Annotated in this window: 37 protein-coding genes (1 of these 37 only partly in view); 22 read left to right on the top strand and 15 right to left on the bottom strand. The window is 60.2% G+C overall.

Going from position 1 to position 41,916, the window contains the following annotated elements; genetic code table 11:
• Positions 1-744: 744 nt before the first annotated feature.
• The 7 genes from AA0535_RS06735 to AA0535_RS06705 all read right to left on the bottom strand — a co-directional run bounded on the left by AA0535_RS06735 (position 745) and on the right by AA0535_RS06705 (position 8,975).
• Positions 745-1,908, bottom strand: coding sequence for an alpha-hydroxy acid oxidase (locus AA0535_RS06735; RefSeq protein ID WP_264815170.1), 1,164 nt, complete (start codon positions 1,906-1,908; stop codon positions 745-747).
• Complete coding sequence (locus tag AA0535_RS06730) at positions 1,902-3,212, bottom strand: MFS transporter (RefSeq protein WP_264815169.1); 1,311 nt, start codon at positions 3,210-3,212, stop codon at positions 1,902-1,904. Before AA0535_RS06730 ends, AA0535_RS06735 begins: the two co-directional genes overlap by 7 nt.
• A 186-nt stretch (positions 3,213-3,398) precedes the next feature.
• Positions 3,399-4,331, bottom strand: a complete 933-nt coding sequence (locus tag AA0535_RS06725) for a sugar phosphate isomerase/epimerase family protein (protein WP_264815168.1) — start codon at positions 4,329-4,331, stop codon at positions 3,399-3,401.
• Between the two features lie 83 nt (positions 4,332-4,414).
• On the bottom strand, positions 4,415-5,740 hold the full coding sequence (locus tag AA0535_RS06720) for an MFS transporter (protein ID WP_264815167.1): 1,326 nt from the start codon (positions 5,738-5,740) through the stop codon (positions 4,415-4,417).
• A gap of 99 nt (positions 5,741-5,839) precedes the next feature.
• Positions 5,840-6,826 (bottom strand): D-erythronate dehydrogenase, encoded by a 987-nt coding sequence (denD, locus tag AA0535_RS06715; protein ID WP_264815165.1) that lies wholly within the window; start codon positions 6,824-6,826, stop codon positions 5,840-5,842.
• 71 nt (positions 6,827-6,897) lie between these two features.
• Positions 6,898-7,851, bottom strand: a complete 954-nt coding sequence (locus tag AA0535_RS06710) for a LysR family transcriptional regulator (RefSeq protein WP_264815164.1) — start codon at positions 7,849-7,851, stop codon at positions 6,898-6,900.
• A gap of 152 nt (positions 7,852-8,003) precedes the next feature.
• The gene (locus AA0535_RS06705; protein ID WP_264815163.1) at positions 8,004-8,975 is read right to left on the bottom strand and encodes a LysR family transcriptional regulator; all 972 of its coding nucleotides are present in this window, start codon (positions 8,973-8,975) and stop codon (positions 8,004-8,006) included.
• A gap of 145 nt (positions 8,976-9,120) precedes the next feature.
• On the opposite strand from AA0535_RS06705, the gene AA0535_RS06700 reads away from it, so the two are divergent.
• From AA0535_RS06700 to AA0535_RS06680, 5 genes are all read left to right on the top strand, one after another.
• Complete coding sequence (locus AA0535_RS06700; protein ID WP_264815162.1) at positions 9,121-10,092, top strand: 3-hydroxyacyl-CoA dehydrogenase family protein; 972 nt, start codon at positions 9,121-9,123, stop codon at positions 10,090-10,092.
• Between the two features lie 436 nt (positions 10,093-10,528).
• Positions 10,529-11,104 (top strand): biliverdin-producing heme oxygenase, encoded by a 576-nt coding sequence (locus tag AA0535_RS06695; RefSeq protein WP_264815161.1) that lies wholly within the window; start codon positions 10,529-10,531, stop codon positions 11,102-11,104.
• Complete coding sequence (locus tag AA0535_RS06690; RefSeq protein WP_264815159.1) at positions 11,097-13,658, top strand: HWE histidine kinase domain-containing protein; 2,562 nt, start codon at positions 11,097-11,099, stop codon at positions 13,656-13,658. Before AA0535_RS06695 ends, AA0535_RS06690 begins: the two co-directional genes overlap by 8 nt.
• 156 nt (positions 13,659-13,814) lie before the next feature.
• The gene (locus AA0535_RS06685) at positions 13,815-15,047 is read left to right on the top strand and encodes a putative DNA modification/repair radical SAM protein (RefSeq protein WP_264815157.1); all 1,233 of its coding nucleotides are present in this window, start codon (positions 13,815-13,817) and stop codon (positions 15,045-15,047) included.
• On the top strand, positions 15,044-16,552 hold the full coding sequence (locus AA0535_RS06680; RefSeq protein ID WP_264815156.1) for a UdgX family uracil-DNA binding protein: 1,509 nt from the start codon (positions 15,044-15,046) through the stop codon (positions 16,550-16,552). Before AA0535_RS06685 ends, AA0535_RS06680 begins: the two co-directional genes overlap by 4 nt.
• Positions 16,553-17,194: 642 nt before the next feature.
• Here the strand turns inward: AA0535_RS06680 and AA0535_RS06675 are convergent.
• Together AA0535_RS06675 and AA0535_RS06670 are read right to left on the bottom strand one after the other, a co-directional pair.
• Positions 17,195-18,856: a glycoside hydrolase family 13 protein gene (locus AA0535_RS06675; RefSeq protein ID WP_264815155.1), complete on the bottom strand. Its 1,662-nt coding sequence runs from the start codon at positions 18,854-18,856 to the stop codon at positions 17,195-17,197.
• Between the two features lie 212 nt (positions 18,857-19,068).
• Positions 19,069-20,382, bottom strand: a complete 1,314-nt coding sequence (locus tag AA0535_RS06670) for an ABC transporter substrate-binding protein (protein WP_264815154.1) — start codon at positions 20,380-20,382, stop codon at positions 19,069-19,071.
• A 542-nt stretch (positions 20,383-20,924) separates the two neighbouring features.
• On the opposite strand from AA0535_RS06670, the gene AA0535_RS06665 reads away from it, so the two are divergent.
• The 12 genes from AA0535_RS06665 (at position 20,925) to AA0535_RS06610 (ending at position 32,658) form a co-directional block, all read left to right on the top strand.
• Positions 20,925-21,470, top strand: a complete 546-nt coding sequence (locus tag AA0535_RS06665; protein ID WP_264815153.1) for a Spy/CpxP family protein refolding chaperone — start codon at positions 20,925-20,927, stop codon at positions 21,468-21,470.
• Positions 21,471-21,824: 354 nt separating this feature from the next.
• Positions 21,825-23,222 carry a signal recognition particle protein gene (gene ffh, locus AA0535_RS06660; RefSeq protein WP_264815152.1) on the top strand — a complete coding sequence of 466 codons (1,398 nt, stop codon included), beginning with the start codon at positions 21,825-21,827 and terminating at the stop codon, positions 23,220-23,222.
• Positions 23,223-23,272: 50 nt separating this feature from the next.
• The gene (gene rpsP / locus AA0535_RS06655; RefSeq protein ID WP_264815151.1) at positions 23,273-23,608 is read left to right on the top strand and encodes a 30S ribosomal protein S16; all 336 of its coding nucleotides are present in this window, start codon (positions 23,273-23,275) and stop codon (positions 23,606-23,608) included.
• A 31-nt stretch (positions 23,609-23,639) separates the two neighbouring features.
• Positions 23,640-24,224 carry a ribosome maturation factor RimM gene (gene rimM, locus AA0535_RS06650; RefSeq protein WP_264815150.1) on the top strand — a complete coding sequence of 195 codons (585 nt, stop codon included), beginning with the start codon at positions 23,640-23,642 and terminating at the stop codon, positions 24,222-24,224.
• Positions 24,221-24,922 (top strand): tRNA (guanosine(37)-N1)-methyltransferase TrmD, encoded by a 702-nt coding sequence (trmD, locus tag AA0535_RS06645; RefSeq protein ID WP_264815149.1) that lies wholly within the window; start codon positions 24,221-24,223, stop codon positions 24,920-24,922. Before rimM ends, trmD begins: the two co-directional genes overlap by 4 nt.
• Positions 24,923-24,947: 25 nt before the next feature.
• Complete coding sequence (gene rplS, locus AA0535_RS06640) at positions 24,948-25,328, top strand: 50S ribosomal protein L19 (RefSeq protein ID WP_023978624.1); 381 nt, start codon at positions 24,948-24,950, stop codon at positions 25,326-25,328.
• 23 nt (positions 25,329-25,351) lie between these two features.
• A complete protein-coding gene (gene leuC / locus AA0535_RS06635; protein WP_264815148.1) occupies positions 25,352-26,770 on the top strand; it encodes a 3-isopropylmalate dehydratase large subunit in 1,419 nt (472 codons plus the stop codon).
• On the top strand, positions 26,770-27,402 hold the full coding sequence (leuD, locus tag AA0535_RS06630; RefSeq protein ID WP_264815176.1) for a 3-isopropylmalate dehydratase small subunit: 633 nt from the start codon (positions 26,770-26,772) through the stop codon (positions 27,400-27,402). The genes leuC and leuD overlap by 1 nt, the downstream gene beginning before the upstream one ends.
• On the top strand, positions 27,399-28,508 hold the full coding sequence (gene leuB / locus AA0535_RS06625) for a 3-isopropylmalate dehydrogenase (protein WP_264815147.1): 1,110 nt from the start codon (positions 27,399-27,401) through the stop codon (positions 28,506-28,508). Before leuD ends, leuB begins: the two co-directional genes overlap by 4 nt.
• A gap of 19 nt (positions 28,509-28,527) precedes the next feature.
• On the top strand, positions 28,528-29,730 hold the full coding sequence (locus AA0535_RS06620) for a pyridoxal phosphate-dependent aminotransferase (RefSeq protein WP_264815146.1): 1,203 nt from the start codon (positions 28,528-28,530) through the stop codon (positions 29,728-29,730).
• Between the two features lie 4 nt (positions 29,731-29,734).
• Positions 29,735-30,940: a pyridoxal phosphate-dependent aminotransferase gene (locus tag AA0535_RS06615; protein ID WP_264815145.1), complete on the top strand. Its 1,206-nt coding sequence runs from the start codon at positions 29,735-29,737 to the stop codon at positions 30,938-30,940.
• A gap of 35 nt (positions 30,941-30,975) precedes the next feature.
• Positions 30,976-32,658 (top strand): M3 family oligoendopeptidase, encoded by a 1,683-nt coding sequence (locus AA0535_RS06610; protein WP_264815144.1) that lies wholly within the window; start codon positions 30,976-30,978, stop codon positions 32,656-32,658.
• Positions 32,659-32,707: 49 nt separating this feature from the next.
• On the opposite strand, the gene AA0535_RS06605 is transcribed toward AA0535_RS06610, so the two are convergent.
• Positions 32,708-33,256, bottom strand: coding sequence for a thioredoxin family protein (locus tag AA0535_RS06605; RefSeq protein WP_264815143.1), 549 nt, complete (start codon positions 33,254-33,256; stop codon positions 32,708-32,710).
• A 147-nt stretch (positions 33,257-33,403) separates the two neighbouring features.
• On the opposite strand from AA0535_RS06605, the gene AA0535_RS06600 reads away from it, so the two are divergent.
• Positions 33,404-33,733 (top strand): hypothetical protein, encoded by a 330-nt coding sequence (locus AA0535_RS06600; protein ID WP_264815142.1) that lies wholly within the window; start codon positions 33,404-33,406, stop codon positions 33,731-33,733.
• On the opposite strand, the gene AA0535_RS06595 is transcribed toward AA0535_RS06600, so the two are convergent.
• Positions 33,713-34,108 carry a DUF423 domain-containing protein gene (locus tag AA0535_RS06595; protein ID WP_264815141.1) on the bottom strand — a complete coding sequence of 132 codons (396 nt, stop codon included), beginning with the start codon at positions 34,106-34,108 and terminating at the stop codon, positions 33,713-33,715. The genes AA0535_RS06600 and AA0535_RS06595 overlap by 21 nt on opposite strands.
• A gap of 96 nt (positions 34,109-34,204) precedes the next feature.
• Here AA0535_RS06595 and AA0535_RS06590 point away from each other — a divergent pair, with 96 nt between their 5' ends.
• Both AA0535_RS06590 and AA0535_RS06585 read left to right on the top strand, forming a co-directional pair.
• The gene (locus AA0535_RS06590; protein ID WP_264815140.1) at positions 34,205-34,765 is read left to right on the top strand and encodes a DUF4142 domain-containing protein; all 561 of its coding nucleotides are present in this window, start codon (positions 34,205-34,207) and stop codon (positions 34,763-34,765) included.
• A 40-nt stretch (positions 34,766-34,805) separates the two neighbouring features.
• A complete protein-coding gene (locus AA0535_RS06585) occupies positions 34,806-35,351 on the top strand; it encodes a cob(I)yrinic acid a,c-diamide adenosyltransferase (protein WP_264815139.1) in 546 nt (181 codons plus the stop codon).
• 538 nt (positions 35,352-35,889) lie between these two features.
• Here the strand turns inward: AA0535_RS06585 and AA0535_RS06580 are convergent.
• Positions 35,890-36,186 carry a hypothetical protein gene (locus AA0535_RS06580; protein WP_264815138.1) on the bottom strand — a complete coding sequence of 99 codons (297 nt, stop codon included), beginning with the start codon at positions 36,184-36,186 and terminating at the stop codon, positions 35,890-35,892.
• On the opposite strand from AA0535_RS06580, the gene AA0535_RS06575 reads away from it, so the two are divergent.
• On the top strand, positions 36,187-36,420 hold the full coding sequence (locus AA0535_RS06575; RefSeq protein ID WP_264815137.1) for a hypothetical protein: 234 nt from the start codon (positions 36,187-36,189) through the stop codon (positions 36,418-36,420).
• A gap of 207 nt (positions 36,421-36,627) precedes the next feature.
• Here the strand turns inward: AA0535_RS06575 and AA0535_RS06570 are convergent, their stop codons facing one another.
• The 3 genes from AA0535_RS06570 to AA0535_RS06560 all read right to left on the bottom strand — a co-directional run bounded on the left by AA0535_RS06570 (position 36,628) and on the right by AA0535_RS06560 (position 40,991).
• Entirely contained in the window at positions 36,628-38,568 is a 1,941-nt protein-coding gene (locus tag AA0535_RS06570) for an OPT family oligopeptide transporter (RefSeq protein ID WP_264815136.1), read from the bottom strand.
• A 50-nt stretch (positions 38,569-38,618) separates the two neighbouring features.
• Entirely contained in the window at positions 38,619-40,331 is a 1,713-nt protein-coding gene (locus AA0535_RS06565) for an alginate export family protein (RefSeq protein ID WP_264815135.1), read from the bottom strand.
• 93 nt (positions 40,332-40,424) lie between these two features.
• Positions 40,425-40,991 (bottom strand): hypothetical protein, encoded by a 567-nt coding sequence (locus AA0535_RS06560; protein ID WP_264815134.1) that lies wholly within the window; start codon positions 40,989-40,991, stop codon positions 40,425-40,427.
• A gap of 221 nt (positions 40,992-41,212) precedes the next feature.
• Between AA0535_RS06560 and ispH the strand changes: the two genes are divergently transcribed.
• A protein-coding gene (gene ispH / locus AA0535_RS06555) for a 4-hydroxy-3-methylbut-2-enyl diphosphate reductase (RefSeq protein ID WP_127103564.1) crosses the window boundary here: on the top strand, positions 41,213-41,916 show its 5' portion. The gene runs 310 nt beyond the window's last position; only the first 704 of its 1,014 coding nucleotides appear in the window; the start codon lies at positions 41,213-41,215; its stop codon lies beyond the right edge, outside the window.

Below are 41,916 nucleotides of genomic sequence, written 5' to 3'. Positions count from 1 at the left end.
CCGCAACCATATCCCCACACATACATAGACCCAGCAGCGCTCAGCAGCAGCGTAGTGCTCAGGCGTACGAGTGGGCGCACCCAAGCTTATATGCAGCACCGTCGGGCACCGCGAAGGCCACAAAAGCTACCCAGGGCCCCGGCACTAACCCTAAGCTAATGTCCAACGTCTCGAAGTGCGCCCCAGAACACGTATCGCGTCTCCAATACCCATCGCGAAATCTCGCAAGAAAACAAAACTTACGGTGCTTCGTTGTACAAAGGCTGAACGCGGGGAAACGCGATCCACGTGCGCAGATAAACCGTGACGTAAACCAGAACGCAACTCGCAAGGAGCCGGGGTCAAAGACCCACGCGCTAGATCGCTTACGTGATCGCTACTGTGCGGGATAAAGCCAGACTACAGTGAGTTAGTCATCAACACGCTAGTCCAGATACCCTACATCGCAATCAGACCTTGAACGTGCGCAGGAATGCCTCATGAGATTTGAGCTCGTCTGACCTCTAGCGGCCGGCCGGTGGATCGTGAACATGAATGAGGCGATGGGACTCCAGCATCCGGTCGCCACATTTCGCCAATCCAGTGGGGCGATCTAGGGTTTTAGAAATGGTTACGGTTTTGATAGAGTCACTCAGGTCACGAGACCGGTCGCTTGTTTCGTTCAGCCGGGTTGATTAGCCGCAAGGATTTTTTCGACAATCCCTGCTGGTACGGATTTGACGCACATTCGAGATCGTGGCGCCTTCACCCATACATGAACGTCTCCTGCTGAAGCGCAGCGCAGTTTGTCACGCCCGCGAGGCTCATATCCGTATGAATTTCGCGCTGGAGCAGGCCTATTGCGTGACGCACATATGGCTCCCCGCCCAGCGAGGCCGCATAGAGAAAGGGGCGCCCGACCAAGACGGCGTCAGCACCCAAGGCGAGCGCCTTGAGTATGTCGGTACCCCGCCTGAAACCGCTATCGACGAGGACTACCATATCGCCGCTCTGATCCTTGATCGCGGGCAACACGTCGATCGGGGCGACAGCGCAATCAAGCTGTCGACCGCCATGATTGGATACCACAATCCCGTCGACACCCATCTCGCGAGCCAATCGTGCGTCATCCGGGGAGAGAATGCCTTTGATGATCAGGGGGCCGTCCCAGTGGCGGCGTAACATCTCGACATGCTCCCAGCTGAAGCTCGGATAGCCTGTTACGGCACTGATTTCACGCGAGAAAATTGAAGGGCATCGCACCGGGTCGATATTGCTGATGCGTGGAATTCCTCTCTGTCGCAATGTCCTTAATCCTGTGCTGCAAAGCCATGACGGGTGGCAAAGCATGTCGGCCACGAGGCGTGGGGTGGGCCTGAACGGCATCGTGTACCCGTTGCGTTGGTTATTCTCTCTATTAGAGCCCACGGCGACATCGGCTGTCAGCATATAGGCGGAGAAACCCGCGGCACCGACCCGATCCAGCATTCGCTCAATATTGTCTTTCTCGGGTTTCTGATAGCCGGCGAACCAGCATCCCGGATAATGGTGACCAATCTCCTCAATGGAGGTGATGGCATTCGCACTCAGGACATAAGGAATATTGGCGGCCTTTGCGGCAAGTGCCATGGCATTATCCGCATCATGTCCCACCACGGCCGACGCACCCATAGGTGCAATCATGAAGGGGCTCGCATAGCGCTTTCCAAACAGCGTCACCTGTTGCGAGCAAGCCGAAACATCCCGCAAGACGCGGGGGATCATTTTCAAACGCGACAAGGCGTCGAGATTGTGTTGCACGGTTGCGCCATCATCGGCGCCGCCTGCGACATAGCCGTGAATGGCACGCGGCAGGAACCGCCGCGCGAGAGGCTCGAAATCATTGAGATTGAGCACCTTCCGCAGGTCGCGCGATGTGGGTTTCAGCATGGCTTTTGTGTCCGTGGAGCAAGGGGCGAGCGGCGGCGTGATTCCCGGTTCTCATCCATCGGCAGGGGCGCGATCGGCCCGACAATGAAGAGATAGGAGAGGGCACCGAGCAACCCGAATATTCCCGTGGCGCAGAGGGGAATCAGGAAGGAGCCATGGGTGAGGCTGACCATCAGACCCGTGAAGCTCGCGATGACAATGCCAGCAATATTTGCAGCACTGTTTTGCATGCCGCCCAGTGTGGCCACCAGATCGGGGCTGGGCGCGATATCGGCGAGAAGCGACCAGATATTGGCGCCTGTGAATGCAATACCGCCGAACGAGACCGAAAGCAGCAAAATGCAAAGCCATGTCGCGCTGACAAAAGCAGTGAGGGCGATGACGGATGAGAGTAGCAACCCACCCACGAGGCATGTCTTGCGAGCGGCGGTAAGGCTCCAGCCCCGGCTATACAGGCGATCGGACGTCCACCCTCCGAGCCATGCCGCAGGGATGGCGATCACGCCGGGAATCATGCCGATAAGACCAAGATCCCGGAGCGAAAAGCCGTGAGCGGATACCAGATAGCTCGGGAACCAGGTCGCAAAGAAATAGAAGACGAAATTGGCGCAAAAAAAGCCAAGCATCATGCCCCAGACGGTGCGGTGGCGCAGGAGACGTCTCCAGCTACCCGGCGCAGCACGTTGCCGGACTGGCTGCGCGGCTCTCAACCGCGCCAGAGCCTCGGCACTGACACCTGTGTGGCGGTCAGGATCATGATAGAGCGCAAACCATATGGCGACCCAGACGAGGCCGAGTGCTCCGGCCGCGACGAACGCCATACGCCATCCCAGCCATGCGATCAGCAGAGCGACCAGGGGCATCGAAACTGCCGAGCCGGCGCGCGAACCGCTATCGAATATGCCCGCGGCGAGGCCACGTTCCGATTTCGGGAACCAGAGTGACGCGACCTTGGCATTGGCGGGATAACTCCCGGCCTCGCCAATGCCCAGAGCAAGACGCAGACCGAATATGCTGAGCGGACCGCGAACGAGCGCAGTCAGAGCCGTGCAGACGGACCACCATGTTACGGCGAATGCATAGGTCGCGCGGACACCGAAGCGATCGACCATCATGCCAAAAGGAAGCTGCATGAACGCATAGGTCCAGAAGAACCCGCCGAGGATCACGCCGAGAAGGGCAGGATCGATATGCAGTTCCCTGGCCATGAAAGGAGCGGCAATCGCTATCGTCGCCCGGTCAATGTAATTGATGGTGGTGGCGGCAAAACAGAGGATGATCATCAGCCAGCGTAGTCGGGGCATGATCTCTCTCCGATCTGGGGGAGGGGAGACCGGTCGGGAAACCGGCGAATGAGACAGGAACCACCCCGGTCCGGCTGCCGAAACGCAGGGTACGGATCGAAGCCGGTATCCGTGACGCGGGGAGCACGACCCCCGTCCGGAACACGCCGCACGGGGGATAGGAGGGCATCGAGCGGGTCGCGAGCGTCAGCCGGCCTTGGGCAGGATGCGACGCAAATATTCCCTGTTCGTCGCGCTGACACTCAGACCGTCGCCACCATAATGTTCAACGAGGAAGGCGCTTTTGAACCCGTGCGCAAGGGCCATCTTGATGGCCGCGCGATAGCTGATCACGCCGAATTCGAGGGGCGCCGGTGCTGTGACCACCATGCCCGTCGTGGCGTCTTCCGTGCGGAAGTAGTTCTTCACATGCCAGTAGCGTGTGAACGGTGCCACCTTCTGCATCATCGATGCCCAGTGTTCCACGGGGCGGTGCAGTCGTACAAGATTACCCAGATCGGCATTGATTCCGACTGAAGGGTGGTCGACATCCTGAACGAAGCGCACCGCACTGTCAGCCGTGCCAAGATAAGTGTCTTCGTACATCTCGAGAGAGAGGCCGATTCCGACTTCCTGCGCATGGCGTGCCAACTCGCGAATACGGTCCACGGCCATCTTCCACGTGCCGGGATCGTCAGGATTGACCGTGCCCTGCGCTGTCCAGAACCACAGAGCCGCTTTCTGAGGCGCGGTCAGAGGATAGAACAGGCCAAAAGACACCTCCGGAATGCCCAGGCGGGCCGCCGTATCGATCACCTTGTGGCTGTAAGCGAGATTCTCATCCGCCTGTTCCGGGTCGATGACCGAACGACGTGCGGTCGACAGACCCGGCATGGTCAGGCCCGCTTCCTTGACGAGATCGGCAAAAACGGCGAGGCGCGATTGAGGGAGATCGGCGAGGCGTATCCAGGAATCTGTCGGATCGATTTCAGTGAAACCGGCATCTGTCACCTCAGCGAGCGTCGCCGCCCATTGCTCCGGGGTCTGATCCTGAACGCTCGTGCCGTCGGGGAGCATATTGGCATACTGGATCATCGCGGCCGCAATCGGCCAGTTGGTGCGATTGAGAGATGTGGACATTTCTGTCTCCTTCGATTGAGAGTCGGGAACAGGAAAAGAAGAGCACCGAGCCGAAGCGCCCAAAGGGCGGGTCAGCTTTTGGGTCAATGGGCAGGGCGGTGGGTCACATGATTTGTACGGGGCAGGAACGATGCGATGGCCAGCCCGATGAGCCCTGAGAGGGCAACCGCGTAGAGCCCTGCGACCGGCGTTTCCCAGATATGGGAGGCGAAACTCCGGATATTCGGCGCGGCAAATCCACCGAGATTGCCGAGGGCGTTGATCAAGGCGATTGCACCAGCAGCCTGGACCCCGGTGAAATGGGCGAGCGGAAAATTCCAGAAGACGGCCTGAACCGTGACCACCCCGGCAGCGGCGATACACAGACCGATGATGGCGATGGGTCCCGAATGAGAACTTGAGACAAATAGACCGATTGCCGCCGCAGAGAGGCAGACCAGTAATCCGAGGCGGGGTGCGTCATACTTCTGGACGAATCGGGTAATCACGAATGTCGAGAGAATGGCGAAGGCCCAGGGAATGCCGCTGACGAGACCGACGCGAAAGCCGATTTTCTCGTGCAGGATCAGGGAGACCTGCTCGGGCAGATAGAAGACCACGCCATAGCTCGCCACCTGCATGACCATGTAAAGAGCAAGGAATTGCAGAAGCTTGGTGGAGTGCAAGAGGGCGCCGAGGCTGGCACCGTGTTGTCCCGCCCCCGCCTTGGCCTGGGATTCACGGTCGAGAATCGTCGAGAGGGTCGATTTCTCGTCGTCTGAGAGCCAGTCGACATCCTGAGGCTTGTCAGGGAGGACGAACCAGGTGGCAATTCCCATGGCTACGGCCAGGCCGCCCTCAAGGAGGAACATCCATTGCCAGCCCGCAAGGCCGAAAAGACCATCAAGGTTGAACAGCGCACCCGATAGAGGATTGCCGAATGTCATGGCGAGCGGATAACCGAAGTAGAACACGCCCAGTACGCGGGTGCGCTCTTTCTCGGGAAACCAGAACGTCAGATAGAGCATGATGCCAGGGAAAAACCCTGCCTCCGCCACGCCGAGGAGTGTCCGCAGCAGGACGAAAGAGAGATTGCCCTGAGTGAACATCATGGCGGCTGAGACAACGCCCCAGGTCACCATGATCCGTGCCATCCACCGTCGGGCGCCCACACGGTAGAGAATGAGATTACTGGGGATCTCGAACAGGGCATAACCGACAAAAAAGACGCCCGCGCCAAAGGCGAACATCGCGTCGGAAACACCGACATCGGTATGGAGAGCCTGTTTGGCCGACCCGATATTCGATCGGTCCAGGAAGGCCACGATATACATCAGGATCAGAAAGGGTAGCAGCTTGGCAAAGGCCTTGCCGGTCGCGCTTGCCCTGAGCCGGTCGTTCACGCCGTCATCGGCCGGAGGGGATGTCATGTCAGGAATCATGATACTGGGGCTCCTCACGCCGGCCCCGACAGTCTGCTGCGGGGATCACGGGCGATCAGACTGTCGGGATTAGGGCAGGGATGGCGGTCAGGCGATGTGTCCGTCGAGTTCGTCCTCGATATGAGCCTGAATGATCGCATCGAAGCTCTGCTCGGTGGTGAAGCCCAGCGAGAGGGCCCGTTGAGGATCGAAGCCGCGCGCCCATCCTGCCACAATCCTGGCAACGGCCTCGTCCGGCGCGTGCCGTATCAGGGCCACAGCCTTGTCGCCAGCGATGCGGCGCAAGGCTTCGATCTGTTCGCCAACCGTGACCGAGAGAGCAGGCATGGAAAGGTTGGGGCGCTCGCCCAGACGATCGAGATCGAGTGTGGCGGCGTGACGCAGGAACTGAACGGCTGAGCGTGGGCTTGTCATCCAGTGACGTGTCGTTTCAGGGACGGGTAATATGGCCTCCAGCCCGACGAGCGGCTCACGGATGATGCCAGAGAAGAAGCCTGAGGCAGCCCGGTTCGGCTTGCCGGGTCGCACGCATATCGTCGGCAGGCGCAGGCCGATCCCGTCGAATATTCCCCGGCGTCTGTAATCGGCCAGGAGGAGCTCGCCGATGGCCTTCTGGGTTCCATAGCTGGTTTGAGGCGTGAGAATGTAGTCATCAGGAATGATATCGGGGAAATCCCCACCGAAGACGGCGTTCGACGATGCAAAGACGACGCGGGGTTTCCAGCCATTACGAAGCCCTTGGTGGCGGATAGCCTCGAAGAGGCTGCGTGTCCCATCCAGATTGACAGCATACCCTTTGTCGAAATCGGCTTCAGCTTCGCCGGAAACGATGGCCGCAAGATGGAGAATGATATCGGGCTGTCCGTTGATCAGCCGCTCAGCCGCACCGGGCTGGGTCAGGTCGCAGGTCATCGTCTCGCACGGGGTGCTGAGGCCGTCCGGGACGGCCGGTGCCACCACATCGGCCAAAGTCAGTCGGCTGAGGGCCGGGGCTCCGGGAAGTGGGGATCTGACAAGGCTCTCGGCGAATTTGCGGCCGATCATACCGGCAGCGCCGATCACGAGGATATGCATTCACGTCACCTTTCCTGTCGGTCAAGCCCGAGAGTTGGATGAACGAAACCTATCTCAAAGTTAATGAGGCGCTAGATGCAAGATTGAACCGCCCGATCGGAATTCCCGATCGCCTCCTCCTCAATGGCGCTGAAAACCAGCTGTGCCGCGGGCGTCAGGGGGCGACCGGGCAGGCTGATCAGAGAGTAATGCCCGAGAAAATCCGGCATGGTGACCGATAGCCGCCGGATCAGTCCGGCTCGTTCGTAATGTTGACTGACGCTGCACGGGATTACCGCCAGGAGCCGTGAGTGAAGCAGGAGATCGATCGTCGCGAACATCGATGAGGCTTCGATGGGATGGGCTGGCAGGGGCATGAGTGCCGTGGTGAATGCTGCTTCGATTGCCCGTCGCATCGGGCTGGGGGCGGTTTGCAGGATCCATTTTTCGCCCGCCACGTCCTGCAGGGTCAGCGTACCGGGATCCTCTATAGGATTATGCCGGCTTGTCACCACACACAGCGGCTCATGCGCCAGGTCGCGGCAATCGAGAGCGGTGGGCCCATGAAGCCCCAGTGCGCGGCCGATTACGAAATCGAGGCGCCCTGATTCCATGCCGAGCAGCAGGGCATCGCTCGTGTCGATGGTGAGCGACAGGCTGATTCCCGGCTGCGAGTGGGCAATCCCGGCAAAGACGGGAGAAACCAGATCCGGCAAGGCTGCGACGATGGATCCCACCCGTACCGTGCCATAGGTCCCTTCCTGCATCGCGTTCATGTCCAGTTGCAGGCGGTCGATATCGTTCAGCATCAGTCGCGCATGACGTGCCGCAAGGACACCGCTGGGGGTAGGAAACACGCCCTGGGAAGATCTTTCGAAAAGCCGCGTGTTCAGAGCGTGCTCGACCTCCTGAAGAAGTTTGGACACGGATGGCTGCGAGAGGTTCATGCGCTCAGCCGCGCGATGAAGATTATTGGTCGCCTCGAGCTCGAGGATGAGGCGCAAATGCCTGAGCTTGAGCCGGTTAATGAGAGAATGGGCCGTCATGCGGGATATTCCAGTGAGACCAAGGTAAAAGGCCTGATAACAGGGTCACGCCGCGCTATCTTCGCAGGGCCGGGCAGCGTGGCGTGATGTCCGACGAGGGATCGGTGACGGGGTTGATCCTCGCTCTAGAGGCCGAAATGATTCCCGGACGGTCAGGTATCCGGCGCGGCAGGGTGTTCATCCGGCAGGGCGATACAGCGTCGCAGCAGGGAAAGGATTGTCAGTGCCGCAGGCGTCTGGGCGCGATCCCGGGTTGTCATGACGCCCCATGGAGCGACATCCAGGGTAAAATTGATCGGAAGTATGGCGATCTGGCCAATGGCGCATTGCATGGCGGCTGCCGGTGCAGAGAGCAGGGTCAGGGCTCTGGTGCGGGTGATATAGGCCAGCGTCATCATCCAGGAATCGGATGAGACGACCCGGGTCGGGAGAGGGAGATCCTGCTCCTGCAGGAGTTCTTCCAGCCTCTGACGCGACCGACTCCCGCGCCGCTGCAGGATCCAGGGATAGGTCGCGAGGGTTTCGAGCGTGAGAGGGCCATTCTGGGCCAGGGGATGATCCGGCGCCGCGGCGACAACGAGGTTTTCGTTCGCAATCTCCTCATACGCAACCGGATGGGGCGAGGGGATGACAGGGCGGCGCCCGAGCATGATATCGATCTGCCCGTCGACCAGCATCTGGAACAATGTGTCGCTCGGCCCGCTGCGTATTTCGAGCTCGATCTCGGGATAATCCTCCTGGGCGATCCGCAGCATTTCGGACAGGGACTGGATGACCGGGCCGTCAATGGCCCCGATGGACACATGGCCGATGCGCCCATCCACCAGGGCATTCAATTCGACACGTGTGCGCTCGAGTTCATCGAGCATGACCAGCGCGTGGCGTGTCAGGACGTCACCGGCATAAGTCGGGATCATGCGACGCCCCTCCAGCCGGAAGAGCCTGATTTTCATCAACTCCTCGAGATCGCCGATCAGCTTCGAGGCGGCAGGCTGAGCCATGCCAAGACTCTCCGCGGCAGCGAGCAGGGTGGGATGACGCGAGAATGCCGCGAGAAGCTGGAGGTGACGGAGCTTGAGCCGGGAGGCGATGAACCAGAAGGGGCCAAGATGGGATTGCGACATGATCGGTTTCATATTCGAACGGTTATGGATCGCGCTGATACGAGTATTGGACGCTCCCCTTTCCGGGTGAATATTTCTTCGCCCACGACATCGCTGGAACATCCCGTTTTCAGCGTCCATCAAAATGATCGTGAGGGGAATGATTATGGCAGTCCAGACCATCAGAAGCGCCGCCGTTATTGGAGCTGGCTATATGGGTGGCGGAATTGCGCAGAGCATGGCGGCGGCCGGTATGCGTGTGACTCTTGCAGATATCTCACCTGAGGCCACACAGCGCGCTCTGGAACGCCTGCTGGGCGAAGCGCGCGCATTCGAGGATCAGGGTCTGATCGTGCCGGGGAGTTTCGATCGCATCATGACCAATCTCACCACGGCGCCCTCGATCGAGGAAGCCGTGCGCGATGTCGATTTCATCGAAGAGGCCGTGTTCGAGCGTGAGGATGTGAAGAAGGATGTGCTCGGCCGGATCAGTGCCAATGCGCGGCCGGACGCCATCATCGGCACCAACACGTCCACCATTCCGGTTTCCGTGCTAGCCCCCTTCGTGACGGGGAAAGACCGATTTCTGACCGTGCATTTCAGCAACCCGGCACCGTTCATTCCCGGTGTGGAACTTGTTTCGGGTGTCGAGACGACCAAGGATGTGGTCGCCACGGTCAAGGAGATGCTGGGCCGGGTGAACCGTCAGTCCGCCGAGGTGGCTGACCGTCCGACCTTCGTGCTGAACCGTCTGCAATATGTGCTGTTCAAGGAAGCGAACACCATCGTGGAGGAGGGGATTGCCACCCCGCAGGATGTCGACACGATTGTCCGCTCCACATTCGGTTTCCGTCTGCCCTTTTTCGGGCCGTTCGCGATTGCCGACATGGCGGGTCTTGAGGTGTATGTGAACGGTTTTGTCACGGCTGAGAACGCCTTTGGTGAGCGTATGTCATGCCCGGAGACGGTCAAGCGCCTCGTAGCCGAGGGGAAACATGGCGTGAAGAATGGTGCCGGATATTACGGGCAATACACGCCGGAGGAGGCGGCTTCACTCGTGGCCTATCGCAACAAGGCTTATGCCAAAATGGCAGAGCTGCTGCGCGAACTCGGTCCCTCCCCCCTCGAGAAGAAGTGACTGACCGAGTCATCGGCCGGAGTAGCCGATCCGCATGAGAAGACGGCACTGTGCGGGGCGAGAACATAATGAGCACTCGCCCCGGAAGTAGAAAATTTTTCCCCGTGTGATGCATTATCGAATGTTACATCGCTTCGCGACGGTTCAGCGAGGAAATCGTACTATCAGTAACTACAGTGATCCTATAGTTTTGCCCTCGGGCAGGGAGGGTTGCCCGAATTATGGGTGGGTATCCACTGTCAATAATGAAATATTTACGGCTTCTATCCATATTTAATCTTATACTTCCAGATGTGCCGTAAAAATCATTTAATTTATTATGATAAAAACTTGGAGTTTACATCCCACGGGTGAGTGATTTAAATGGTTTGTCATTCACGCTTGTGGAACAGGACCGGTAAAACATGTCTGGACGGATGTCCCTGCTCGGATTGTCGTGCTGAAGGCCGAACCTTCCCGCCGCGCCACATTGCGCAGACGTGTTCACGAGGCCCATGAGCAACTCGATCATTCCATGGGTGATCTGGGCTCGGCTCAAGATTATGAGCGCTATCTGAAAGCTATTGCAGCGTTCCGCTTTGCAGCGGAGCATGCTCTCGCAGGACATGACTACCCTGAATGGTTCGGGGGATGGCGCCCGGTCGCAACCTCTGCGGAACTCGAGAAGGATCTCGAGGTTCTCGGCCTCGCCGCGCCGGTCATGCCGCCGATCCAGCGACCAGGCACTGAATCCGAATTGCTTGGCATGCTTTATACCCTTGAGGGGTCGGCGCTGGGTGCGCGACTTATCGCCCGCAGGGCCGCCGCTCTGGGCTACGATGGCTCGAATGGAGCCAGTCACCTGTCGCATCAGACTTCAAGCCCTGACAACTGGAGAGATTTCCTGCTGTTGCTGGAGAAATCCCCTGAATTCGATGAAGAAGAGGCGGGATCTGCTGCTTCGACGCTGTTCCGGCATGCACGTGAAGCCGTGACGCTGGTAGATCGTGCTGAGGAAGAAGTTCATGGCTGAGTTCGGTCAGGTCGACCTGACGAGTTGCGATCGCGAGCCGATCCATATTCCAGGCAGTATCCAGCCCCACGGCTGTCTGCTGACCTGCACGATCAGCGATTTCACCGTGCTGCGTCATTCGGCCAATGCCCCTGCCATGCTCCAGCATGAGGGACTGAAGGTCGGGGCGGATCTCATCGCCCTGTTCGGTGCCGATGTCATTCATGACATCCGCAATGGCCTGACCCTGAGCGTGACGCAACGCCGGCCGGTCTTTCTGCTGAATCAGACATTGGCGAAGCATGACGGGCAGGATCTGTGCTTCGATCTTGCCGTTCATATCGTCAATGGTGAGGTCGTGCTCGAATGCGAGCCTGCGGCGCCAACCCAACGTGCAACGAAGTTTCTGACCCAGTTGCACGGCATGATGGATCGCGTGCGCAAGACGACGGATATCACCCGTCTGTTCGATGTTGTGACCATGCTGATGCGCGGTCTGCTCGAATATGATCGTGTCATGGTCTATCGCTTTGCCGATGACTGGTCCGGCAAGGTCGTGTCAGAAGCGCGCGCCCTCTCCCTCGAGAGTTTTCTCGGGCAGCATTTCCCCAGCGCCGATATTCCCGCGCAGGCGCGTGAACTCTATCGTCGCTCTCCCATACGCATGATCGGAGATGTGAAATTCACACCCGTGCCGATCGTGGAAGGCGAGGGGCTGGCACCGCTCGATATGTCGCTGGGCCAGCTGCGCAGTGTCTCACCGATCCATTGCGAATATTTGACCAATATGGGCGTCCGCGCCTCGATGTCGATCTCGATTGTCATCGATGGCGCGCTATGGGGCATGATTGCGTGTCATCACTACGCGCCGCGCGTTCTCCCGATCGCCGAGCGTGCTGTCGTGCAGATGTTCGCGGAGTTTTTCGCGCTTCAGGTCATCGTCATCCTCAAGACCACCCGCTTGCAGGTGGCTGAGCGCACCCATGGCCTGATCGAAAGCGTGTTGCGTAATGCAGCATCGGTATCGGACATGCCTGCCTATCTGCGTGGCCAGATCAGTCGTCTGGCTCCTTTGATCCAGTCGGATGGGATCGCCATCTGGATCGATGGCGAGTGGACCGGCCATGGTATCTCTGCGCCAAAAGACGTCCAGAACGAATTCGTCGAGCTGGCCCTCAAGAAAGCCGGAACGCAGATCTGGCAATCGGATCATCTCGTCAAGGATCATCCCTGGATTGCCTCCCATACGGCCCATGTCGCCGGGGTGCTGATCATTCCGATTTCGCCGCAGCCGGAAAATTATGTCTTCCTGTTCCGCCGCGAGATTGTCCAGACAATCAACTGGGGTGGCGATCCGCAGAAAACCTACGAGCACGGTCCGCACGGCCCGCGTCTGACACCGCGCCAGAGCTTTGCCATCTGGAAAGAGCAGGTGCATGAGCGCTGCCTTCCCTGGTCGAGCTTCGATATCGAGGCCGCGGGACAACTGCGTTCAGCCCTGATCGAGGTGATGGGGGTATATCACCAGCAGCAACTCTCGGAGCGCGCCGATGCAGATCTGCGTCAGCGTATGCTCAATGAGGAACTCAATCACCGCGTCAAGAATATCCTCGCCGTGGTGCAGTCCCTGATCGGACGTCCTGTCGCTAAAGACCGCACGATCGAGGAATATGTCGAGATCCTGCGCGGCCGTATCAAGGCGCTTGCCAGCGCCCATGACCAGGTGGCGCGCACCGATGGCGGTGGCTTGCTGCGCACGCTGCTGGAAGCCGAGCTCGAACCCTATCGTCATCAGCCTTCCGCTGTGACGCTGGAAGGGCCTCATCTCTGGCTTTCAGGGCCAGCCCTGTCGGTCGCGGCCCTGACCTTGCACGAGCTGGCGACCAATGCTGCAAAATACGGCGCCTTGTCTGTGCCCGCCGGCCATTTGCGTATCTGCTGGTTCCTCAACGAGGAGGAAGGCAACTGGGTGCTCGAGTGGACCGAAACAGGCGGTCCGGCGGTCAAGCCACCACAGGGCAATGGCTTCGGCTCCATCCTGCTCGAGCGTGCCATTCCCCATGAGCTGGGGGGCACCTCAATGCGTGAATTCCGGCCTGAGGGCCTCTTCATCAGGCTGAGTTTTCCTGTCCGTCATGCCGTACTTGTCTCTGAGACAGCGACGGTGAACGATATCGAGGAACTGCCCGCTGCGACGGCGGCTCAATCCGACCTGCTGCATGCCGCGCATGTATTGCTTGTCGAGGATCAACTCCTGATTGCCATGGAGACCGAGCAGGCGTTGAGCGCTTACGGGGTGCGCCATATCCGCACGGTCTCCTCGGTCTATGAGGCGCTTCAAGCGATCCGCGAACAGGCCCCGGATGTCGCCCTTTTGGACTTCAATCTCGGGAAGGAAAGCTCCCACGAGGTTGCCACGATGCTGCGCAAAAAGGGGATCCCGTTCCTTTTCGCGACGGGCTATGCGGACCGGACGATGATCCCGAAGGAATTTCAGGATGTGCCTGTTCTCCGCAAGCCGTATTCGATCAAGAATGCGGTTCAGGAGCTGCTGAAAGTTCTCCCCGAAGGGTAAACTCTGAGGGGGCCGGCAGCTAGTTTGACCGGGTGCGCGGGCACGGGCTCAGCCCCCGGATTGCCTATCCGGAAAAAGCGCGTTCCCCCTGTAAATCCGGGCGTTTTCACGTCTGACGTTCTTGACTTGTTCCAAGGATCTTCCCATCTCACGAAGATGAAAAAGACCCTCGCCGCACGTCTGGAAATTCTCTCCGATGCCGCCAAATACGATGCGTCCTGCGCGTCGAGCGGCGCGCGCTCGAAGAAGAAACCGGGCGAGGAAGGGTTGGGCTCGAAAGCTCCGAACGGGATCTGTCACGCCTATACGCCGGATGGACGGTGTATTTCCCTTCTCAAGATTCTGATGACCAATTTCTGCATCTATGATTGTGCCTATTGCATCAATCGGTCGTCTTCCAAAATAGAACGTACACGGTTCACAGTCGAAGAGATCATCTGGATCACCCTTGAGTTCTACCGTCGTAATTACATCGAGGGGCTTTTTCTCTCTTCCGGTGTTATCCGGTCTTCCGATTACACCATGGAAGAGATGGTTCGTGTCGCGCGTGAACTTCGTCTGACCCACCATTTCCATGGCTATATCCATCTCAAGACCATTCCGGACGCAGCGCCTCATCTGATCGAGGAGGCCGGGCTGTATGCCGACCGTCTGTCGATCAATGTAGAAATGCCCACCGAAGCCGGACTGGCGGCTTATGCGCCAGAGAAAGATGCCGGGCATATCAGGCAGAGCATGGGTTCGCTGCGATTGCGTATCCAGGAGGCCGGAGACCGTACCCTGAGCGGAAGAAAGGCGCGTCGATTTGCGCCCGGCGGTCAGAGCACGCAGATGATCATCGGTGCCGATCGCTCAACCGACCAGGATATCCTGCGAAGCAGCGCCGCGCTCTATTCCGGCTATGCGCTGCGGCGCGTCTATTATTCGGCATTCAGCCCTATCCCCGATGCGTCGGTTGCGCTTCCCTCGCAGGCGCCACCACTCCTTCGCGAACATCGGCTCTACCAGGCCGACTGGATGGTGCGCTTTTACGGCTTTTCCTTCGAGGAAATCGTGGCCGAGCGACAGGACGGCATGCTTGATCTCGAGCTCGATCCAAAGCTGGCATGGGCGCTTCAGAACCGCGCACAATTCCCGCTCGATCTGAACCGCGCCAGTCGCGAGATGTTGTTGCGTGTGCCGGGTCTTGGGCCGCGCAGCGTGTCCGCCCTGCTTTCGGCGCGCCGGCACAAGGTCATCAGGCTCGAAGATGTGGAGCGGTTGCATGTGTCCTTGCGCAAGATCAAGCCTTTCGTCGTGACATCAGACTGGTCACCGGGTCGTCTGATCGATCGTGATAATCTGGCAGCCTCTTTCCGGCCCCAGCCGCGGCAATTGAGCCTCCTGTGAAGCGCATCACGCTTCCGCTTGATGCCCGGTTCGAGGCATGGCGGAATGAGGCGCGTGCCGCTCTTGCAGAAGGCGTAGCACCCGATCGTGTTGAGTGGGTGGTGCCCGATCCCGAACAGTCGGAGCTCTTCGCGTCCGAAGCGCTCCCTGTCCTGCAAGGAGAGCAGGTGCCTGCGGCGCGGGCGTCGGAGCCCGTCGGTCACCCGGTCGGTCATGTGACGAAAGCGGCCCTCGTGATGCTGCGTTCGATCCTGCGTCATCATGATCCGGCGCGCTTTGCGCTTGCCTATCGCCTGCTCTGGCGTTTGCAGAGCGAACCCGCGCTTCTGGCGATTGCGACCGATCCCGATATTCGTGAGGCAGCGCGCATGGAGCACCAAATCCGGCGCGACATGCACAAGATGAAAGCATTCCTGCGCTTCCGGGAGGCAATTCCTGAGGGCGGCGAGGAGGAGGGCGGACGTCGGCATTTTGTCGCCTGGTTTGAACCCGAGAACTATATCCTCGAGAGTGTCGCGCCGTTCTTCGCCGAGCGGTTCTCGGATATGGACTGGCTTATTCTCACCCCCATCGGCTCGGTTCTGCATGAGAGGGGCAAGATCACCTTCGATACCCAGCCTTGCACCCCACCTGCCATGCAGGATGATGTCGAGGCGTTGTGGCATCGCTACTACCAGTCGATTTTCAACCCCGCGCGTATCAAGACCAAGGCGATGCGCTCGGAAATGCCCACGAAATACTGGAAGAACCTGCCCGAGACCCGCCTGATCCCCCAGATGCTGGCCGACGCCGAGAAACGCGTGGCTGCGATGGTGGCGCTGCAGAATGATGGCTCCGCGCCGGGCTTTCACGAGCGTCACCAGGCCGAATGGGCCCGGCGCGAGGAAGCCAGCCGCGCGGAAAAAGCTGCGCTCGACGGCTTGCCTGCTCTGGGGCATGCTCTTTCTTCGTGTCAGCGCTGCTCGCTCTGCCGTTTCGCCACTCAGGTCGTGACAGGAGAAGGACCGGAGCATGCGCCGCTCATGCTCATTGGCGAGCAGCCGGGTGATCAGGAGGATCTGCAGGGCAGGCCGTTTGTTGGCCCAGCCGGACAGGTCCTTGACCGTATCCTCGGTGAGGTGGGGATTGCGCGTGACGAGGTCTATCTCACCAATGCGGTGAAGCACTTCAAATTCGTATCCAAGGGGAGGCGGCGCATTCACCAGACACCAGATCGGAACGAGATTGTCGCCTGCTCTCCATGGCTCGAACAGGAAATAACTCTCGTAAGGCCACGCCTCATCGTCACGCTGGGTGCGACCGCGCTGCAGGCGTTTGAAGGGCGTGTGACGCGGCTTGGGGTGACACGGGGGCGGGTGCGTCAGGATCATGGGCGGCCTGCGACGCTGGCCACTATCCATCCTTCCTACCTCCTGCGTTTGCCCGATCCGCAGAGGGCGCAGGAGGAAGAGCGTCGTTTCGTTGAGGAACTCACGATGGCGAAAGACTGGCTCAGAACCGGGTAGACCGTTCCTGTCTTCCGAAGCTCCACTGGCGACGGGCGATGAGTTTCTTACTCAATCGGGGGGCTGTCGGAGCCACTGGGAATGCCCTCTCCTCGATTGCCATGCATTCTGTTGTGTCGGACTGGTACCGGGAAGGCCTGCGCACCATCGCGTCTTATCACCGAGGGAGCCTTGCTGACGGAACGGGTGTTCAGGAAGAGATGACGCGGTGCTCCCTCCCGGGTGTGCAGCGCCCGTCAGCCTCAATGACGGTGTCCAGAGGGCGTGTGGCGGGACCTGATGAGCATGCCTCATGGGACGCTGAGCAATCTTTGCCCTGCTATCCCCCAATTTTTGCCTGCCTGATTGAAAAAGGGCGCATGAGGAGAGCGCTCTCCCTCTGCGGATCTCGCAATGGCAGCAGAGAAGCCGAACGGAGCGAGTGGTGTTAAGCCCCGCTCAGGGCAGGCTATCTGACAGTCGTATGGGATCCGATTTGGGCAGGACGTCAAGTTGCACTCCAAGTCAGAGCCGGCCCCGAACGTCTCTCGATCAGAGGTATTTCGTCCGCGTGGGCGTTGCAACCTCATCGTGCTGGAGCCGCGCGTCATGACGCGAGCCGCGTCTCCTGGCCTTTCCGCTCGGTCAGGCCAGGAGGGTGCTTCAGCCTTTACCCTCGCTGATCCAGACCGCCGCATTGGCGGGCAGGACACCGTCCTGTTCAATCTCGAGACTCGCCGCAAGAATCTCACCGGGAGGGAGAGAGACGGGCTCGTCGCCGCAATTGAGGACCACGCGCACATCCCCATTCGTGAACTCGACCACGTTGTCCCGTGGCTCGGCCCATTCCAGCGTACCGCGCCCAAGGCGGGAGTTTTTACGCTGGTTCAGGAGGGTACGATAAAGGGCGAGGGTTGAATGCGGGTCGTTCTCTTCGGTCGATACGGCATATTCCTTGTATTGCTGGGGCTGGGGTAACCACAATTCGCCATTCTCATTGAAGCCGAGAGAGGGGCCATCTGCGGTCCATGGCATGGGGATACGACAACCATCGCGCCCGATTTCTTCGCCGTTGGTTCGGAAGAAGGCCGGATCCTGTCTGTATTTCTTGTCGAGGGTCGTATGGTCCGGCAGGCCAAGTTCCTCACCCTGATACAGCGTGACTGACCCGGGCAGGCCGAGCGTCATGAAAATGACCGCTCGTGCACGCCGCAGGCCGAGCGCTTCATTCGGCTGCTCATGGGCGGCGTCGATACCCTGCGGGCGGGCGCCTGCATCCTTCAGGCCCAGACGCGAGGCATGGCGTACCGAATCATGGTTGGACATGACCCAGGCCGTGATGGCGCCAACCTCATGCATTGCCTCGAGGGAGTCGGTAATGATCTCGCGATATTTAGCGGCATTCCAGCGACAGAGCAGATAATCGAAATTGAAGGTCTGCTGCATTTCATCGGGGCGCACATAGCGGGCCAGACGTGAGAGCGGCTTGACCCAGGCTTCGGCCACGAGCATCCGGTCGCCGGGATAGCTGGCCAGAAGCTTGTGCCAGCTACGATAGATGTCATGTACCCCGTCCCGATCCCACATCGGCGCATCGCTGGGGGTCTTGTCGTCATCCTCGCCTACCATCGTGGCACGCTCGGTATAAGGGGGCAGGCCCTTTTCCTTGATGAGGCCATGGGCAACGTCGATACGAAACCCATCTACGCCGCGATCGAGCCAGAAGCGCAACACGGACTCGAATTCGGTACGGACTTCCGGATTATCCCAGTTCAGATCAGGCTGACAGCTATCAAAGAGGTGCAGATACCATTGGCGTGGCTTGCCATCCTTGCGCTCGGGCTCGCGTGTCCAGGCAATGCCGCCAAAGACGCTCTGCCAGTTATTCGGGGGCTCATTGCCGCCCTTGCCCTTGCCGTCGCGGAACAGGTAGCGCTCGCGTGCGGCGCTGCCTGGGTCCGATGCCATGGCTTCCTTGAACCAGGCATGCTGGTCGGATGTGTGGTTCGGGACCATGTCTGCGATCACACGCAGTCCATGGTCGTGCGCTTCCTTGATCAGCGCCTCGTAATCTTCGACCGTGCCAAAAAGCGGGTCGATCTTGCGGTAATCGGAAATATCATATCCAGCATCGCCCTGAGGCGACTGGAAGCAGGGGGAGATCCACAATGCGTCGATCCCGAGTTTCTCGAGATAGGGCATGTGTTCGATGATGCCCGGCAGGTCGCCGATACCATCGCCATCGGAGTCAGCAAATGAGCGCGGATAGACCTGGTAGATGACCGCGTCTTTCCACCAGAGAGGATAGGAACCGTTCTGTGTCATAGCCCTGCTTTCCATGAGATATGCCTCATGGAACACCGTTGCTGACACCGGGTTGGCGCAGTCACACTAAATTGCAGCCCGGAGGGACGTCCGCGCGGAGAACGGAGCTATGTCCCGCCTTCGAAGGAGAGCGGGACATAAGTAATAATCCAACTTGCCGAATAGCGCGCTGCGCGGAGGACTGCCGACGTGTCCTCCCGCAGAGCGTTATCCTACTTCTGGTATCCCGCCTGACGGATCACGCGGTTGGTGGCAGCATTGGCGGCCGAGAGACCGGCATCCACACTGGTCGATCCTGCCAGAATGGAGGCGATGGTCTGCCCCACCTGGGTACCGATCCCCTGGAAGGGGGTGATGTCAACAAACTGGGCGCCGACATAGGGGCGCGGCTGAGCCGTCTGCCCCGAGGGGTTCGAGCTTTCGATGGCCTTCAGCACGAAGGAGGAGAAAGGCGCGACCTTCTGATACTCAGCTGACTGATACGAGGAGCTGCGCGTGCCGGGCGGGATGTTGACCCAGCCATCGGTCTTCGCGACGAGCTGGATATACTCCTTGGAAGTCGCCCACTGAATGAACGTGCTCGCGGCCTCGGCATGGGTCGAGGATGCCGGGATGGCAAGATTCCATGACCAGAGCCAGGTCGGTCCGCCCTTGAAGCTGCCCGTCGGCAGGGGCGCAAATCCGACCTTGTCCGCTACGCTGCTCTGCTTGGGGTCATAGACCGTGCCAGCGGCGCTGGTGGCGTCGACCCAGATGGCGCAATGACCGGTTGCGAAAAGCGAGAGGTTTTCGTTAAAGCCGTTGGCGCTGGCGCCGGGCGGACCGAACTGCTTGAGCAGAGAGCTGTAATAGCTGATTGCATCATGCCAGGCAGGGGTGGAGAGCGTGGGCTTCCAGCTCATATCGAACCACTGGCCGCCAAAGCTGGTGACCATGGTGGTGACGATGGTCATGTTCTCGCCCCAGCCCGGCTTGCCGCGCAGGCAGATGCCATAGGTATCGCTCGATTTGTCGGTGGTCTTGGCGGCAAAATCACGTATCTGGTCCCAGCTCGGCGCCTCCGGCATGGTGATACCGGCCTTCGCGAACAGGTCCTTGCGGTACAGCGTCATCACGCTCTCGGCGTAGAAAGGCAGGGCATAGACCTTGCCCTGATAGCTCACACTCTCGCGCACCGGCGCAATGACATCGTTGAGGTCATAGGCGGCAGGAAGATTATCGAACTTGTAAAGCCAGCCCTGCTTGGCCCAGAGCGGCACTTCGTAATTCCCGATGGTGAGAATGTCGAACTGCCCTGCATGGGTGGCGATATCCGTCGTCACACGCTGGCGCAGCACGTTCTCCTCAAGCGTCACCCAGTTGAGATGAATGTCGGGATGGGCCTTTTCGAAGACCGAGGAGAGCTTGCGCATCTCGATCATCTGCACGTTGTTCACGGTCGCGATGGTGAGCGTTGTATCGGCCTTGGCCTGGGCAGTGAGCCCGAGCCCGAGAGCGACACTGGCCAGAAGCAGGGATTTCTTCATTGAGGCAGTCCTTGGAAAAGCACGTTCATTTGGCGTATCGGGAAAGACCGTCAGGGCGCGCCTGGAGAAGAGTCGGATAGGGAACGGGGAGGGGGCAGTTTGATCCGGTGATCTGAGGAGGAAAGCGGGATCGGGGTTCAGGGGGTGGGAGAAATGTAACAAGGAGAATGATCCCGGACCTGATCGGAGCCGATCGGAAGAGCAAGATTCGGGAGGGGCGTTGCTGGCTGTCGCCGGGGCGTGGGTCGCATGGTGTCCGTCTGTCCGGTTCTTCACACGTCACTCCTTGCGGAATGCGTAAGCTCACGCTGTCATTCTTTCCGGCAAATAACAAGAACATGAAATAGCCGTAACATGAATGTGTTAAGCGTGTCTCTCAGCATGACCGCCCATAATGCCGGGCATGACGCAGTCAGGTAGAAAACCTGTAACAATACATACACTCTGTAGTGTTTTGGCCCTAGTTCTCCGCATTCTTCTTGCTAGAAATCAGTCATAGGCATCGTGACAGGTGCCTTTGCAAATATAGGAAGAAGACGAGCATGATCTCGAAAAAGACTTTCTGCCTGCTGTCCCTTGCTGCGGCACCTTCTTTCATGGCGCTGGCTCACGCCCATGGTCCGGCTCCCGCACCGGGGCCGGGTGGCCCCATCGCACCGCCGCCGGGCCATATGGGCATGATGATGCCCCCTCCGCTGATGGGCATGTTGCGGGGTGTCGACCTCACCAAGGAACAGCGCGACAAGATCCACGCAATGATGCATGCGCATCGTCAAGAGCGTCGTGACGCCATGCATCAGCGACGCGATCTCGATGGACAGATTGGCGCTCTGCTGATGGCCAAAGGGCCGGTCGACAAGGCCAAGCTCGATGGCCTGATCAAGCAGAAAGAGGCTCTGAATGCCAAGGATGAGGAAGCCATGGCTGCCGATGCGGTTGCCATTCATGACATCCTGACGCCGGAGCAGCTCGACAAGGTGCGTACGACGCAGGAGAAGCTCGATGCTCTCGAGGCCCAGATCCGCGATCTGATGCGCCCGCCTCATGCCAAGAACGCGGCTGACAAGGACGATGACGACGCGCCCTGAGGGTTTACTCCCGCAGGTCAGGGGCATCCCGCGCCCCTGACCTGTGGAACTGAGACCTCTGAAACTGAGGTCGTGGGCCGTCACCCTCACGGTCGGCGCAATGGCTCGATGACGCCCCGCCCATTGCGCTGGCCGACATTCGAGGCGTGAGATGTGGAGCTGTTTCTCACGCCTCCTCTCTTTAAGTTATGTCGACTTCTGGTCATGTCGACGGGTTTTCCTGAGTGGAGGCACGGGTGGCGGGTTTTGCCTTGACTTTGGCGCCTCACCCCTTTAGCTCCCTGTCCAGATTTGAAACGCCACCTCGCGAAGACTCGCGCAGTGGCGTCTTTCTGTTGCTTATAAGGGTTTCACGTGTTCGACACGCTTTCTGGCAAGCTTTCCGGTGTATTTGAGGGTCTGTCCAAGCGCGGCAGGCTGTCCGAGGCGGATGTTGCCGAAGCGATGCGTGAAGTGCGTCTGGCCATGCTGGATGCCGACGTGGCCCTGCCCGTCGTGCGTGACTTCGTCAACAAGGTGAAGGAAAACTCCGTCGGGACGGAGGTACTGGAAAGCATTTCTCCCGGTCAGGCCGTTGCCAAGATCGTCAATGACGCCTTGATCGAGGCGCTTGGCGGTGCGGGCAACGTGCCGCTGAACCTTGCGGCCGCAGCGCCTGTGCCGGTGCTGATGGTCGGTTTGCAGGGTTCGGGCAAGACCACGACCTCGGGCAAGATCGCCCTGCGTCTTCTGGCGCGCGAGCGCAAGCGTGTGCTTCTTGCTTCGCTCGACGTGCAGCGTCCCGCCGCACAGCTTCAGCTGCAGCAGCTTGCCGAGCGCGTCGGCGTGGGCTCGCTGCCGATCATCGCCGGTCAGCAGCCTGTCGAGATCGCCAAGCGCGCGCTCGAGACGGGCCGTCGCGAAGGCTATGACGTGGTTATCCTCGATACGGCAGGGCGTCTGTCGATCGACGAAGCCCTCATGCAGGAAGTGCGCGACGTACGCGATGCGACCAGCCCGGTCGAGACGCTGCTCGTGGTCGATGCCATGACCGGTCAGGACGCGGTGAACACCGCGCAGCGCTTCAACGAGGCAGTCGGCATTACCGGTGTCGTCATGACCCGTATGGATGGCGATGCGCGCGGTGGTGCGGCGCTCTCGATGCGTGCCATCACCGGCGCGCCGATCAAGCTGGTGGGTCTGGGCGAAAAGCTCGAGGCGCTGGACGATTTTTATCCCGAGCGTGTGGCCGGTCGTATTCTCGGCCTCGGCGATATTGCCGGGCTGGTCGAAAAGGCCAGCGAGACGCTCGATCACGAAGAGAGCGAACGCGTCGCCAAAAAGATGATGGCGGGCAAGTTCGATCTCGACGATTATGCCTCGCAGCTGCGTCAGATCGGCAAGATGGGCTCCATCTCCGGCATCCTCGGCATGCTGCCCGGCATGGGCAAGCTGAAGGACAAGCTGGGCGATCAGGATCTGGATACCTCGATCTTCAAGCGCCATCAGGCCATCATTTCCTCGATGACCAAGGACGAACGCAAGACGCCCTCGATCATCAAGGCCTCCCGCAAGAAGCGTATCGCTGCCGGTTCCGGCACGACGGTTCAGGAGGTCAACAAGTTGCTCAAGCAGTTTGACGACATGTCCACCATCATGAAGCGCATCAGCAAGATGGGCCTCGGTGGCATGAAGCAGATGCTTTCCGGTCTCATGTCGGGCGGTGCTCCCGGCGGGCGGCCCGGCGGTGGCTTTGGCGGCCCGCGTCGCTAACCCCAACCGGCATGATTTTCACATAGTTTTCGATACCCTGGAGTAAAAATATGAGCGTTAAGATCCGCCTTTCGCGCGCTGGTGCCAAGAAGCGTCCGTACTACCACATCGTGATTGCTGACAGCCGTAGCCCCCGCGATGGCCGCTTCATCGAGAAGGTTGGCGCCTACAACCCGATGCTGCCTTCCGACCATGCTGACCGCATCCGTCTGAACGACGAGCGTATCAAGCACTGGCTGTCGAACGGCGCGCAGGCGACCGATCGCGTTGCCCGCTTCCTCGGCAATGCTGGCCTGATGGAAAAGCCCGTTTACAACGAGCAGCCCAAGCAGTCCGCGCCCAAGAAGCGCGCTCAGGAGCGTGCAGCCGCCAAGGCCGCAGCCTGAGCCATAGACCAGGGATAGGCTTCAGTATTCCATGACGACCGTCAGCGCCCCTTCGGATGTATCGAAAGATATTCTGGTCGCGACCGTGGGCAGGCCCCATGGCGTGAAGGGGCTCGTGCATCTTTTCGCGGCAACCGATGACCCGGCTTCGGTCGAGGATATCGGGGCATTGCATGACGAGAAGGGGCGCGTATGGCGGGCGGAATGGCAGGGTCATGGCATCGCGCGTCTGTTCGACGCGTCGGGTCGCCCCGTTACTGACCGCAATGAAGCGTCGCGTCTCGTGAACCTCAAGCTCTATGTCGGCCGGGACTGCCTGCCCGATACGGATGAGGACGAGTTCTATCATGCTGATCTGATCGGGCTGCGTGCCGAAACCCGCGAGGGCACGGCGCTGGGCACGGTTGCGGTCATTCATGATTACGGCGCGGGTGTCAGCCTCGAAATCACGGCCGCAGGGCAGGATGGCAAGGGTCAGGATCTGATCGTGCCTTTTACCCATGCCTGTGTGCCCGAAATCCTGTTCGCTCAGGGCCGGATCATTGTCGAGCCGCCGTATGAGGTGGAAGTCGAGGGTGATCTGTCGGGCAAGGCCGATGTGGCGGTGCGCTCATGACCTGGCGCGCTGACATTCTCACCCTTTTCCCGGACATGTTTCCGGGGCCGCTGGGGTTCTCCCTGGCGGGGCGGGCGCTTGAGGAAGGCGTCTGGTCCTTGGGTGTGCATGATCTGCGTGACTTCGGGCGTGGGCGTCATCGTGCCGTGGATGACACGCCATTCGGCGGTGGTGCGGGCATGGTGCTTCGGGCCGATGTGGTTGCCGAAGCGCTGGACTCGATCGAGGCCGATGGCCGTCCGGTCATCTACCCGACGCCGCGTGGCGCGCGCCTGACGCAGGCGCAATCGCGCGAGTTTGCGTCGGGTGACGGGGTTGTGGTGCTGTGCGGGCGCTTCGAGGGCGTCGATGAGCGGGTTCTGGAGCGGCGCAATGTCGTGCAGATTTCGCTTGGCGACTTTGTGCTGTCGGGTGGGGAGATCCCCGCCTATGCGCTGCTCGATTCCTGCGTGCGCCTCCTGCCCGGTGTGATGGGGTCCGAGCTGAGCGATGCCGAAGAGAGCTTCGGTGACGGTCTGCTTGAATACCCGCACTACACCAAGCCCGCCTCGTGGGAGGGCATGGACGTGCCGGACATCCTGCTTTCAGGGCATCATGCTGCGATTGCGGCCTGGCGTCACGAGCAGGCCCGCCTTGTGACACAGGCCAGACGCCCCGACCTCTGGGCGGCCTATGCTGAAGCCAAGACCAACAGATAAATTTTCGTTTTCTCGGAGAAGTACCATGAACATTGTCCAGCAGTATGAGGCGCGCGAAATCGAGCGTCTGACCGCCGCCCGTCCGGTTCCCGAATTCCAGGCCGGTGACACCGTGCGCGTTGGCGTGCGCGTTGTCGAAGGCACGCGTGAGCGCGTTCAGGCCTATGAGGGCGTTGTGATTGCCCGTTCCAACAAGGGCCTGAACAGCAACTTCACGGTTCGCAAGATTTCGAACGGTGAAGGCGTTGAGCGTATCTTCCCGCTCTACTCCCCTTCCATCGCCGAGATCGCTGTTGTCCGTCGCGGCAAGGTGCGTCGTGCAAAGCTGTATTATCTGCGTGAGCGTAGCGGCAAGTCGGCTCGTATTGCCGAGCGTCCCCGTGACGTTGCCAAGACGGCTTCCTAAATCAGGATAGTCGAAACCGGTTCATGACAAAGGAGAGTACGGTGGCGCGAACATTGTTCGATAAAATCTGGGATGACCACGTGGTCGAACGCCTCCCGGACGGCACCTGCATCCTATACATAGACCGGCACCTTCTCCATGAGGTGACAAGCCCGCAGGCTTTCGAAGGCCTGCGGATGTCCGGGCGGCGCCTGCGTCGTCCGGATGCGACGGTTGCCGTGGTCGATCACAATGTGCCGACCTCCGACCGCTCGCTGCCGATCGAGGAGCCGGAATCCCGGCTCCAGATCGAAACGCTCGAAAAGAACGTGGCCGAATTCGGCGTTCCCTATTTCAAGCTGCGCTCGAAAGACCAGGGGATCGTGCATGTGGTGGGACCCGAACAGGGCATCTCCCTGCCTGGCATGACCATTGTCTGCGGTGACAGCCATACCTCGACCCATGGGGCGATGGGGGCTCTGGCCTTCGGTATCGGCACTTCCGAGGTCGAGCATGTCATGGCCACGCAGACCCTGCTGCAAAAGCCGGCCAAGAACATGCGCATCACGGTGGCAGGCCAGGTTGGCCCCGGCGTGACAGCCAAGGACATCATGCTCGCTATCATCGGCAAGATCGGGACCGCTGGCGGAACGGGTCATGTGATGGAGTTCGCAGGTGACGCGATCCGCGCGCTCGACATGGCCGGGCGCATGACGCTGTGCAACATGTCGATCGAAGCAGGTGCCCGGGCCGGGTTGATTGCGCCGGACGAGACGACCTTCGCCTATGTCGAAGGGCGCCGCTTTGCCCCCAAGGGCGAGGATTTCGAGAAGGCCTGTGCCTATTGGCGCACGCTGACCACCGATGACGGCGCCGTATTCGACACTGAGGTGACGCTCGATGCCGCCTCCATCCAACCCAATCTGACCTGGGGCACCAGCCCCGAAGACGTGATTGCCATTGATGGCGTCGTGCCCGATCCGGCAAGCTGCAACGATCCGGCCCGTGCGCGTCAGGTACAGCGTATGCTCGATTATATGGGTCTCGAAGCCGGTCAGAAGATCGCCGGGACCAAGATCGACGTGGCCTTCATCGGCTCCTGCACCAATAGCCGCATCGAGGATCTGCGCTCAGCAGCCGCCATTGCCAAGGGCCGCCATGTGGCACCGGGCGTGCGCGCCATGGTCGTGCCGGGTTCGGGCCATGTGAAGGCCGCTGCCGAGGCCGAGGGGCTGGACCAGATCTTTCTCGACGCCGGATTTGAATGGCGCGAGGCAGGATGCTCGATGTGTCTGGGCATGAACCCGGACAAGCTGACCTCCGGCCAGCGCTGCGCTTCGACCTCGAACCGTAATTTCGAAGGGCGTCAGGGGCCGGGTGGCCGGACGCATCTCTGCTCGCCTGCGATGGCGGCGGCTGCGGCGGTCACGGGCTGCTTCGTCGATGTGCGGGAGATGGCATGATGGACAAGTTCACGACGCTCACCGCTATCGCGGCCCCCATGCCGGTCGAGAATATCGACACGGACCAGATTATCCCGGCGCGTTTCCTCAAGACAATCCAGCGCAGTGGCCTCGGCAAGAACGCCTTTGCGGCACAGCGCTACAACGAGGATGGATCGGAAAAGCCGGAATTCGTGCTGAACCGTGAGCCCTACCGCCAGGCCGAGATACTGGTCACGCTGGATAATTTCGGCTGCGGGTCCTCGCGTGAACATGCGCCCTGGGCGCTGCTGGATTTCGGCATCCGCTGCGTGATCGCACCGAGCTTTGCCGATATCTTTTTCAATAACTGCTTCAAGAACGGTATCCTGCCGATCCGCCTGCCGCGTGAAATCTGTGAAAGCCTCATGGAAGACGCGCAGATGGGGGCCAATGCCCGCATCACCATCGATCTGAAGAAACAGGTCGTGCAGCGCCCGGATGGCAGCACCATTGCGTTCGAAGTCGATGCGTTCCGCAAGCATATGCTGATCGAGGGGCTCGATGATATCGGGCAAACCCTGCAGCATGACAGCGCCATCGCGTCCTTCGAGCAGAAGCGTCAGAAAGACGAATCCTGGCGCCCCACCATCGTGATGGAGACGGTTTCGTGAGCCAGGCCCATAAGTTACTCGTTCTTCCCGGCGACGGGATCGGTCCCGAAGTCATGCGCGAAGTCGTCAAGATCGCGCGTTGGCTGGGTGAGGCCCGTGGCCTTCGCTTCGACATGACCGAAGAGCTGGTGGGCGGTGCCTCACTGGCCGTGCATGGCGTACCGTTGCGCCCCGAAGTCGTCGCCATGGCCAAGGAGGCCGATGCGGTGCTGTTCGGCTCGGTGGGCGATCCTAAATGGAGCGAAATCTCCTTCGACAAGCGCCCTGAAGCCGCCATTCTGGGCCTGCGTCAGGAACTCGAGCTTTTCGCCAATCTGCGGCCGGCTCAGGTCTTCCCGCCTCTGGTCAACGCGTCCTCACTGAAGCCGGAACTCGTGGCCGGGCTCGATATCATGATCGTGCGTGAGACGGTGGGTGGCATCTATTTCGGCGAACCGCGCGGCATCGAGACCCTTGCCGACGGCTCGCAGCGCGGGATCAACACCGAGGTCTATACGACGTCGGAAATCGAGCGCGTGGCCCGTGTGGCATTCGAACTCGCCCGTCTGCGCGATAATCGCGTTTGTTCGGTCGAGAAGTGCAACGTGATGGAAAGCGGCCTGCTCTGGAAGCAGGTCGTGACCGCACTGCATGCGCGTGAGTACAGCGATGTCACGCTCACGCACATGCTGGCCGATAACTGTGCCATGCAGCTCGTCCGCAACCCCAAGCAGTTCGATGTGATTGTGACCGGCAATCTATTCGGTGACCTTCTCTCGGATCTGGCCTCCATGCTGACTGGCTCGCTAGGCATGCTGCCTTCGGCCACGCTCGGTCCGGCACAGGAAAGCGGCAAGCGTCATGCGTTGTATGAGCCGATCCACGGCTCAGCGCCGGATATTGCCGGGCAGGGCATCGCCAACCCGCTCGCGCAGATCCTCTCCTTCGCCATGTTGCTGCGCTACTCGCTCCAGCGCGAGGCAGAGGCAGCGCTGATCGAGCAGGCTGTCTCGAATGTGCTCGCCAGCGGCTTGCGGACTGCCGATATCATGTCCGAAGGTATGAACCGCGTCGGCACCGAGGCAATGGGTGCCGCCGTTCTTCAGGAAATGCAGAAGCTGGCCTGAGCGCCAGCCGGAGGAAGATATGTCCCTGATCGCTGCCCGGCTCAACCGGATCTCCCCCAGCCAGACGATCGCCATCTCGCAGAAAGCGCGGGCCCTGAAAGAAGCGGGGCGGGACATCATCAGCCTCTCTGCAGGGGAGCCCGATTTCGACACGCCTGAAAACGTGAAGCGCGCCGCCTGCGATGCCATCGCCCGCGGCGAAACGCGTTACACAGACGTCGCGGGAACGCCCGCCCTGCGCAAGGCGGTGGCAGGCTGGCTGAACCGCGATTTCGGACTGGATTACAGCGCCGAGGAGATCGTGGTCTCTACGGGGGGCAAGCAGGTCATTTATGACGTGTTCACGGCCACGCTCGATGCCGGGGATGAGGTGATCATTCCGGCTCCGGCCTGGGTCTCCTATCCGGACATCGTGGCGCTGGCTGACGGCACGCCCGTGATCGTCCAGACGAAGCCGGAAAACGGTTTCCGCCTCGATGCTGAAGCCCTTAGGGTGGCGATCACACCCAAGACAAAGTGGCTGGTGCTGAATTCGCCCTGCAATCCGACGGGCGCTGTCTATTCCGAGGCCGATCTGCGCGCGCTGTGCGACGTGCTGCTCGATCATCCGCGTGTCTGGGTACTGACCGACGATATTTACGCCAAGCTGGTCTATGACGGCCTTGTCAGCAAGACCCTCGTTCAGGTCGAGCCGAAGCTGCGTGACCGCGTCGTGACCATGAATGGTGTCTCCAAGGCTTATGCCATGACGGGCTGGCGCATCGGCTTCTCGGCCGCACCGGTCGAACTGACCAAGGCGCTCATCAAGCTGCAGGGGCAGAGCACGAGCAATCCCTGCTCCATCGCCCAGGCCGCCGCGCTCGAGGCCTTGACAGGACAGCAGGATTTCATCGGCGAGATGGTGTCGGTCTATCAGGGCCGACGCGATCTGGTGTTGTCCATGCTGGCCCAGGCACCGGGTCTGAGCTGCACGCGACCGGAGGGGGCGTTCTACGTGTTTCCATCCATCGCGGGGCTGATTGGCAAAAAGACGTCCTCGGGCAAGGTGATCGAGAATGACGAGATCTTCGTCACGGAGCTTCTCGAAGAAACGGGCGTGGCCGCTGTGCATGGCAGCGCCTTCCTGACGCCGGGCTATTTCCGTATCTCCTACGCCACCGACACGGAGAGCCTGCGCGAGGCCTGCACGCGGATCCAGCGCTTCTGCGCCTCGCTGAGCTGATTAAATGAGCTTCCGCCTTGCCCAACGCCTGCATGGCCTGCCGCAGCCCGCGACCATTGCCATGTCGGCCAAGGCACGCGCTTTGCGTGCAGCCGGGGTCGACGTGATTTCCCTGGCACTGGGCGAGCCGGATTTTCCATCCCCGCCCGAGGCGGTTGAGGCGGCCTATCAGGCGGGGCTGCATGGCGATACGAAATATCCGCCCGTCGGCGGCCAGCCTGCGCTCAAGGCAGCAGTCGCCAGAAAATTTCTGGACGAGAACGGGCTGAGCTACGCGCCGGAAGAAATCCTGATCGGCAATGGCGGCAAGCAGCTCATATATAACGCCTTCGCTGCGACCATCGATCCGGGCGACGAGGTGATCGTGCCTGTGCCCTATTGGGTGAGCTATCCCATCATCGCGCAGATGATGGGGGGCGTTGCGGTACCGGTGCCCTGCCTCGAGAGCGACCGCTTCCGGCTCACTGCCGAGGCGCTGCGTGAAGCCATCACGTCACGCACGCGCTGGCTCGTGCTCAATTTTCCGAATAATCCGAGCGGGGCCATTCTCGAACGCGACGATCTTGAGGCCATCGCTGCTGTGTTGCGTGATGCGCCGCATGTTCTGGTCATGGCCGATGAGATCTACGAGCATCTGACTTTCGACGGACGCCGTCATGTCTCTCTCGCTTCTGTCGCGCCGGATCTGAAAGACCGGATCCTGACGATCAATGGCATGGCCAAGGCTTATGCCATGACGGGCTGGCGTGTCGGATTCTGCGGTGGCCCTCAGCCCTTGATCAAGGCCATGACAAGCATACAGAGCAATGCCACTTCAGGCATCTGCACGCTGGCACAGGCAGGGGCCGTTGCTGCTCTTGCCACGCCAGGGGCTAGACGTGATGCCATGCGCGACGTGTACCAGCAGCGACGCGATCTGGTGGTGGCGGCATTGCGGGACATGCCGGGCGTGACCTGTGCCTTACCCGACGGTGCGTTTTACGCCTTTCCCGGTATCGGAGCCCTGCTCGGAAAAACCAGCGCGGGGGGCAGGGCGATCATGACGGATATCGATTTTGCCGAAGCTCTGCTGGAGGAGGCCCATGTGAGTGTGGTGCCGGGGAGCGCCTTCGGTCAGGCCGGGTATATCCGCCTGTCTGTGGCTGCTTCGGATGCTCTGCTTCAGCAGGCCTGCACGCGCCTTGGTCAGTTCATCCTGACCCTTGCCTGACTGGACGAAAACGGGGCGGGGTGCGACCATGTGCCATGATCACAGCTTTCCCCGTATTCGAGTCACTTGATTTCCCGACACCCTCACGCGAGACGCTCGGCCAGGCCTATGAAGCTATTGGCGCCGCACTGGATGAGGGTGACCTGCCCCGCGCACTGAACCTGTTTGATGCCCAAAGACGCGCCTACGAATCCTGGTCGGCCCATGTGGAGCTGCGTTTCGCCCAGGATACGCGTAATGCCGCCTTCGTGGCTGCCCGCGACTATGCTGACACGCTCACGCCCTTCGCCACGGGGCTCGAGACCGACATCAAGAAGCGCATTCTCGCGCTGCGCGAGCAGGCCGCCCAGCATCTCGACGCCCATGTGCTCGCCCTCTGGGAAGCGGATATCACCACCTTCGATGAGCGTATCGAACCCATGCTGGCGGAAGAGGCACGGCTGAGTGCCGAATACACGACGCTTCTGGCCGCGGCAGACATTCCCTTCCGGGGCGAGCGTCATAATCTCTCCGGGTTGGAGCCGTTCCAGCAGGATGCGGATCGCGCCACGCGCCATGAGGCCGAGGCGGCGCGCTGGGCGTTTTATGCTGAAAATGGCGAGGTGCTCGATCGGATTTTTGATGATCTCGTGCGCCTGCGTACCGAGATGGCGAAGACGCTCGGGTTCGATACCTATATCGAGCTCGGATATCGCCGTATGCGTCGTACCGACTACACCGCGCAGGATGTCGCGCGCTATCGTGAGCGGATTGTCACTCATGTCACGCCGCTGGTTCAGGCGCTCCTGCAGCGCCGCCAGCTCGAGATGGGTTGGGACAGCCTGAAGGCGTGGGATGAAGCGCTTGTAGACCCCAAGGGTAATCCGGGAACAGCAGGCGATTACGACCTCATGATCGCCCGTGCGCGTGAGATGTTTGCCAATCTCGATGAAACGGGGGAGATGGCGGCTTTTTTCTCGGCCATGGTCGATCAGCATTATGTCGATCTGAAAAATCGCGCCGGCAAGGCTGGCGGTGGGTTCTGTACCTCGTTCTCCATCGAAGGGACGCCCTTCATCTTCGCCAATTTCAACGGGACCCATGGCGATATCGGCGTGTTCACCCATGAGATGGGCCATGCGTTTCAGAACTGGAAGAGCCGCAATCAACCCGTCATCGACATGCTCTGGCCCACCATGGAGGGGGCCGAGATCCATTCCATGGGGCTCGAGTTCCTGACCTGGCCGGAAATCGATCTGCTGGTGGAGGAAGGGGCAGGGGAGCGATATCGCCGCCTGCATCTGATCGAGAGCCTGTGCTTCCTGCCCTACGGCGCCTGTGTGGATCACTTCCAGCACGAAATCTATGCCAAACCAGGCATGAGTGCCGAGGAACGTCATGCGACGTGGCAGCGTCTTGAGAAGCTCTACATGCCGTGGCGCGACTGGGGTGATCTGGCTTATCCCGCCAAGGGCGGACGCTGGCAGGCGCAGCGCCACATCTACGGCTCGCCCTTCTACTATATCGATTACACGCTGGCGCTCTGCGTTGCGCTTCAGCTCTGGCTGATTGCGCAGGTAGATCCGGCACGCGCCATGGATCTGTATCGTGGCCTGTGCGAGGCGGGGGGGAGTCAGGCGTTCTGTTCGCTGGTGCGCTCGGCCGGGTTGATCGTCCCCTTTGAGGAAGATGCGCTGGCGGAGATCGTGCACGAAGCCGAACAGATGCTCATGATGTGAGAGGTAAGGAAACAGGTGCTCCCCTCTGGTCCGAGGGGAGCAGGGGGCGTCAGCCGCGGCGGTTCCACTTGTCCAGCAGGTCGAGAACGGCCTGGGGCGACATGGCGCGCGCGTTACCCAGCGTGTTGGCGCCGTCGGCATTGAGCAATGTGCGACCCGGCGTGACGATCAGCACGGTCGGGACCTCGTGGATAGTGACGCCATATTGCTTGGCGATATCCAGATTCTTGTCGATACGGCCGACATTGACCGGCACAACGACGAACTGGGATTCCAGCCACTGAGCGACCTCAGGCTGTTCGAAAACGCCAGCAAGCATCCGGCAGTCGGGGCACCAGTTTCCGCCAAAATCGATCAGGACCTTGCGCTTGGTGCGCGCGGCTGTGGCAAAAGCCTCTTCCACCTGTGTCTTGGCGAGGGAGATATCGGGATAGACATCCTTGGCGGGGGTGATCTGGACCCCCTTATCAAGAACTGGCGGCGCAGGCGGCCCTTGTTCGGCCAGGGCACTGGTGCTGGAGAGACCGATGGCGACAGGAGTCAGTGCGGAGAGGCCCAGAACGAGAGATGTCAGGACGCCGAGTTTGCGAGTCAGCACGTGTGCGGGCCTTTCTGATCGAGATTGTCCGGGTCCGGCGCGATACTGACGGCGAAAAAGCGCCCCGAAATCCACGGGAGTTGAATTTATGACAGAGTATGAAATGTTCTGTCGGATCTGCAAATACAAGAGAACAGGAAAATCGCGATGAAACAGCATGGCGAGACGGAGCCCAAAATCGCCGAGATTTCCGTCACCTCCACCCTGCTGCGTACGATCGGTCTTGTCGGACTCACGATCGTTCTGGCGTGCCTGATCCGTTTCGTGCCGTTCCTTGGGCATGGAGTCCAATGGGTCGCAGGGACAGATGCATGGCAATCGCTTTATGCCCTGTTCGGGATCGATAGCAGTCTCGGACGCGAGCAACTCATTCTGGTCGGGATCATGCTCAGCTGTTTTGTGGTGGCGCTCGGGATACAGGCCTTGACGGTCGTCGTTTCCGGGAAGATTCGTGCTTCACGTCGTCGGGGGGGATGAATTGCCGGTTCGGGGTGTGAACAGGGCGATACCCGTCAGACCAAGCCAGGACGCCATGACAAGCGTTCCTCCATAGGGAGCCATGAACCCGAAATCCGGCCCGGCGAGCGCCTTGAGAACAACGGGGATGACAAAAACCAGCGTGCCGAGCGCCATGGGCCAGGCCACGAAGCGCATCGTGTTGCGACCGGCGAGGGAAAGGGCCAGAAGCGCAAATGTGTGCCACATGAGCATCTCGATGCCGTGGGACAGCATGGTTCTCCCGCCCTGGATGAAGGCGCTATCCGGGAGGTGGGCACCGAGCGCAGCGAGGGCGACACCGCAGCAGCCAGAGAGACCGCAAAAACCCGTGATAAGGCGTTGCCAGGTCATCATGGGCAAGACACTTTCCTGATCGAGTGAGGAACCGGACACAAGCCCGGCACCTTACAGTCTATCCCGTCAATGCAAAGAAAGAATGAGGTCGGAACGATGAGACATGGTTTGTGGACGATGGCAGCTCTTTTTCCCCTTTGTGCCTGTACACCGGCCTATCCGCGTCTTCCCCCCTTGCCAGACAAGGCCCCCCCTTTCACCACCGCCGATGCGGCTTTCCTTCAGCAGGCGAATGAGCATGATCTTGCCCAAATCGCTTTCGGCAAGCTGACGAGCGATCACGCCCGTTCTCCTGAGATCAAGGATAATGGCACGCAGGTTGTGAAAGATTACGAGGCGCATCGCAAAAGCCTGTCGACGCTGGCAGGAAAACACGATCTGACGCTGACAACGACGCTGCTTGCCGATGATCAGGCGAAACTGGATCGTCTCTCCAAACTGCATGGCAAATCATTCGACCGCGCCTACATGACCGCGCTACGCGACGAGTCCCAGTCTTCGGGCGCAGCCATCGCCTCTGTTTTCACGACGACGAAAGACAGTGACGTCAAGACATCGGCTACCGATCTGCAGAAACTCGACCAGCGCTATATTTCTGCCGCCTATAGCTGGCTTCCACAGATCGCCACGCGCCGACACAAGACCGGCCAGAAATGAAAGCCCGTATCATGAAGACTGATCTCCAAGGGCGGGACAGATGAGCGTCCGTCTTGATCGCATCGTCACCAGAGGCGGCGATACCGGAGAGACCTCGCTTGGAGACGGGCAGCGCGTTCGCAAGGATGATCCGCTGATCGAAGCCATGGGCACGGTGGATGAACTCAATGCGATATTGGGTATCGTCCGCCTGCACTGCTCTGAGCATGACCAGTTGGCACTGATACAGAACACGCTCTTCGATATAGGCGCGATACTCTGCATTCCGGCACGTGAGGACGGAGATACTTTCCTGCTCGAAGCATGCGCGGCTCTCGAGGGCGCTGTCGAGGAACTCCGTCGTGATCAGGCGCCGTTGAAGAGTTTCATCCTGCCGGGGGGCTCAGCAGGGGCAAGCTGGGCGCATATGGCGAGGGTCGTGGCCAGAAGGGCGGAGCGCGACCTGGTGGCTCTAGATCAGAAACGGCTCGCGGGGGTACTTCGCTACATGAACAGGCTGAGCGATTACTTCTTCGTTCTCGCCCGACACGAAAACAGGTCGGGGCAGGACGACATTCTCTGGCGGCCTCGGCAAGCACGTCACTGAGGCGTCGATCATGCCGGGCTGGAGGATGGGCATGGACACGGAACATCGGATTATGTAGACTTATGGAGTACTATTGGGGATGACATCACAAGTTTTTGTGATATGAGACCTGATGCTGGCCAGCACGGCCACTTTCCTTCGACAGTTCGTTTCCTGCCTCAAGCATCGGATTATCGGTGATTGTAGTGCGGAAAATATACCTGGAATATGGGAAGTCATTCCGGGAAATTTGCGCGATTTTTACAGCCAGAAAGATGGCAGGAACCAAGTAAAAAACGGGATGGAGTATTGTAGCGCCGGGTTCCGCTCCTCGTGACAAGGAGAACGAACTGGTATACGAGACACGCCAAGGCTCCCATCCTCGGAAGAGTAGAATAAGAGCGCTTCTGGTCAATCTCGCCAGAGCAAATGTGAAAACCGAATTTCTTCAGACCAAATTGGGCGAAACAACGTGAGTATAGACTCAGATTTTCTGAATAAAGATCAAAGTCTCGATACAGAAATTAACGAAGATTCATTGCGTCAGGCTCTGGAGCGTTTAGGGGCCAAGGGAAATAAACGGCCCGTTGCTATTAGCCACAAAAAATCTCTCCCTGATCAGCGTCGTCGTCGCTTCGTTCAGGAAGGGCAGGTTATTGTCGAGCATCATCAGGCTTCGCGCACTGCGCAACGACTGGCTTCTCCGCAGTCGGACGAACAGGGCGAAGAGATCAGCCGTTTGCGAAACCTGCTGAAGGTGGAGCAGCGCCGCGCCGAGGACGCGCAACGCGACCTGAGTGACGCCAATACCCAGCTTCGCACCCTCGAAACTCACCTTGTGCATGAGAAACTGCACGTGACTGAGCTCAAGACGAAATGCGCCGAGGCGGAGCAAGCTCTTCTCGAGGCGCAGGTGCAGCTTACCCGCCTGCGTGAGGACGCCGCCGTCCAGAAACGTGTGGCGGAGAAAGAGGCCAGCGTGACAGAGGCACTCGGCCAGAAGAAAAGGGGTCCGGGTCGGCCTCCGCTCGTGCGCAAGGTCGAGACGGGCGCGGATGAGCAGGAGCCTGTCCGCTGGTGGAAAGACTGAATTCCAGACAGAGCGGATACCGCGGGTGTTACGACCCGCTTCGGCCTGGATAAATGGTGCGCCTGCTTTGGGTCACACGCCGACGTCTTCCAACAGGGCCTGGAATGATCCCATCAGGCCGGACGATCTGGGAGCGGACCTGACCCGTGTCCGCCGAACGGCCTCAGCAAACCTCCTTGCCATAGCAGGTCGGTGATACAAGGTGGGTCAAACTGGGCGGCTTGCTTTGCGCAGCGCTAGCGCGAACCAGATCAGGCAAAGCGCGAACGCCCCAATCCCTGCAATCCCGGAAAAACCATCACCCACTGGTATCGCGAGCAGATCACCGTGACCGGTCATACCGCTGAGCACGGCAATCACCACGCCGACAAGGCTCTCACCAACAATGAAGCCTGACGCGATCATGGTGCCGGTACTGTCATCGCCATGGGATTGCGGGTGCGCCATGCGATCGAACAGGCGACCGATAACGGCTCCGATGGCGATGGTCACCGAGACATCGGCTGGCAGGTAGATTCCCATGCCGACAGCGAGCGGGGGCAGTGCAAGCTTCCGGAGCTTGAGAAGACGGTCGATCAGAATGAGCGCGACGCCAATCGCTGCCCCGATCAGGATCATGGTCCAGTCGAGATCATGCAGCAAAATACCCCGGGCGATATCCACCATCAGTGCAGGTTGCGGGGCAGCAAGGGCGCGTGACGGATCCATGCCGGGACGCGGCAGGGTGCCGACAAACCCGTAGGCCTGATAAAGCACGTTCAGAACAGGCGGGATGACGAGTGCCCCGACGACACAACCGATCAGTAGCACCACCTCCTGCTTCCACGGTGAGGCGCCGACAATCTGGCCTGTCTTGAGGTCCTGAAGATTGTCGTTCGAGATCGCGGCCGAACCTGTGAGCGCAGTCAACACGAACAGGACATAGGCGATGGCGACATGCTGGTCATGGGCGGTCATCGCATCCGGGACCAGATGCAGCGCTTCGAGCCCCATCAGGGCCATGCACAGCGCGACCACGCTGATGATGGAGATGCCTGAAATCGGGGAGGAGGAAGACCCGATGATCCCCGCCATATAGCCGCACGCGCTGGCAACCAGAAAGCCGATGAACAGGCAGGCGCCAAGACCAAGTGCCAGCATGACCAGAAGCAGCGCGTTATGGCTGGTGACCGGCCAGAGAAACAGGGAAAAGAGCACACCAAGCCCGAGGATGAGCGCACCGAGCAGGGCGTTCATGACTGGCGGGGGGAGGTCGCGATCGGTCTCGTCGAGTGCCGCGCGATGGGTCTGTGAGAAAGCTTCGCGCAGGCCACGCGATACGGGGCCGAGAAGGGAGAAAACCGTCCAGCACGCAGCAATCGCAATCGTGCCGGCGCCCATGAATCGCACCTTGTGGACCCAGAGCCCTGTAGCAAAACTTCCATTATCCAGCCCGGCGGGGTGTGGCGTGATGGCGCTCAGCCAGGGCACGGCAATGCCCCAGCCGATAATGACGCCACCCAGCATGGCCAGGCCTCCGGTCAGCCCGACCAGATAGCCTGTTCCGACCAGAGCCAGGGAATAAGCGCCCTGTACGCGAAAAATCGAGGGGCCAAAGGCAAGCGTCGCGCTCCATCCATCGCGGATGACGCGCAGTCCCGTGCTCAGGAAAGTCAGCGCGGCTGCGATAGCGCTGCCGCGCATCAGGGCGGAGAGCGCCTGCTGGTTGCCCTCAGGCGAGGCAACACGCAGGATTTCGGCGCAGGCGACCCCCTCGGGATAGGGCAGGGCGCTATGAGTGACCAGCGCGCGCCTGAGCGGGATGGTAAAGAGAACGCCCGTTGCTCCGCCGAGCAGGGTGATGAAAAAACTCTGCCAGAACGGAAAGCCGCTCCAGAATCCGATCATGACCAGCCCCGGTATGGTCGCGAACACGCAGCTCAGCGTGCCTGCCGCCGAGGCCTGGGTCTGCACCAGATTGTTTTCCAGAATGGTGTTGCCCCCCAGCGCACGCAGTACCGCCATCGAAATGACGGTTGCCGGAATGGAAGACGCGAAGGTGAGGCCGATCTTGAGGCCCAGATAGACATTGGAGGCAGTGAAGATGACGGTAATCAGGGTGCCGAGAATGAGCCCCCGAATGGTTAATTCCCGCGTCGCCTGATTCATGCCGTCTCTCTGTCTCGCTAGCGTAAGGAACAGGTCCTACGACGAAGCGGTCAGAAACGAAAGACGAAGTTGGACTGGTAATAACTTCCGCTCTTGCCCCCTGCCGCACGCAGCCCGTCCGAGCCGATGAAACGGGCACCATATTGCGTCCATGTCAGATGGCGATTGAGCTGCAGCGTTAGTGACGCCTGGGGCACAACCCCGACAAAGCCACCATGCAGGTTCGTGAGACTATAGGCACCTGATGGGCCATAGATCGCGTCATTCGTTGATTCTCGCCAGAAAAAGGGTGCCTTGAACTGAAGGCTGAGCCAATTGCGGGGGGTGAGGCGGATGACTGGCGAGAGACTGACCAGATTGCTGGGGGCGATATAGGTTGTGGTGTCCAGATAATTCGTCTGCGGGTTGAAGGGAGCAATATAGGTGCCAACCGATCCGCTGTTCCGGCGCGATGAGCCGCCCGAATACAGATCCGCCTGAACGCCGAGAAACGGATGGAGAGGGGAAGGCGTATGACGATAACCCGCAATCGCGTTGAAGGCATAAGCCGAGACGTCGCGGTTCTGACCGGTACGGTTCAGCTCGAAACTCCCCCCCTGATAAAGGCCGCCCACTGAGAACTCGAAAGAGGGCGCCCCGCCATACCAGCGAAACCCGTAGTTCTGGCGCGCCGTCGTTCCGGCCAGTGTGGTGCGGTTATAGGGGAGGGCGGCCGAGCTGCCCGCTACGCGAAAAGCGATCAGGAACACGTCGAGGAAGGACGAGACTCGCTCTGCCCCCAGCGAGAAGGAGGGGGGCGCCCAGGTCAGATCCAGCCCGTGCAGCCGCGTGCTCCAGTCCACGCGATCATGAAACATCTTGTTGAAATTGATATTCGTCCCGACGAAGTCATAGACATCGGCGCGTAGCCGCGGCCAGACCGCGTAGCCGCGCACGCCATTCCAGGCGAGGGGGATATTCGGCGTTTCGCGATTGTACAGAATATAGGAAGGCGCATCGAGGAATTGCTGCCTCCCGATCATCAGCCCTGTTTTGGCCCCGGCCAGCTTTGACCGGAGCTCGACAAAACCCTGCTGCAGATCGAGTCGCTTGCGGAACGTCCCATTATAGCCAAACCCGCCCCAGCCCGCGGCATCGCCATTCACCAACTGGCCGAAGAATCGCACATGCTCGCCCAGATGAAGATCGGCACCATAGAGATTGCGTACGGCGAAGCGGCCGGAGCCGGCGGGGCCGCGCGTTCCCAGAAAAGGGGCTTCTTCCGACCAGTTACGCAGCCGGGTTTCGCCGGAGAGGGTGAGCCACCAGCGGCCATTGTGCGTGAGCGGGATGAATTTCAAAGGGTCGAACAGATCGTCATGACGGCGTCTGTCGCGGAGAAAGGACCAGTCTTCGGCCCAGGGGGCCACGCCATAGCGCCCGATCGGGCCGAAGCCGGCCGATTCACCGTTTCCCCGGGTGAAGACCCCCCAATCGCCCTGGGTGCCATGGGGAGGCTTGTTCTGGAGAGGGGTGACGCGCCGGGGCTGTCCGACCGGTCCGGCATGAGGAAAGTTCTGGATTTCCGGACGGGCCGTACCGTTGACGGTCACATGCTCTTCCGCAGCTGTCGGGTCGATCAGCCCGGGTTTGCCGGCTGCTGGCCGTACGATCCCGGGGGTGTCGGTCGAGGCGCCCTGCGCGGTATCTGTTGCGCCCTGCGCTGCACAAGGGGCCACGCCTGCAAGCAGAATGAAGGCGGGCAGGACGTGGGATGAGCGCATGTGGAGTGTTCCGGAGACGAAAGGTTCCCCAGAGTAGCAGAATAAAACAACATGACAACGTGTTTTTATATAAACACGCTCATATATGGTGATTTAGTTCGTGTGCAGCGTGAACTCGGCCGGGCGCAAATGGGTCTGGTTGTAATCGAGCTGCTCATGGCTCAGCTGGAAGCCGACCTTAAGCGCGTAATTCGTCTGCTGCAGGTCAGGCGACGCGGGGACATCGATCAGGCGTACCGGGGTACGGAGCGATACGGTGGACTGGTTTCCCGCGAAGGAGACCGGCACCTCGAACTCCTTCTTGTCGATGATCTTGCCGTCACGAAGCACCGCGACGAAATAGGGCAGCACGATATCCTGTCCGCTCGAAGCCGGGCCACGTTCGACCGTAATCCCGAGGCTGAGTTTCGTGCGGACGATTTTCTTGGGTCCCGCCTCGCAATTGCCCGTGAGCCCGCTCATGCCGGCATGGGTCACGAGGCTGCCAGCATCCAGGCCCTTGCCATCGTATTGATAGAAGTCCGCGGCCTGGCTGAGGATCTCGACAGGAGGGCAGATAGGCGCAAAGGCGCTCTCGTCATCCTGATTACAGGCTGTCAGGCCGATGCCCGTGCCCATGAGGGCAAGGAGGGGAAGGAACTGGCGGGCGGATCTGGTCATCAACAAGGCTCTTTGTCTATTCACCGGTGCGCAAACCAGGCACGGTATGGTAAGAAGGTGACACGACGCAGAATGAACATGCAATCGCGGGCTTGCATACTGGCAAGGGGTTGCGTAGCTCCCATATGCGAGCCCATATCGCGACACGTTGCATCATTCGTCATGCGTGCTGCCTTGGGGCTTGTTCGCATATACCGCCTGCCGTGAGATTGGGGAACACCATGCCCGACACCTTGACCACTTCACGCCCGCAAGAGACCTCGGAGCAGGCGTCCGGGGCACAAACGCTTCGCGTTCTTCTGGCCGGGCCCCGTGGCTTCTGTGCTGGCGTGGACCGGGCCATTCGCGTGGTGGAAGAAGCCATCCGACGCTATGGCGCGCCTGTCTATGTGCGCCACGAGATCGTGCATAACCGTACGGTTGTCGAGAACCTGGAAGAGCAGGGCGCGATCTTCGTTGAGGAACTCGATGAGGTTCCTGCCGATGGCCATGTCGTGTTCTCGGCGCATGGTGTGCCCAAATCGGTTCCGGCTGAGGCGCAGCGTCGCAATCTGCTTTATCTGGATGCCACCTGCCCGCTGGTGTCGAAGGTGCATCGCGAAGCCGAGCGTCATTTTGCCGGAGGCGGGCCGGACGCGCGCCATATCCTCATGATCGGCCATGCGGGCCATCCGGAAGTGGTCGGCACGATGGGTCAGCTGCCCAATGGGGCCGTGACCCTCATCAATGATGCGGAAGAGGCCCGTACGGTCCAGCCGGAAGACCCTTCGCGTCTCGCCTTCATTACCCAGACGACCCTCTCTGTGGACGATACCTCCGAAATCGTCGCGATCCTGCGTGAGCGCTTCCCGCTCATCGAAGGGCCGAAGAAGGAGGACATCTGCTACGCCACCACGAACCGTCAGGAAGCGGTCAAGGCCATTGC

Origin of the sequence: Asaia krungthepensis NRIC 0535 (assembly GCF_025995175.1) — a bacterium.
Classification (GTDB): Bacteria; Pseudomonadota; Alphaproteobacteria; order Acetobacterales; family Acetobacteraceae; genus Asaia; species Asaia krungthepensis.
Note: the sequence above shows the minus strand (reverse complement) of the source record. Positions and strands in the feature narration are given on the sequence as shown.

Excerpts from the sequence above, each read along its gene's own strand:
- AA0535_RS06735 (WP_264815170.1), bottom strand. The coding sequence starts at position 1,908 with ATGCTGAAACCCACATCGCGCGACCTGCGGAAGGTGCTCAATCTCAAT.
- AA0535_RS06730 (WP_264815169.1), bottom strand. The coding sequence starts at position 3,212 with ATGCCCCGACTACGCTGGCTGATGATCATCCTCTGTTTTGCCGCCACC.
- AA0535_RS06725 (WP_264815168.1), bottom strand. The coding sequence starts at position 4,331 with ATGTCCACATCTCTCAATCGCACCAACTGGCCGATTGCGGCCGCGATG.
- AA0535_RS06720 (WP_264815167.1), bottom strand. The coding sequence starts at position 5,740 with ATGACATCCCCTCCGGCCGATGACGGCGTGAACGACCGGCTCAGGGCA.
- denD (WP_264815165.1), bottom strand. The coding sequence starts at position 6,826 with ATGCATATCCTCGTGATCGGCGCTGCCGGTATGATCGGCCGCAAATTC.
- AA0535_RS06710 (WP_264815164.1), bottom strand. The coding sequence starts at position 7,851 with ATGACGGCCCATTCTCTCATTAACCGGCTCAAGCTCAGGCATTTGCGC.
- AA0535_RS06705 (WP_264815163.1), bottom strand. The coding sequence starts at position 8,975 with ATGTCGCAATCCCATCTTGGCCCCTTCTGGTTCATCGCCTCCCGGCTC.
- AA0535_RS06700 (WP_264815162.1), top strand. The coding sequence starts at position 9,121 with ATGGCAGTCCAGACCATCAGAAGCGCCGCCGTTATTGGAGCTGGCTAT.
- AA0535_RS06690 (WP_264815159.1), top strand. The coding sequence starts at position 11,097 with ATGGCTGAGTTCGGTCAGGTCGACCTGACGAGTTGCGATCGCGAGCCG.
- AA0535_RS06685 (WP_264815157.1), top strand. The coding sequence starts at position 13,815 with ATGAAAAAGACCCTCGCCGCACGTCTGGAAATTCTCTCCGATGCCGCC.
- AA0535_RS06675 (WP_264815155.1), bottom strand. The coding sequence starts at position 18,856 with ATGACACAGAACGGTTCCTATCCTCTCTGGTGGAAAGACGCGGTCATC.
- AA0535_RS06670 (WP_264815154.1), bottom strand. The coding sequence starts at position 20,382 with ATGAAGAAATCCCTGCTTCTGGCCAGTGTCGCTCTCGGGCTCGGGCTC.
- AA0535_RS06665 (WP_264815153.1), top strand. The coding sequence starts at position 20,925 with ATGATCTCGAAAAAGACTTTCTGCCTGCTGTCCCTTGCTGCGGCACCT.
- rpsP (WP_264815151.1), top strand. The coding sequence starts at position 23,273 with ATGAGCGTTAAGATCCGCCTTTCGCGCGCTGGTGCCAAGAAGCGTCCG.
- rimM (WP_264815150.1), top strand. The coding sequence starts at position 23,640 with ATGACGACCGTCAGCGCCCCTTCGGATGTATCGAAAGATATTCTGGTC.
- trmD (WP_264815149.1), top strand. The coding sequence starts at position 24,221 with ATGACCTGGCGCGCTGACATTCTCACCCTTTTCCCGGACATGTTTCCG.
- rplS (WP_023978624.1), top strand. The coding sequence starts at position 24,948 with ATGAACATTGTCCAGCAGTATGAGGCGCGCGAAATCGAGCGTCTGACC.
- leuC (WP_264815148.1), top strand. The coding sequence starts at position 25,352 with ATGACAAAGGAGAGTACGGTGGCGCGAACATTGTTCGATAAAATCTGG.
- leuD (WP_264815176.1), top strand. The coding sequence starts at position 26,770 with ATGGACAAGTTCACGACGCTCACCGCTATCGCGGCCCCCATGCCGGTC.
- AA0535_RS06620 (WP_264815146.1), top strand. The coding sequence starts at position 28,528 with ATGTCCCTGATCGCTGCCCGGCTCAACCGGATCTCCCCCAGCCAGACG.
- AA0535_RS06615 (WP_264815145.1), top strand. The coding sequence starts at position 29,735 with ATGAGCTTCCGCCTTGCCCAACGCCTGCATGGCCTGCCGCAGCCCGCG.
- AA0535_RS06610 (WP_264815144.1), top strand. The coding sequence starts at position 30,976 with ATGATCACAGCTTTCCCCGTATTCGAGTCACTTGATTTCCCGACACCC.
- AA0535_RS06600 (WP_264815142.1), top strand. The coding sequence starts at position 33,404 with ATGAAACAGCATGGCGAGACGGAGCCCAAAATCGCCGAGATTTCCGTC.
- AA0535_RS06595 (WP_264815141.1), bottom strand. The coding sequence starts at position 34,108 with ATGATGACCTGGCAACGCCTTATCACGGGTTTTTGCGGTCTCTCTGGC.
- AA0535_RS06590 (WP_264815140.1), top strand. The coding sequence starts at position 34,205 with ATGAGACATGGTTTGTGGACGATGGCAGCTCTTTTTCCCCTTTGTGCC.
- AA0535_RS06585 (WP_264815139.1), top strand. The coding sequence starts at position 34,806 with ATGAGCGTCCGTCTTGATCGCATCGTCACCAGAGGCGGCGATACCGGA.
- AA0535_RS06570 (WP_264815136.1), bottom strand. The coding sequence starts at position 38,568 with ATGAATCAGGCGACGCGGGAATTAACCATTCGGGGGCTCATTCTCGGC.
- AA0535_RS06565 (WP_264815135.1), bottom strand. The coding sequence starts at position 40,331 with ATGCGCTCATCCCACGTCCTGCCCGCCTTCATTCTGCTTGCAGGCGTG.
- AA0535_RS06560 (WP_264815134.1), bottom strand. The coding sequence starts at position 40,991 with ATGACCAGATCCGCCCGCCAGTTCCTTCCCCTCCTTGCCCTCATGGGC.